Source organism: Martinezella rhizogenes (assembly GCF_007002745.1).
In the GTDB taxonomy this organism is placed as follows: domain Bacteria; phylum Pseudomonadota; class Alphaproteobacteria; order Rhizobiales; family Rhizobiaceae; genus Agrobacterium; species Agrobacterium cucumeris.
This window is the reverse complement of the sequence record NZ_SGNY01000003.1, coordinates 341,564-396,741: the sequence shown is the minus strand read 5'-3', so window position 1 is coordinate 396,741 and position 55,178 is coordinate 341,564. Positions and strand designations below refer to the sequence as shown.

Annotated in this window: 62 protein-coding genes, 2 tRNA genes and 1 riboswitch (2 of these 65 running past the window's edge); of the genes, 27 read left to right on the top strand and 37 right to left on the bottom strand. The window is 58.7% G+C overall.

The genetic code is table 11. The features are described 5' to 3' along the window. The 9 genes from EXN68_RS12100 to EXN68_RS12065 all read right to left on the bottom strand — a co-directional run. Window positions 1-256, bottom strand: the 5' end (the start) of a protein-coding gene (locus tag EXN68_RS12100; protein ID WP_142841298.1) for a helix-turn-helix domain-containing protein. Its footprint begins 1,013 nt before the window's first position; the window shows 256 of its 1,269 coding nt (coding positions 1-256); the start codon lies at window positions 254-256; the stop codon falls past the left edge of the window. Further along, window positions 256-549, bottom strand: coding sequence for a hypothetical protein (locus EXN68_RS12095; RefSeq protein WP_142841009.1), 294 nt, complete (start codon window positions 547-549; stop codon window positions 256-258). Before EXN68_RS12095 ends, EXN68_RS12100 begins: the two co-directional genes overlap by 1 nt. After that, on the bottom strand, window positions 546-1,187 hold the full coding sequence (locus tag EXN68_RS12090; protein ID WP_237681394.1) for a hypothetical protein: 642 nt from the start codon (window positions 1,185-1,187) through the stop codon (window positions 546-548). Before EXN68_RS12090 ends, EXN68_RS12095 begins: the two co-directional genes overlap by 4 nt. Next, the gene (locus EXN68_RS12085) at window positions 1,184-1,735 is read right to left on the bottom strand and encodes a hypothetical protein (protein WP_142841008.1); all 552 of its coding nucleotides are present in this window, start codon (window positions 1,733-1,735) and stop codon (window positions 1,184-1,186) included. Before EXN68_RS12085 ends, EXN68_RS12090 begins: the two co-directional genes overlap by 4 nt. A 3-nt stretch (window positions 1,736-1,738) precedes the next feature. Further along, complete coding sequence (locus EXN68_RS27420) at window positions 1,739-1,897, bottom strand: hypothetical protein (RefSeq protein ID WP_161991309.1); 159 nt, start codon at window positions 1,895-1,897, stop codon at window positions 1,739-1,741. Continuing rightward, window positions 1,894-3,279, bottom strand: coding sequence for a TRM11 family methyltransferase (locus EXN68_RS12080; protein WP_161991308.1), 1,386 nt, complete (start codon window positions 3,277-3,279; stop codon window positions 1,894-1,896). Before EXN68_RS12080 ends, EXN68_RS27420 begins: the two co-directional genes overlap by 4 nt. Then, window positions 3,279-3,530, bottom strand: a complete 252-nt coding sequence (locus EXN68_RS12075; RefSeq protein WP_142841007.1) for a hypothetical protein — start codon at window positions 3,528-3,530, stop codon at window positions 3,279-3,281. Before EXN68_RS12075 ends, EXN68_RS12080 begins: the two co-directional genes overlap by 1 nt. Next, window positions 3,527-4,024 (bottom strand): hypothetical protein, encoded by a 498-nt coding sequence (locus EXN68_RS12070; RefSeq protein ID WP_142841006.1) that lies wholly within the window; start codon window positions 4,022-4,024, stop codon window positions 3,527-3,529. Before EXN68_RS12070 ends, EXN68_RS12075 begins: the two co-directional genes overlap by 4 nt. Window positions 4,025-4,233: 209 nt before the next feature. Beyond that, window positions 4,234-4,494 carry a hypothetical protein gene (locus EXN68_RS12065; RefSeq protein WP_142841005.1) on the bottom strand — a complete coding sequence of 87 codons (261 nt, stop codon included), beginning with the start codon at window positions 4,492-4,494 and terminating at the stop codon, window positions 4,234-4,236. A gap of 26 nt (window positions 4,495-4,520) precedes the next feature. On the opposite strand from EXN68_RS12065, the gene EXN68_RS12060 reads away from it, so the two are divergent. From EXN68_RS12060 to EXN68_RS11985, 17 genes are all read left to right on the top strand, one after another. Then, window positions 4,521-5,252, top strand: a complete 732-nt coding sequence (locus tag EXN68_RS12060) for a LexA family protein (protein WP_142841004.1) — start codon at window positions 4,521-4,523, stop codon at window positions 5,250-5,252. A gap of 242 nt (window positions 5,253-5,494) precedes the next feature. Beyond that, entirely contained in the window at window positions 5,495-5,917 is a 423-nt protein-coding gene (locus tag EXN68_RS12055) for a tellurite resistance TerB family protein (RefSeq protein ID WP_142841003.1), read from the top strand. Window positions 5,918-5,919: 2 nt separating this feature from the next. Beyond that, window positions 5,920-6,066, top strand: a complete 147-nt coding sequence (locus EXN68_RS27415; RefSeq protein WP_155276033.1) for a hypothetical protein — start codon at window positions 5,920-5,922, stop codon at window positions 6,064-6,066. Window positions 6,067-6,124: 58 nt separating this feature from the next. Then, window positions 6,125-6,316: a hypothetical protein gene (locus EXN68_RS12050; RefSeq protein ID WP_142841002.1), complete on the top strand. Its 192-nt coding sequence runs from the start codon at window positions 6,125-6,127 to the stop codon at window positions 6,314-6,316. A gap of 55 nt (window positions 6,317-6,371) precedes the next feature. Next, on the top strand, window positions 6,372-6,602 hold the full coding sequence (locus tag EXN68_RS12045; protein WP_142841001.1) for a hypothetical protein: 231 nt from the start codon (window positions 6,372-6,374) through the stop codon (window positions 6,600-6,602). Between the two features lie 58 nt (window positions 6,603-6,660). Next, entirely contained in the window at window positions 6,661-6,843 is a 183-nt protein-coding gene (locus tag EXN68_RS12040) for a hypothetical protein (RefSeq protein ID WP_142841000.1), read from the top strand. Window positions 6,844-6,873: 30 nt separating this feature from the next. Continuing rightward, entirely contained in the window at window positions 6,874-7,206 is a 333-nt protein-coding gene (locus EXN68_RS12035; RefSeq protein WP_037089328.1) for a hypothetical protein, read from the top strand. 59 nt (window positions 7,207-7,265) lie between these two features. After that, on the top strand, window positions 7,266-8,171 hold the full coding sequence (locus tag EXN68_RS12030; RefSeq protein WP_142840999.1) for a YfdQ family protein: 906 nt from the start codon (window positions 7,266-7,268) through the stop codon (window positions 8,169-8,171). A gap of 59 nt (window positions 8,172-8,230) precedes the next feature. Next, entirely contained in the window at window positions 8,231-9,223 is a 993-nt protein-coding gene (locus EXN68_RS12025) for a phage Gp37/Gp68 family protein (RefSeq protein ID WP_142840998.1), read from the top strand. Continuing rightward, window positions 9,220-9,669 (top strand): ASCH domain-containing protein, encoded by a 450-nt coding sequence (locus EXN68_RS12020; RefSeq protein WP_142840997.1) that lies wholly within the window; start codon window positions 9,220-9,222, stop codon window positions 9,667-9,669. Before EXN68_RS12025 ends, EXN68_RS12020 begins: the two co-directional genes overlap by 4 nt. Next, entirely contained in the window at window positions 9,666-10,151 is a 486-nt protein-coding gene (locus tag EXN68_RS12015; RefSeq protein WP_142840996.1) for a hypothetical protein, read from the top strand. The genes EXN68_RS12020 and EXN68_RS12015 overlap by 4 nt, the downstream gene beginning before the upstream one ends. Next, window positions 10,148-10,759: a hypothetical protein gene (locus EXN68_RS12010; RefSeq protein ID WP_142840995.1), complete on the top strand. Its 612-nt coding sequence runs from the start codon at window positions 10,148-10,150 to the stop codon at window positions 10,757-10,759. Before EXN68_RS12015 ends, EXN68_RS12010 begins: the two co-directional genes overlap by 4 nt. Next, window positions 10,752-10,979, top strand: a complete 228-nt coding sequence (locus EXN68_RS12005) for a hypothetical protein (RefSeq protein WP_142840994.1) — start codon at window positions 10,752-10,754, stop codon at window positions 10,977-10,979. The genes EXN68_RS12010 and EXN68_RS12005 overlap by 8 nt, the downstream gene beginning before the upstream one ends. Then, window positions 10,980-11,516, top strand: coding sequence for a hypothetical protein (locus EXN68_RS12000; RefSeq protein WP_142840993.1), 537 nt, complete (start codon window positions 10,980-10,982; stop codon window positions 11,514-11,516). Then, window positions 11,513-11,770 (top strand): hypothetical protein, encoded by a 258-nt coding sequence (locus EXN68_RS11995; RefSeq protein WP_142840992.1) that lies wholly within the window; start codon window positions 11,513-11,515, stop codon window positions 11,768-11,770. The genes EXN68_RS12000 and EXN68_RS11995 overlap by 4 nt, the downstream gene beginning before the upstream one ends. Further along, window positions 11,763-11,993, top strand: coding sequence for a hypothetical protein (locus EXN68_RS11990; protein WP_142840991.1), 231 nt, complete (start codon window positions 11,763-11,765; stop codon window positions 11,991-11,993). The genes EXN68_RS11995 and EXN68_RS11990 overlap by 8 nt, the downstream gene beginning before the upstream one ends. Then, window positions 11,980-13,002 carry a tyrosine-type recombinase/integrase gene (locus EXN68_RS11985; RefSeq protein ID WP_142840990.1) on the top strand — a complete coding sequence of 341 codons (1,023 nt, stop codon included), beginning with the start codon at window positions 11,980-11,982 and terminating at the stop codon, window positions 13,000-13,002. Before EXN68_RS11990 ends, EXN68_RS11985 begins: the two co-directional genes overlap by 14 nt. A 72-nt stretch (window positions 13,003-13,074) precedes the next feature. Here the strand turns inward: EXN68_RS11985 and EXN68_RS11980 are convergent. Both EXN68_RS11980 and EXN68_RS11975 read right to left on the bottom strand, forming a co-directional pair. Beyond that, window positions 13,075-13,148, bottom strand: a tRNA-Gly gene (locus EXN68_RS11980). 57 nt (window positions 13,149-13,205) lie between these two features. Next, window positions 13,206-14,303, bottom strand: a complete 1,098-nt coding sequence (locus EXN68_RS11975) for a 2'-deoxycytidine 5'-triphosphate deaminase (RefSeq protein WP_142840989.1) — start codon at window positions 14,301-14,303, stop codon at window positions 13,206-13,208. A 73-nt stretch (window positions 14,304-14,376) separates the two neighbouring features. Beyond that, window positions 14,377-14,455, top strand: a riboswitch (SAM riboswitch). 43 nt (window positions 14,456-14,498) lie between these two features. On the opposite strand from EXN68_RS11975, the gene EXN68_RS11970 reads away from it, so the two are divergent. Together EXN68_RS11970 and apaG are read left to right on the top strand one after the other, a co-directional pair. After that, window positions 14,499-15,683 carry an O-succinylhomoserine sulfhydrylase gene (locus tag EXN68_RS11970; protein ID WP_052820249.1) on the top strand — a complete coding sequence of 395 codons (1,185 nt, stop codon included), beginning with the start codon at window positions 14,499-14,501 and terminating at the stop codon, window positions 15,681-15,683. 238 nt (window positions 15,684-15,921) lie between these two features. Beyond that, entirely contained in the window at window positions 15,922-16,314 is a 393-nt protein-coding gene (gene apaG, locus EXN68_RS11965) for a Co2+/Mg2+ efflux protein ApaG (protein ID WP_142840988.1), read from the top strand. A gap of 51 nt (window positions 16,315-16,365) precedes the next feature. On the opposite strand, the gene EXN68_RS11960 is transcribed toward apaG, so the two are convergent. The 3 genes from EXN68_RS11960 to EXN68_RS11950 all read right to left on the bottom strand — a co-directional run bounded on the left by EXN68_RS11960 (window position 16,366) and on the right by EXN68_RS11950 (window position 19,772). Beyond that, complete coding sequence (locus EXN68_RS11960; protein ID WP_142840987.1) at window positions 16,366-17,355, bottom strand: Hsp33 family molecular chaperone; 990 nt, start codon at window positions 17,353-17,355, stop codon at window positions 16,366-16,368. Between the two features lie 244 nt (window positions 17,356-17,599). Further along, entirely contained in the window at window positions 17,600-18,517 is a 918-nt protein-coding gene (gene argF / locus EXN68_RS11955; protein WP_046799462.1) for an ornithine carbamoyltransferase, read from the bottom strand. Between the two features lie 55 nt (window positions 18,518-18,572). Beyond that, window positions 18,573-19,772, bottom strand: a complete 1,200-nt coding sequence (locus EXN68_RS11950; protein ID WP_142840986.1) for an aspartate aminotransferase family protein — start codon at window positions 19,770-19,772, stop codon at window positions 18,573-18,575. Window positions 19,773-20,202: 430 nt separating this feature from the next. Here EXN68_RS11950 and EXN68_RS11940 point away from each other — a divergent pair, with 430 nt between their 5' ends. Continuing rightward, window positions 20,203-20,736, top strand: coding sequence for a GcrA family cell cycle regulator (locus EXN68_RS11940; protein WP_142840985.1), 534 nt, complete (start codon window positions 20,203-20,205; stop codon window positions 20,734-20,736). Between the two features lie 299 nt (window positions 20,737-21,035). Here EXN68_RS11940 and phoB read toward each other — a convergent pair whose 3' ends face one another. The 7 genes from phoB to phoR all read right to left on the bottom strand — a co-directional run bounded on the left by phoB (window position 21,036) and on the right by phoR (window position 28,968). Beyond that, on the bottom strand, window positions 21,036-21,719 hold the full coding sequence (gene phoB / locus EXN68_RS11935; RefSeq protein WP_003493692.1) for a phosphate regulon transcriptional regulator PhoB: 684 nt from the start codon (window positions 21,717-21,719) through the stop codon (window positions 21,036-21,038). A 30-nt stretch (window positions 21,720-21,749) separates the two neighbouring features. Beyond that, window positions 21,750-22,475: a phosphate signaling complex protein PhoU gene (phoU, locus tag EXN68_RS11930; RefSeq protein WP_142840984.1), complete on the bottom strand. Its 726-nt coding sequence runs from the start codon at window positions 22,473-22,475 to the stop codon at window positions 21,750-21,752. Window positions 22,476-22,573: 98 nt separating this feature from the next. Beyond that, window positions 22,574-23,389: a phosphate ABC transporter ATP-binding protein PstB gene (gene pstB / locus EXN68_RS11925; protein ID WP_142840983.1), complete on the bottom strand. Its 816-nt coding sequence runs from the start codon at window positions 23,387-23,389 to the stop codon at window positions 22,574-22,576. Between the two features lie 14 nt (window positions 23,390-23,403). Continuing rightward, a complete protein-coding gene (pstA, locus tag EXN68_RS11920) occupies window positions 23,404-24,726 on the bottom strand; it encodes a phosphate ABC transporter permease PstA (protein WP_142840982.1) in 1,323 nt (440 codons plus the stop codon). After that, a complete protein-coding gene (gene pstC / locus EXN68_RS11915) occupies window positions 24,723-26,207 on the bottom strand; it encodes a phosphate ABC transporter permease subunit PstC (RefSeq protein WP_142840981.1) in 1,485 nt (494 codons plus the stop codon). Before pstC ends, pstA begins: the two co-directional genes overlap by 4 nt. Before the next feature lie 271 nt (window positions 26,208-26,478). Continuing rightward, window positions 26,479-27,513 (bottom strand): substrate-binding domain-containing protein, encoded by a 1,035-nt coding sequence (locus EXN68_RS11910; RefSeq protein ID WP_142840980.1) that lies wholly within the window; start codon window positions 27,511-27,513, stop codon window positions 26,479-26,481. 195 nt (window positions 27,514-27,708) lie between these two features. Next, window positions 27,709-28,968, bottom strand: coding sequence for a phosphate regulon sensor histidine kinase PhoR (phoR, locus tag EXN68_RS11905; protein WP_193559520.1), 1,260 nt, complete (start codon window positions 28,966-28,968; stop codon window positions 27,709-27,711). Between the two features lie 241 nt (window positions 28,969-29,209). Here phoR and ppk2 point away from each other — a divergent pair, with 241 nt between their 5' ends. After that, on the top strand, window positions 29,210-30,091 hold the full coding sequence (gene ppk2 / locus EXN68_RS11900) for a polyphosphate kinase 2 (RefSeq protein WP_142840978.1): 882 nt from the start codon (window positions 29,210-29,212) through the stop codon (window positions 30,089-30,091). A gap of 60 nt (window positions 30,092-30,151) precedes the next feature. Here the strand turns inward: ppk2 and EXN68_RS11895 are convergent, their stop codons facing one another. After that, window positions 30,152-31,297, bottom strand: a complete 1,146-nt coding sequence (locus EXN68_RS11895; protein WP_161991307.1) for a hypothetical protein — start codon at window positions 31,295-31,297, stop codon at window positions 30,152-30,154. Window positions 31,298-31,551: 254 nt separating this feature from the next. On the opposite strand from EXN68_RS11895, the gene EXN68_RS11890 reads away from it, so the two are divergent. From EXN68_RS11890 to EXN68_RS11875, 4 genes are all read left to right on the top strand, one after another. Further along, entirely contained in the window at window positions 31,552-32,514 is a 963-nt protein-coding gene (locus EXN68_RS11890; RefSeq protein ID WP_142840976.1) for an NAD(P)H-dependent flavin oxidoreductase, read from the top strand. A 136-nt stretch (window positions 32,515-32,650) separates the two neighbouring features. Next, a tRNA-Thr gene (locus EXN68_RS11885) sits at window positions 32,651-32,726 on the top strand. A 148-nt stretch (window positions 32,727-32,874) separates the two neighbouring features. Then, complete coding sequence (locus EXN68_RS11880) at window positions 32,875-33,033, top strand: YqaE/Pmp3 family membrane protein (RefSeq protein WP_046799460.1); 159 nt, start codon at window positions 32,875-32,877, stop codon at window positions 33,031-33,033. Between the two features lie 316 nt (window positions 33,034-33,349). Beyond that, on the top strand, window positions 33,350-33,592 hold the full coding sequence (locus EXN68_RS11875) for a DUF982 domain-containing protein (RefSeq protein ID WP_142840975.1): 243 nt from the start codon (window positions 33,350-33,352) through the stop codon (window positions 33,590-33,592). Between the two features lie 118 nt (window positions 33,593-33,710). Here the strand turns inward: EXN68_RS11875 and EXN68_RS11870 are convergent, their stop codons facing one another. The 6 genes from EXN68_RS11870 to EXN68_RS11845 form a co-directional block, all read right to left on the bottom strand. Beyond that, window positions 33,711-34,103, bottom strand: coding sequence for a PRC-barrel domain-containing protein (locus EXN68_RS11870; protein WP_046799387.1), 393 nt, complete (start codon window positions 34,101-34,103; stop codon window positions 33,711-33,713). 128 nt (window positions 34,104-34,231) lie between these two features. Then, entirely contained in the window at window positions 34,232-35,113 is an 882-nt protein-coding gene (locus tag EXN68_RS11865; protein WP_161991306.1) for a helix-turn-helix transcriptional regulator, read from the bottom strand. Window positions 35,114-35,222: 109 nt separating this feature from the next. Continuing rightward, the gene (locus EXN68_RS11860) at window positions 35,223-37,412 is read right to left on the bottom strand and encodes a TonB-dependent siderophore receptor (RefSeq protein WP_142840974.1); all 2,190 of its coding nucleotides are present in this window, start codon (window positions 37,410-37,412) and stop codon (window positions 35,223-35,225) included. Window positions 37,413-37,591: 179 nt separating this feature from the next. Further along, the gene (locus tag EXN68_RS11855) at window positions 37,592-39,268 is read right to left on the bottom strand and encodes an ABC transporter permease (RefSeq protein WP_142840973.1); all 1,677 of its coding nucleotides are present in this window, start codon (window positions 39,266-39,268) and stop codon (window positions 37,592-37,594) included. A gap of 70 nt (window positions 39,269-39,338) precedes the next feature. After that, window positions 39,339-40,355, bottom strand: a complete 1,017-nt coding sequence (locus tag EXN68_RS11850) for an extracellular solute-binding protein (RefSeq protein ID WP_142840972.1) — start codon at window positions 40,353-40,355, stop codon at window positions 39,339-39,341. A 153-nt stretch (window positions 40,356-40,508) separates the two neighbouring features. Continuing rightward, window positions 40,509-41,558 (bottom strand): ABC transporter ATP-binding protein, encoded by a 1,050-nt coding sequence (locus EXN68_RS11845; protein ID WP_142840971.1) that lies wholly within the window; start codon window positions 41,556-41,558, stop codon window positions 40,509-40,511. 356 nt (window positions 41,559-41,914) lie between these two features. Between EXN68_RS11845 and EXN68_RS11840 the strand changes: the two genes are divergently transcribed. Both EXN68_RS11840 and pgi read left to right on the top strand, forming a co-directional pair. Next, window positions 41,915-43,627 carry a long-chain fatty acid--CoA ligase gene (locus EXN68_RS11840; RefSeq protein WP_142840970.1) on the top strand — a complete coding sequence of 571 codons (1,713 nt, stop codon included), beginning with the start codon at window positions 41,915-41,917 and terminating at the stop codon, window positions 43,625-43,627. A 141-nt stretch (window positions 43,628-43,768) separates the two neighbouring features. Beyond that, window positions 43,769-45,394 (top strand): glucose-6-phosphate isomerase, encoded by a 1,626-nt coding sequence (pgi, locus tag EXN68_RS11835; protein WP_142840969.1) that lies wholly within the window; start codon window positions 43,769-43,771, stop codon window positions 45,392-45,394. 64 nt (window positions 45,395-45,458) lie between these two features. On the opposite strand, the gene EXN68_RS11830 is transcribed toward pgi, so the two are convergent. The 9 genes from EXN68_RS11830 to EXN68_RS11790 form a co-directional block, all read right to left on the bottom strand. Then, entirely contained in the window at window positions 45,459-46,187 is a 729-nt protein-coding gene (locus tag EXN68_RS11830; protein ID WP_142840968.1) for an esterase family protein, read from the bottom strand. Next, complete coding sequence (locus tag EXN68_RS11825; protein WP_142840967.1) at window positions 46,184-47,149, bottom strand: acetylxylan esterase; 966 nt, start codon at window positions 47,147-47,149, stop codon at window positions 46,184-46,186. Before EXN68_RS11825 ends, EXN68_RS11830 begins: the two co-directional genes overlap by 4 nt. A 124-nt stretch (window positions 47,150-47,273) precedes the next feature. Continuing rightward, window positions 47,274-48,200 (bottom strand): carbohydrate kinase family protein, encoded by a 927-nt coding sequence (locus tag EXN68_RS11820; protein WP_110755598.1) that lies wholly within the window; start codon window positions 48,198-48,200, stop codon window positions 47,274-47,276. A gap of 98 nt (window positions 48,201-48,298) precedes the next feature. Next, window positions 48,299-48,997: an orotate phosphoribosyltransferase gene (locus EXN68_RS11815; protein ID WP_006310650.1), complete on the bottom strand. Its 699-nt coding sequence runs from the start codon at window positions 48,995-48,997 to the stop codon at window positions 48,299-48,301. 172 nt (window positions 48,998-49,169) lie between these two features. After that, the gene (gene pyrC, locus EXN68_RS11810; RefSeq protein ID WP_142840966.1) at window positions 49,170-50,207 is read right to left on the bottom strand and encodes a dihydroorotase; all 1,038 of its coding nucleotides are present in this window, start codon (window positions 50,205-50,207) and stop codon (window positions 49,170-49,172) included. A 112-nt stretch (window positions 50,208-50,319) separates the two neighbouring features. Continuing rightward, window positions 50,320-51,357: a 4-hydroxyproline epimerase gene (locus tag EXN68_RS11805; protein WP_142840965.1), complete on the bottom strand. Its 1,038-nt coding sequence runs from the start codon at window positions 51,355-51,357 to the stop codon at window positions 50,320-50,322. Window positions 51,358-51,484: 127 nt separating this feature from the next. Further along, window positions 51,485-52,807, bottom strand: a complete 1,323-nt coding sequence (locus EXN68_RS11800; protein ID WP_142840964.1) for an alpha/beta hydrolase — start codon at window positions 52,805-52,807, stop codon at window positions 51,485-51,487. 191 nt (window positions 52,808-52,998) lie between these two features. Beyond that, window positions 52,999-54,492 (bottom strand): acetyl-CoA hydrolase/transferase family protein, encoded by a 1,494-nt coding sequence (locus EXN68_RS11795; protein WP_142840963.1) that lies wholly within the window; start codon window positions 54,490-54,492, stop codon window positions 52,999-53,001. Between the two features lie 297 nt (window positions 54,493-54,789). Beyond that, window positions 54,790-55,178 carry the final stretch of a phosphodiesterase gene (locus EXN68_RS11790; RefSeq protein WP_142840962.1) on the bottom strand. The gene runs 412 nt beyond the window's last position, so the window shows 389 of its 801 coding nt (coding positions 413-801); the start codon falls outside the window, past its right edge; the stop codon is at window positions 54,790-54,792.

The following is a 55,178-nucleotide window of genomic DNA, read 5'->3' as shown; positions in this document are numbered from 1 at the left end:
GGCCGCGAAAACCGTGTTGCGTGACGACAATCCAACCGCTCTCTTCGGCGATTTCGAGGTGTTTCAGGACGGTTTTCTTATCGAGGCCCGTCAGGTCCACCAGTTCCGAAATCGGCGGATAGCAGGAACCGCCGGTCGCATCCATTTTCAGGCCAAGCGTATGCAGCACAAGGCGCGTGATCGGCGGCAGGCCGGATTTACCGACCGCGTGACGCCAAGACCATGCGCGCGACATTGCGCCGTGATCCGGTTCCATCACTTGGCACCGCCTTTCCGCACCACGTCGCGCAGGAAAGAGCGCACGGCATGGACGCCGAGAACGACCGTATGCGGCAATCCGCCGTCCGGCAGGCGCGTGGCATTGATGGCTGCGAATTCCACGTCCAGCGCGTCCACGCCGAGCGCAAAATGCGCTTCCTGCAAGACACGGCGGATTGTGGTGTGGTCGCGATAGATGACGCCCTGCGGCGCGCGCAGAAGCCAGTCCGCGCGCGCCGCGTCCGTCTCGCAGTCCGCCAGAATTTCAACGATGGGCATAAGTTCGGTCATCGGCTGATTTCCCGCTCTACCTTGCGCGCCAGAGCGCGGTAGCTGTCCATCGCCTTGCAAAGATCGCCATGCGCCCGGCGCTGTTCGGCAGCAGCCTTTTCAGCGCGTGCGGTCGCTTCCTCGCAGGCGACGAATGCGACTTCCACCAGCTTGGTCTCTTTCAGGAACTCATCATAAAGCGGGTTCGAGCCTGCCGGGCCGAAGAACTGGTCGCGGACTTGCGCAACCCAATCACGCGGCACGCCCAAATCCTTCGCCACGGCAGCATCCGTCCAGGGGGATTTGTAGGCTTCCTTGGCGTAAACCTCATCCAGCTTGTCGTTGATGATGCGCCGGTCCTCGCGGCTCATCTCGCGGGGCTTATCTGCAATCGTCGCTACCGTGTCCGCCATGGCATTCTGTCCTTTACGCTTGGCCGGGCTGGCGTGGATCGGGCAAAAATCCTTGCGCGGACTGCTGCCGACCACCCACCCCTTGTTCTGGAAATGCTGAGTTGCCGCGATTGGCGGCTTTCGGTTGGTCCCGGTCTGATGCGGGAAATAGGCGACCCCGCCGCAGCAGGCGCATGTGATCTGCATGGCCTTTGTGGACTTGTCGCCGTAGGGGATGGAAACTTCTGGAAAGATGCGGTCGCTCACCGGGAACCCCCTCTTTTCCACGCTTCGAAGTCCTTCCGAAAATGAAGGAAGGCGGCTTGCGCGCGCGGGTCGTTGTCAATTTCTTTTTTGCTGGAAATGGCGAGGATGCTTTTCAACCGGGTGTCTGCCTGCGCCTTGTCGCGCACCGGCCCGCCCGCGCCCTTGATTTCAAGGAAACGCTGGAAGGTGCGGTCGGAAAGCAGCATTGCGGCCTGCGCCGCGTACTTTTTCCGCACGGCGGCGGCTTGCTGCGCCTCTACCTGCTTTTTCAGGTTTCGAACTGCTTCAGATGCCCGACCAATAAGACCCAAAAGGAAGGCGAGGTTTTCCGCCGCCCCGCAAATCAGGTCGCGTTCGTCCGGCAGGGCGTCGGCATGCAACGTGCAGATAAGCGCCTCATCGCCCGTCGAACGGCGGACGATGACTGCGATATTGTTTCCGCGTGGCTCGAAAGCCCACACATCGCCGTCCATGCGCGCCGAAAGGTAGCGCAGACGATCAACGGCTTTTAGCTCGCGAGCGCGGGCAGGATCGACAAGCTTGTTCATCGTTCAGCCCGCCATCATCGCCAGATACATCATGCTGGCACCGAGTGCGCCAACGGCGAAGCAGATCGACCCACCGACAAAATCAAGGCGGCATTCGTTGAACCGGACGCCAGCACAAAGGCAGGTCAGCAAACCGACCACAAAGAAAGCGACGGTCATCATGCGACCTCGCTTTCCGCCGTCTCGGCAACTTCCTTCGGCTGGAAATCCTTCCAGTCCACGCGGCGGACAACGGTGGCGCTGCCATAGTTTCCAGCCTCATCACGTTCCCAAACAAACCACGCCGTGTTCATGCGGCTGCTGGCCTTGTTTCCGTCCCATCCGTCGCGGTGCATCATCGGGAGGCGGCGCTTGAAGACGTAGACGCGAGCGGGCGGGCAATCATCCATGACGAAATTGCGGTCATCGTCCGCGAACCCGCAAAGGAAATTCAGATTGAGCAAAAGCGCCATTTTGCGCGGCTTGTAGACGCGCAGGGCATAGGCCACGAAGGCATTGAGTATATCGCCGTAAGGCGGATTGGTGACGATATCGTATGAGCCGGCTTTCGGCGGCTGCGAGGTCAAGAAGTCCTGCACCGCCTGCAATTCGCCGTTGCTGTCCGCCGTGCCGTAGTCGTTGATATCGGCCAGCACCACGGCGTAATGAAACGCTTCCAGCATACGCGATATCGCGCCGCGCCCGCAGGCTGGTTCCAAGACGCATGCGGTGAATTCTTCCAGCGCCAACAGCGTAAACATCGCCTCCGGCGGCGTCTCGTAAAGGTTCGCCCCGCGCTCTTCCTTCGTGGCGCTGGCCGTGCCGACCGCCGCGCGAAGATTTGCCTTCGTCGGCTCCAGCCCGGCAGCAAGCCGCGCCTGAATCGCCCGTTCGACAATGCCGGGTTCACGATGTTCCGCCGCAGCAAGCTTGCGGGCTTCGTGGATTTCCTTGCGGGACAGGCCAGTTTCATCGGACGTAAAACCGTTTCCATCGGAAACGGTTTTGGGCCTTCCGCCTACCGACGCTTGGCCCGCCGCCTGCGCTTCATCCCATTTATCGGCAATCAGGATTTTCGCGCGTGCTTCGATCAAGAGCGCGTCGGCCTGCATGCGCCGAGCCTTGGCGATCAGCTTTTCCGTTGCGCCGATCTGCTCCGCAAACTGTGCGGCGGTCTTCGCCTGATTATAGGCGACAGACGCGACGATGCGGGCGTTGATGATATCGCCATCATCAAGAAGCGCTCGCGCCCGTTCAACCGTGGCGACCAGCCCGGAAGCGTCCGCGACCGGCACCACGGCTGTTTCCGTTTCGCGCTCCGGCATGTCGCCCGGCTCCGCAATGCCTTCCAGCATAGCCAGCATTTCGCGCGCGCGGTCGGTCGGATAGTAGGTTTTGCCATCCTTCTTATCCCGCGTCAGATAGCCGTTGCTGACGGACTTATTCGCCGCCGCACCCTGCTGCTGCGTCTCCACGGTCACGGTTCCGTCGCGGACGGCGGCAGTGATGACGATAAGCGCGCTTGGGCCGGGCTTGGGGAGTTTGACTTGCTTGTAAGGGGCCATCAATGCGCCCTCATCAAGCGGTCAAGATACGCCTGCCCCAAGCCGGTCAGCTTGGCGGTGTCGCCATCGGCTGTTACATGGAGGTATCCGCAGCGGCGGCACTCTTCGGCGAGAATGTGGAAAGCAGCGCCGAGTATGGACAAATCTACTTTGCCGCCCTCTAGTTTCACATGCCGCAAAAAGCCCCTTGCACGTTCGGACAAGGGGCGCTTCATCAGTTCGGAGATGGCCGGATCGGTCAGACGCTTCATTCCGCACCCCCGACAACACTAAGCCCGACCCTCTGACCACCCTTAGCTTTCACACTGGCGAGAGCCTTTCGAAATGCGGCAAGACCGGCTTCCAGTTCCGCCGCGTCACGGTCCATTTTGTTCGCTTCCGCTGGCGTCACCACCATGTCGGCAATCGCAACCGCGCCGCCGGAAATCAGATCGCCAGCCTTGCGGACCATTTCGGAATAGGTGACGACGACGCACTGTTCGGCGGCGCGCTCATTTTCCGGGTCGGCCAGCCGCCGCCCGTTTAGTTCGGCCATGGCGGAAGTGACGACCGGCACACCGCATTCGCTTTCCAGAGCGTAGACGGCATGCAGCGGCATCAATTCCGGGTCGGTCGCGTTGTTCATGCGCCCGATGTGGCTTTTGGAGATCGAGGAAATCTCCGCCGCTCGCTCGATACCGCCCACGAGGCGGATAAGGTCACGTTGCGCGGCTTTAATGCGGTGAAACCATGCGTTTGAAATCATGAGACAATACCTTTCCCGCGCCGGGAAAATCCCAGCGTTTTTCCCGTGGTGGGAATTGATTGGAGATGAGAGTTTCAGGGCGTCAGGAAGTTACGGAGGCCCACATGCAAAACGAGAGTTGCCCGCGCCGGGCGAGAAGAAGGAAAGCGCACCGGCGCGGGTCGCAGCTGGCCGGGAGGATTGGCCGCGCGAAAGGGAAACGAGGCCGGTCATTCTGCGGCCTCACGAAAAACAGAGCGCTCCGCTTCGTCGAGCCAGTCCATCACCTTTTGATAGGTGCGGATGTTGAAGCTCAAGCCAGACTGCACCCGCGAAAGAAACTTGCTATCGCCCACAGCAGCGACACCGATTGCGGAAAAGCTGGTCTTCGCAGCCTTCGCGTATCCGGTGGCGCGTTCAATCAGACAGTTCCGAATATCAGTTTCGGTGATGAGAGGACGATTTTGCATGAAGCCATATTCGGGATTCATCCCGAATTGTCAAGGGACGCTTCCCGATGGACGTGAATATCCACCCCGTGCAAGAAGTAGCCATGGAAACATCGCTGCAAAAACGCCTTAGAATCCGCATGGATATCCTAGGCATCAACGCTTATGACGCCGCCAAGCGGGCGGGCTTGGGGGAAAGCTTTGTTCGCGATATCCTGCGCGGCAAGTCGCGTAACCCCACAGTCGAAAAGTTGGAAAAACTGGCAACGGCGTTGAACACTACGGTTGACTGGTTCCTTGGCGACCCTGCAGCAGGGGCGATCCCTGATGCTCCTACGAGCACCGTCGCCCACGCGGAGCTTAACGGCCTTGTGGTGAAAGGGGATATTCAGGCAGGAACATGGCTGGATATGTCCATTGTAGACGACGATCCAGAACAGAGAGAAGTGATTCCGGTTGCCCGCGATCCACGCTTTCCTTACGCGAAACAATACGGTTTGCGGGTTAAAGGCGACTCGATGGATTTGGAGTTTCCCGACGGAAGCTATGTGTCAGTCGTAGACTTTGCGGATAGCGGCCTATCGATACGTGCGGGATTAATTGTCCACGTTGAGCGGCGAAGTGGTCATCTGGTAGAGGCAACACTGAAAGTTATTGACCACGCCAGCGATGGCGAAATGTTACTTGCGCCGAGAAGCAGCAATCCCAAACACCAGCCTCTTCGGCTGGACGGCGACGACGCCACAGAGATCGTCATTTGTGGAGTTGTGACGGGAAGCTATCGACGCTCCACCATCTGATTCGCACTGATCTCGCAAAAAGCCGCATCATTTGCGGCTTTTTTTATGCGCGATTTCCGGGATTTATCCCGCTCACTATGGCTATTCGGGATTTGTCCCTTGACTTCGGGATATGTCCCGAATACCGTCCGCTGCATCCCGACCGCTGAACCTCGTTGCGGCTCGGGCAGACTGCCGGGCGGCGCACCCTCGAAATGTGAACATGCCGCCCGGCTCCCTCAACGAAAGAAGGATGGAGCCTTATGCTTGCAATGTTCAAAAGCCTCGTCGGAGACAAGGCAAAGAAGTTTTCCGGCAAGACCGATTTTCTGGAAGCGGTTTGCGCCGCGTCCGCACTCGTCGCCACCGCTGACGGCGAGCTTGACGATAAGGAACTTCTGGCGGCTGTCGCCGCCGTGAAATCCAACGCGGCCCTTTCCGGCGCGTTCGATGCCCGCGCCATCGAAACGACGATGGACAAGATGTGCAGCCGCGCCGTGGGCCGCGTTGGCAAGGCCGGTCTCCTCAAGGAAATCGAAGACATCAAGGCCGACCACGACATGAGCGAAACCGTGCTTCTGGTCGCGCTGGACGTGGCAGACAGCGGCGGCATTTCCGACGACGAAAAAACAGTGCTCGCGAAGATCGCTTCCACTGTCGGGCTTGATCTGGCCAAGTACCTCTAACCATGGCGACCGCGAAGAATATCGCCTTGGCGACGGCGGCGGGCCTTCTCGTCACGATGCAGGCCCTCTTCTTTTCCTTCGCCATGGACCTCGTTTCCAGCGTCCTGCTGGTCGCAATCGGCTTCGTCGCAGGCCGCTTGTCCCGCTGAACAGCCCTCCCGAGCATGAGGCAAAAAGGCTCACCCAACCCAATCAGGAGATACCGGAATGCGCATCAATACCGCGAATGACACCGAACTGGCGCAGGCGATGGCGGAGGCCATCCAGCGCGTGGGCGAAGGCTGCACGAAAGCCGACCTTCGCGAATGGTTCACCGCTGATGAAATCCACCGCTGCGGCGATGCTGCCATTGCCCGCTTTCATGACATGCGCGTTCGCGATGCGCGTGCTGCGGCCTGATGCCGTTCGGCGATGGCCTTCGGGCCATCATCCAACAGCATCAACGGAGACAGACATGAACAAGGAACGCCGCAAGGAAATCGCTCGCGCCGCCGCAATGATCGATGAGGCCAAAGCCATATTGGAAACCTGCCGCGACGAAGAGCAGGAATATTACGACAACATGCCGGAATCTTTTCAGGACGGCGAAAAAGGCAGCACGGCCCAAGAGGCAATTGACGCGCTTGAGGAAGCCGTTTCCAGTCTCGAAGACATTACCGCCAACATCGGCGATTTCACGGCCTAGTCATCCGCTCCGGTTTCCGCCTCACGCGAGGCGGTTTCCCGAACGGATGGAGACAGCCTTGATCCAGATTTCACCCATGATCCCGACAGATCGCCCGCAGCAGGTAACGCCAGCCTATGGCCGGTTCTTTCTGGCCTGCATTTGCGCCGTCCTCATCCTCGCCATCATCGGCGGCGCGGCGCTTTGCGCCACCAGCCTCGCCGAGATCAAGCGCCACCACGTCGCCGCCGGGCGCGCGTGACCTTCCTCCAAACCACAAGGAACCATCTGCATGAAGAAAATTCGCGATGCCTCCACCATCATCGGCATGCTGGAAAACGGCCAGCTTAACCCTGCCTTTTCCGCCGAGATCGGCCAAACGCTGGAAAAGCTTTCGGACATGTCCGAAGCCAATCCCATGCAGTCTTTCAAGGGTTCAGTGACCCTGAAACTGTCCCTGTCCGTCAAGGATGGCATGGTGACGATTGCCGCCGATATGGAATCCAAAACCCCGAAGCTGCCGCGCAAGAATTCGGTCTTTTGGGTTGTCGAAGACGGCGCGCTTTCGACCGAGCATCCCCGCCAGCACGACATGTTTTCGCCGCGCGAAGTCTCCGCAGGCTGATTTCCCAACCTTAGCAACCGCGCCCGGCCAGTGACCGGCGCACCAACAGAGGAACCGAAATGGACCAACTCACCCAAACCGCCGTCGCCGAAATCGCAAAGCTCGCGGCGCAGACCAATGCCGCGATTGTGCAGGTTCCGGCACCTGCCGACTCCAAGGGCATTCCCCCGACCGTTCCGGCGCTGCTGGACCCGACCAGTGGCAAGCTGTCTGACGTGTCGGCGGTCTTTGCGCCATGGCGCACCCGCCCCGAGCGCAAGCAGGGCACCGCCAATGTTGAAACGTTGGATTCCTTCGTCAAGCTGGTCGAGCGTCACAAGACGGACAACAGCGTGATCTTTGCCGTGACGGACTGGCGTACCCCCGCCTTCACCGCCGTTATCGACTACCACGGCAACGACCCGGACAACGGCAAGCACCGTGTCCACTATGCGTTCCCGCTTTCCGAAGAGTGGAAAGCTTGGCAGGGAATCCATGGCAAAGCGCTGACGCAAAACGAGTTTGCGGAATTCATCGAAGACCATATCGCCGAACTGGCCTCGCCGGACTCTGACGAGGTGAAAGACCTCGAATTGCTGTTCCGGGCCAAGATTGCCTACCCGAATGAACTGGTAGTGCTCTCGCAGGGCTTGCAGATCAACGCGGAAACCCGCGTTAAGACGGCCCTGAAACTGCAAACGGGCGAAAGCCAGATCGTTTTCGAGGAAGACCACAAGAACGCCAACGGCGACCCCATCACCGTGCCGGGCGTCTTCGTCCTCAATATCGCGCCGTTCTTCCAGGGTGAAAGCATCCGCCTGCCCGTGCGCCTGCGCTACCGCCTTCGTGAAGGCACCCTTTCGTGGACCTGCATGCTTTACCGGCCCGACATCCACATCACGAAGGCCGTCAACTTCGCCTTGCACGAAACCGCCGCAGAACTTGGCCTGCCGAAGTTCGCGGGCAAGCCGGAAATGTCGGCCTGATTTCACCCGGAGCGCGGGCGGTCGCCGCCCGCCTCTATCCAGCCAGAGAGAACCCAACCATGTCCGACAATACAAAAATCGAGTGGACCGACGCCACTTGGAACCCGATCACGGGTTGCGCTGTAGTCTCTCCGGGCTGCACCAACTGTTACGCGATGAAACTCGCAGGAACCCGGCTGAAAAATCACAGAAGCCGGGAAGGACTTACGGTTGAAACGAAGTCCGGGCCCGTTTGGAACGGCAAGGTGCGTCTTAATGCGGATTGGATGGAACAGCCGTTGCGCTGGAGCCGTCCGCGAATGATCTTCGTTTGCGCCCACGGAGACCTTTTTGCCGAAGGCGTGCCGGACGAGTGGATTGACATGGTTTTTGCCGTCATGGCGAGCGCCCCGCAGCACACGTTTCAGGTCTTGACCAAGAGGCCGGAGCGGATGCGCGACTACTTGTTTGCACGCCGACACCTGCCGTTTCCTAATATCTGGCTTGGCACATCCGCCGAGGACCAGACCCGTTATTCTGCGCGCTGGCCGTTCATGGAAGATATTGCCGAACGTGGCTGGATGGTTTGGGTTTCTGCCGAACCGCTGTTAGGCCCGCTTCACCTGCTCGCTACGCCGCTTCGGAAAGTCGGCCCCGATGGCAAAGTACACCTTGCACGCCCTCCTATGTGGGTCGTGGCAGGGGGAGAAAGCGGACCGGGCGCACGTCCGATGCATCCCGAATGGATACGCGCCTTGCGCGACCAGTGCCAAATCCATCGCATTCCGTTTCTGTTCAAACAGTGGGGCGCATGGAAGCCCGTGCCTTGGAAGCTTGAGCGGATCGAAACCGAAACTGATGCGGAATATATCGAGCGGTCCGAAAAAGAATGCTCCACGCACGCACTTTCCCGCACGGGATATTTGATCGAGCTTGATCACAAGCCATGGAGTTGGGCGCGCGTGCTACCGCAGCCGGACACCCACCACGCCGTTAAACTCGTAGGCAAGACGGCGGCAGGCCGCTTGCTGGACGGCGTTGAACACAACGCGTTCCCGGGGGGGCGAGCATGACGCCCGAACAGCTTTCCGTTCTCGCCGCCCTGCCGCAACTGGCGCTGTCGATCCGACAGCCGTGGGTCCACTGCATTTTCGAACTCGGCAAGCCGGTCGAAAACCGGACGTGGGCGACGAAGTATCGCGGGCCGGTCTGCATCCACGCCGCCAAGGGGATGACAGCAGGCGAGTGGCTTGACGGTCTTTACGTCGCCCGTAGTGCGCTGCATCCCGAAGGCCAAACCGGACTTATCTTTCCGGGCCGAAAAGACGAACGCCGCCTGCCACGCGGCGGCATCGTCGGAACCATCGATATCGCAGATTGCGTCACGCGCCACGAAAGCCCGTGGTTCTTCGGCCCCTACGGTTTCGTGCTTGCCAATCCCAAACCCTGCGAATTTATCCCAGTCAAAGGCGCGCTTGGCTTTTTCGACTGGCGGAAAAACCTTGAGGCCACCCCATGACAGACATCATCAAAGCAGCGAAGAAGCTTATTGATTGCGTCGAATTCGACATGAACGGCGCGGGCGGCAAGGGAGGTAACGGCGGCTTGCTGTCCGACACCACCTTGCGCGCCGCCCACGATCTGCGGGTTATCATCAGTCGCGAGGCGTATAGCCCTGCCGTGCAGGCCATCGCCGCCGAACGTCGCCGCCAGATCGAAAAGGAAGGATGGTTTCCGGAGCACGACGACACCCACGTAAATGGAGAACTGGCGCAGGCAGCAGCCGCTTACACCCTTGGACTCTACGCGGTGACCGGCGCTGTTCAATCCGGCAAAAAATTTCTCCCATGGGCGAAAACACTCTGGCCATGGGATTTGAAGTGGTGGAAGCCGAAAGACCGCGAACACGATCTGGTGAAGGCTGGCGCGCTTATCGTCGCCGAACTTGAACGGCTGTACCGCGCGGCAGAATCCGCCAAGCGGACAGGCGGTGCAGCATGAGCAAGGCCATCAGCCGCGCCCTTTTGGGCAAGATCGTGGACGATGTTTTCGGCGGCGCTATCGAAGATTCCAGCGTGATCGAGGAAATCTATGCAGTCATCAAGCGTGAGGAAGCCGCGATCGGCAACGCCGATCCGGTGGCTTGGCTGCGACATGGCGAAGAAACCTTTGTCCAGAATGTGCCGTTTGGCGCGATGTGGATTAGCAATAAGGACGATCCGCGCGCTTTCCCGGTATACGACCGTCCGGAAGACCTCTCGCCATCTATGACTGTGAAGGCTTTGGACGATCTGACATTGCCTATTGCTGGAACGCTCTTTGTTGCGCGAGGTGCGGCATCCGCGAGAGCATATCAGGAAATCGTTGCGGACGGAGACGGCTATTTCAATCTAGCGAAGATTGATGATGTAGCGAAGGCGCTAGAGCCGTTCCGCTCCGCCCTCTCCGCACAGGTGCAGGACGTGGTGGGGACCTCAGCAGCCGACCAGATCATAGGCCAGATAGAGGAAATTTTCCCGAACTGGCCGAAGTATCGCGATCTGGTTGATTGCATCATATGCGAGCTTCACGAACTTCGCCAACGCGCGGAGGGCCAGAACAATGGCTGATAAGGTCATCTACATGCGACCCGGCGAAACGCTTGAAATTCGCCATATCCTGCATGACGACTTCGAGCGCAACGCTAAAAGCTGGCAGGCTCAACCGCGCCCGGAAAAGGACCTGATCAAGATCAACGGGCCTCATTCGATCACGCCAGCTACCCCTTTGCTCGAATGCAAACACTGGAAAACATGGTCCGCAGCATCCGCAAAGCAGGAGGGCAAATAGATGGCCGAAGTTACCGGACCCATCTCCAGCTTGCCCGGCAGGTCGCATGCGGTTCCCGAAGGTATGACTTGCGATCAACACCCGGATAGGCCCGCCGTCGCTCGCATTCAGGGCGAAACGGATTCCTTCGGCTGCGAAATGATCGACATGTGCCAGGAATGTTCTGACGATTACCGGGCATACATGAAATCAGACGAAGCCAAAGAGGACCGCAAAGGAAATTGCGAGTGGTGCGGGCAGTTTGCGGACGATCTGCGGGAAGCCCGAGACTATGAGGAAGGCATGTCCGGGCGGGTTTACCGGGTCTGCGGCGCTTGCATTCGACGCGTCAACGAAGAAGCTGCCGCAGAACTCGACTACCTTGACGACCTCGATTTTCCCGAACCCGACGACGACTATTGCGGGAGGTGCTGCGAAGAAGGCGATCTGCACGGGTGCGGCGGGGTGTGGCACGGCTATTGCACCTGCGAAACCGGCCTTCGTCTTAAGGGAGAAGCCGAAGCGCGCTATCGCGCCAAGTCGGAGGTTCGCAAATGAAAAAGGCGACCGCCGAGGACAAGGCAAACGTTCTGCGTTTCTGTTTCGTTGCGCTTACCGCTTTCAGCGAAAACACCCTTAGCCCAACTCAAAAGCGATGGGCGCGAGAACGTGCGGAGAATTGCCTTTGGGCGCTAAGGATTGCCGAATTTAAGACTGACCGGGCGACCTACACGGCTCGCGAGCTTGAAGGAGCCATGACCACTATCGACCTTAAAGCCACCACGCTTTTGACGGAGGCCGGAAATGGCTGACCTCGCCCCGACCCCAAAGAAGAAAAACCGCCGTCCGACGCTTCGAATTCGCGACGTAAACGCCACGCTTGAAGCGCTCAAAAAGAACGGCATGACCCCGACCGCGTTGGACACATTGCCAGACGGTACATTTCGATGGCATTTTACGCCACCGGCACAGAACGACGAAGACGATCTGGACCGCGAGCTTGCGGAGTTTGATAAGAAGCATGGTTACAGTTGAGCTAAAGGGCATCCACACCGTAAAGGCCAAGGGCAGTGTTTACTATTACGCTTGGCGCGGTGGCCCAAGGCTCGATGGCCAGCCCGGAACGGCGGCATTCATGGCATCCTACAACGAAGCCATCGCCAGCCGCATGGAACCCGAAAGCGGACGCTTCCGCTCAATCATCACCCACTACAAGGCAACCGAGTTCAAGAAGCTCGCCGATTCCACGAAACGCGTCTGGTCGCCGTGGATTGATCGCATTTCCGAATATTTTGGCAATTTGAGCATTGCGCAGTTCAATCGCGCGGACAAAATCCGCCCCCGCATTCGCCAATGGCGCGGGCAATATAGCGAGACACCGCGCGCGGCAGACACAGGCATGCAGGTTCTCTCCCGCATCCTATCCCATGGCGTAGACCCTATGGGAAAGCTGAGCGCTAATCCAGCCGAAGGCATCAAGCATCTTTATAGTTCCGACCGCTCCGAAATCATCTGGACGGACGCAGACATTGCGCAGGTCAAAGCCGGATGCTCTGACGAGGTGAAATGGGTTATTGACCTTGCCGCCCACACAGGCTTGCGCGTCAGCGATCTACTGAAACTGTCATGGTCGCATGTCGGCCCCGATGCCATCATCATTTCGACCGGCAAGAGCAAGCACAAGCGCGAGGCGATCATACCGCGCTACGATGCATTGAATGAAATTCTTGATCGCATTCCAAAGCGCTCGCCCGTCATCCTCACCAGCTCCAAAAAGAAGCCGTGGAAGCCGAGCGGACTGAATACGATGTTCTGGCGCGCGAAAGAAAAGACGAACATGCTTGAGCGCGATTTGCACTTCCACGACCTGCGAGGGACCGCCGCTACAAAATTCTATATCGCGGGCCTGTCGGTCCGCGTGATCGCCGAAATCATGGCGTGGGAGGAAGAGACGGTTGAGAAAATTATTCGCCGTTACGTGGGCCGAAATTCCGCCACGAAAGAAATGATCCGGCAGTTAAACGAGGCCAGAACGCGAACATAACTTGTAAAACTGGCTGTAAAACTGGCCTGTTTTTCGAGGGCAAAAAACGGCGGAAAGCCCTGAGAAATAAGGTGGAGCGGGTGAAGGGAATCGAACCCTCGTATTCAGCTTGGGAAGCTGCTGCTCTACCATTGAGCTACACCCGCACCGTAAGACAAGACATCGGACAGTTCGCAACGGGTGTCAAGCACCCGGTACGCTCATTATCCCGCCCGGAAATGTTTGGAGAGTTTCAGGCCCTGGGCCTGATAATTGGAGCCGAGGCCCGTGCCGTAGAGGCCTTCCGGTTTCTGCAGCATGTGCTCGTAAACCAGCCGGCCGACGATCTGGCCGTGTTCGAGGATGAAGGGTACCTCGTGGCTGCGCACTTCCAGCACGGCGCGGCTGCCGGTGCCTCCGGCCTGTGCGTGGCCGAAGCCGGGGTCGAAGAAGCCGGCGTAGTGCACACGGAATTCGCCGACCAGCGGGTCGAAGGGCGTCATTTCGGCGGCGTAAAGCGGCGGCACGTGCACGGCTTCGCGTGAAACGAGAATATAAAACTCATCGGGATCAAGGATCAGTTCGGCGCGTCCGCGGGCAAAAAGCGGTTCCCAGAAATCGAGGACGTCGTGCTGGGCCTTCTTGTCGACATCCACCACGGCCGTGTGATGCTTGCCGCGATAACCGATCAGCCCGTTATCGCCGAAACCCTTCAGGTCGATAGAGAGCGCGATGCCGCCGCCCGTCACGTTGGGGGTTTCGCTGGCGACCAGCGTTTCCGTTTCGTGCAGCTTCAGAAGCTCGCTTTCGTTGAGCAGCGAATGGCCGATGCGGAAACGGATCTGCGACAGGCGCGAGCCGCGGCGCACCACCACCGGGAAGGTACGCGGGCTGATTTCCAGATAAAGCGGGCCGGCATATCCCGCCGGAATCTTGTCGAATTCCTGCGCATTGTCGGTCATCACGCGGGTAAAGATATCAAGACGACCGGTCGAGCTTTTGGGATTGGCCGAAGCAGACATCTCCGCCGGCAGCTCCAGGCTTTCCATCAGCGGGACGATATAAACGCAACCGGTTTCCAGCACGGCGCCCTCAGAGAGATCGACTTCGTGCAGGCTGAAGCGATTGAGCTTGTCGATGACGCGGGTTCCGGGGCCGGGCATGAAGCTGGCACGAACGCGATAGGCTTTTGAGCCCAGCCGCAAATCGAGGCTGGCGGGCTGCACCTGGTCAACATCGGGCTCGGCCTCGCTTTTCAGCTTGCCGCCCGCAAACAGCGCCCGGATAGCGCCATCCGCCAAAATGCCCGTGGTTCTCGTCATGGTCATCATTCCTTTTTACGGCGACAAAACCAAAAGGAAAGCATTGACGCAAGCCGATAACGGCAGTATGGCAAGCTTATCCCGTGGTGATTTGGCCGGTCGGCTTGCAGCCACGTTAAACAAGTGGCTAAAAAGACCGGGTGCTTGGAACCGGTCTGCTTTTGCGGCCGGTTTTTTTGTTTTGAAGGTGATCACATGAGCAATAAATGGCGCCCGGCAACCCAGCTCGTTCACGGCGGTACGCTACGCTCCCCCTATGGTGAGACGTCTGAAGCGATCTATCTGACCCAGGGTTTCGTCTACGAAAACTCCGAAGCCGCCGAAGCGCGCTTCAAGGGCGAAACGGACGGGTTCATCTATGCCCGTTATGCCAGCCCGACCAATGACATGTTCGAAAAGCGCATGTGCCTGCTGGAAGGTGCTGAAGACGCCCGGGCGCTCGCCTCCGGCATGGCCGCCGTCACCGCCGCCATCATGTGCCAGTTGCGCGCCGGCGACCATATCGTTGCCGCACGCGCCCTTTTCGGCTCCTGCCGCTGGGTGGTTGAAACCCTAGCTCCGAAATACGGCATCGAATGCACGCTGATCGACGGGCGCGATCTCGGTAACTGGGAAAAGGCGATCCAGCCGAATACCAAGCTGTTCTTCCTTGAAAGCCCGACCAATCCGACACTTGAAGTGGTTGATATTGCCGGCGTGGCAAAGCTTGCCAACCAGATCGGCGCGAAGGTCGTGGTCGACAATGTGTTTGCGACGCCACTCTTCCAGAAGCCGCTCGAACTCGGCGCCCATATCGTGGTTTATTCGGCGACCAAACATATTGATGGTCAGGGCCGTTGCCTCGGCGGCGTTATCCTTTCCGACAAGAAGTGGATCGAGGAAGAGCTGCAGGATTATTTCCGCCACACGGGTCCGGCCATGTCGCCGTTCAACGCGTGGACGCTGCTGAAGGGCATCGAGACCCTGCCGTTGCGCGTCAAGCAGCAGACGGAAAATGCCGGCAAGATCGCCGATTTCCTCGCCGATAGCGGCAAGGTCGCCAAGGTCATCTATCCCGGCCGCGCCGATCACCCGCAGGCCGATATTATCGCGCGGCAGATGTCGGGCGGCTCGACGCTGGTGGCTTTCGAACTGAAGGGCGGCAAGGATGCGGCCTTCGCGCTGCAGAACGCGCTGGAGATCGTGAAGATTTCCAACAATCTGGGCGATGCCAAGAGCCTGATCACCCATCCCGGCACCACAACGCACAAGAACCTTTCCGATGAGGCGCGCGCCGAGCTGGGCATTTCCGGCGGAACTCTGCGTCTTTCCTGCGGTATCGAAGATACGGACGACCTGCTGGAGGATCTGGCGAAGGGGCTGGCAGCCGTTTCCGCCTGAGAATTCAATCCATAAGCACCATGGCCCTACCCTGCGTCGGGCCATGGCGCAGCCGACTCCGCAGAGGGCAAAATCCTGTAGCGGGCAACCAATATTTACCTTTATCGTTATCCCTAACGGTGGAAAACGGCGCAACAACAGGTGGCGCCCACCCGTCAAGCCGTTCATTTTCTTGACGATAGCCAGAGCCTATAGTGTAGGATAATGGCAACAGGCATAATATCGAGGTGTGGCGCGTATGTATCGTGCTCTGACAAGGGATATCGAGGTAACGGTCGATCCGTATTATCTCGAAGAACAATCCGACCCGGATGACGACCGTTACGTCTGGGGTTACAAAGTCGTGATCTCGAACAACTCTGATATGACGGTGACACTCGTCAACCGCTATTGGCATATCACCGATCAGAACGGCCAGGTGGATGAAGTCTATGGGCCGGGCGTCGTGGGTGAGCAACCGCACCTGAACCCCGGCGACAGCTATGAGTACTCCTCCGGCTGCCCGCTGGACACGCCTTCGGGCCTGATGTTCGGCCATTATGAAATGGAAACCGAAAGTGGCGAGGTGTTCAATGTCACCATTCCCGCCTTTTCGCTGGATTCACCCGGGCTTTTACGGGTGTTGAACTGAGGTGCACGAGCAATTGAAAAGCCGCGCCTTTTAACAGCGCGGCTTTTTTACTCAGACGTTTTCAAACTCGCTGATGTCGTAGCGATAGGTGGTGGAGCAGAATTCGCACGTCACCGCTATTGCGCCGTCTTCCTCACTCGCCTTGATCTCTTCAGCGGTGAAGCCGGACAGAACGCCCTTGATCTTGTCACGCGAACAGCTGCAACGATCAAAGATGACCTGCGGATCATAGATGCGCACGCCGCTCTCATGAAACAGCCGATACAGGAGACGTTCGACCGGCACCTGCGGGTCGGTCAATTCGTCGGTATCGACCGTATTCAGCAGCGTTACCGCCTCGGTCCAAGCATCGTCTTCCATCGTTTCGTGACCGCCTTCATCGCCATCACCACCGTGGAGATCGCGCATGCGCAGACGCTCCGGCGCCTGCGGCAGGAACTGGGCGATGACGCCGCCGGCACGCCAGCCATGGCGTGGCTTGCCTTCACCGTCACGGTCGAAGAACTCGGCAACGCCGAGGCGCACGCGAGTGGGAAGCTGTTCCGACTGCCGGAAATAAACCCCGGCGATTTCTTCCAGCGACGAGCCATCCAGCGGAACGATGCCCTGATAAGGCTGCATACCCATACCCTGATCGATCGTAAAAGCGAGAATGCCCGTGCCCAGCAATTGTTCGGGCGAGGTGGCGCCGGCAGCGATTGCCTCGGCCAGCCGCTCTTCGTCAAAACGGGCATAGGCGCGCATGCTCTCGGGCGCGGTGAAATCCGCTACCAAAAGGTCCACCGGGCCGTCACCCTTGGTCTGCACCGTAAGCTTGCCGGAAAACTTCAGGGATGTACCGATCAGCGCCGTCAGAACCGTCGCTTCCGCCAGCAGGCGGGCGACAACCGTGGGGTAGTCGTGCCGTTCGAGGATGGCGTTCAGCAGCGGCCCAACCTGCACGGCGCGGCCGCGCACATCCAGACCTTCGACCTGAAAGGGCACGACCTTGTCGTCGCCAGCAAGAACGAGATCATCGAGTTCAACCGTTACATCTGCCATATCATAACTCCCTGGCGCAGCCGTTGCGCCGCTACCGTCCAAAAGTCCGGCTTTTTGAATGTGCTTTTTCCGCTTGTCGCACAGAGATCCGGGAAGCGAAACCGCCTCCGGGGAAAATCGTGCAAATCTTGATGATGGCCCGCCAGCAAAAAACCGACGAGCCTCTTCGAAGTCCCACAGATGGTAATGTATGCGGCCAAGTTCAAGCACCTGGTCCGGCATCGATCAGAACCGGCAATGGTCGTCAGATGACGCCCATGCACCAGGCAATGACGGACTTCTGGGCGTGGAGCCGGTTTTCCGCCTCATCGAAGACCACCGATTGCGGCCCGTCGATAACGCCGTCCGTTACTTCCTCGCCGCGATGCGCCGGCAGGCAGTGCATGAACAGTGCGTCCTTATCGGCCTTGGCCATCAGCGCTTCATTCACCTGATAAGGCTGGAAGATGTTGTGGCCGCGCGCCTTGTGCTCCTGGTTCATCGATACCCAGGTGTCGGTAACGATACAATCTGCCCCGGCAACCGCCTTGTCGGCATCATGATAAAGCGCGATCTCGCCGCCATTATTGCGCGCCCAGTTCAGGAACTTGTCATGCGGCTCAGAGCCCATGGGCACCGCCATGTTCATGCGGTAACCGAAGCGGGCCGAGCCTTCAACGAAAGAGTGCAACACGTTATTGCCGTCCCCCGTCCAGGCGATTGTCTTGCCTTTCACCGGGCCACGATGTTCCTCAAACGTCAATATATCCGCCATGATCTGGCAGGGATGGGTGTCGTCGGTCAGGCCGTTGATAACAGGCACGGTTGCATGTTCGGCAAGCTCAAGCAGGCGCGAATGATCCGTGGTGCGGATCATGATGGCGTCAACATAACGCGACAGAACCTTGGCCGTATCACCGATGGTTTCCGCACGACCGAGCTGCATTTCCGTACCCGACAGGAACAGGGTCTCACCGCCGAGCTGGCGCATGCCGACATCGAAGGAAACGCGGGTTCGGGTGGACGGCTTTTCAAAGATCATCGCCAGCATCTTGCCGGCCAGCGGCTTCTCCGCCGTGCCGGCCTTGGTGGCAATCTTGCGCGCCCGCGCATCATCAAGAATCGTCCGCAAGTCCTCCGACCCAACGGCCGAAAGGTCTAGAAAATGTTTTGGTGAAGCCATTTCAAACTGTCCCATGCTCGCGAGCCTCCGGGAAGAGGCCCGCCCTTGATTGGTTTCAGGCGATTTTCGCCTGTTTCGCTGTCAGGGAGGCGGCAGCCGCTTCCACTCGCGCCAGCCCTTCGCGGGCCTCTTCCGCCGTGGTGACGAGCGGCGGCAGAAGACGGATGACGTTGTCACCTGCCGGCACGCCGAGCAGGTGCTCCGCGCGCATGGCCTGCAGCAGATCGCCCGAAGGAACCTTCGCCTTGATGCCCATCAGCAGGCCTTCGCCACGAATTTCTTCGATCACATCAGGATAACGATCCTTGAGCGACGCCAGACCCTGGCGGAAAACCAGTGCGACATCACGAACCTTTTCCAGAAAACCATCGGCCAGAACGACATCCAGCACGGCATTGCCAACCGCCATTGCCAGCGGATTGCCGCCATAGGTGGTGCCATGCACGCCGGCCGTCATGCCGGAGGCAGCATCCGCTGTCGCAAGGCAGGCACCAAGCGGGAAACCGCCGCCGATACCCTTGGCAACCGCCATGATGTCAGGCGCAACGCCGGTCTGCTCATAGGCAAACAGCTTGCCCGTGCGGCCGACACCTGTCTGAACCTCATCGAAAATCAGGAGCAGGCCGTGCTCATCGCACAATCCACGCAGGATTTGCAGGAATTCCTTGCTTGGCGCCCGAATACCGCCCTCGCCCTGAATAGGCTCGATCAAAAGTGCGGCCGTCTCGGCCGTGATGGCGGCCTTCAATGCATCGACATCAGCGAAAGGAACCTGGTCGAAACCTTCGACCTTGGGGCCGAAACCCTCGAGATATTTCTGCTGGCCGCCGGCAGCGATCGTCGCCAGCGTGCGGCCATGGAAGGCACCTTCGAACGTGACGATGCGGAACTTCTCCGGATGACCCTTTGAATAATGATAACGGCGCGCTGTCTTGATGGCGCATTCCAGCGCTTCAGCACCGGAATTGGTGAAGAACACCTTGTCTGCGAAGGTTGCTTCCGTCAGGCGCTTGGCGAGCTTTTCCTGTCCGGGCACTTCATAGAGGTTCGAGACGTGCCAGACCTTCTCGGCCTGCGTTTTGATTGCTTCCACAAGGTGCGGATGGGCGTGGCCCAGCGAGTTAACCGCAACACCGGCTGCAAAATCCAGATATCGTTCGCCGCTCTCCGTGAACAGCCAGACGCCTTCACCGCGCTCGAAGCGCAGCGGGGCTCTTGAAAACGTATCGAACAATGGCGCGGCGGCTTCGGCCATGGCTGTATCACTCCTTGCGCGGATGCGCTGTCATAAGGTTGTCAATAGGCTTGCGGGGTTATCCCTCGCCTGAAAATCAAAAATGCCGCCTCGCGGCGGCAGGGGCACTATTGTCACTTCGTTTGCCGATGTCAACAAAAGTCCGCGTTTCCCGGGCTTCTCAAGCACTAGTAGGCATCACCGAAAGAGGCCCAAGGTGTTGCCTTTCAGACTCAACTCGCCAGCAAGTTGGGGAAAACCGGAAAATCGATTCCAGATGATTCCCGCGACTCTTGCCACGGAGTCGGGCTGGCACTAGGTTAATCGCTAATTACTAGACTGCATTGCGGCGGAACTAGTCACCTAAAATCTGGCAGAAACCACGCTCGCGGCGCGCCCGTGAGGCGGAGACGGATTCTGCCGAAATATACGCGACAAGCGGAGAAGCGGCATGAACTGGACAGACGAGCGGGTCGAGAAACTCAAGAAATTGTGGGCCGAAGGACTGAGCGCCAGCCAGATAGCAGCGCAGCTGGGCGGTGTAAGCCGTAATGCCGTGATCGGCAAGGTCCACCGCCTCAATCTGCCGGGACGCGTCAAGGCTGGCGGACCGGTCACTTCGGCACGCTCCGCACCCAAGCGCACTGCGGCCCCCGCTCCGCGCGCGACAAATTTCACGGCACGCGTCAACGCGGCACCGGCCCGCACCATGAGCCGTTCGAATGCAGCAACCGCTCTTCACGAAGAGATCGATATCGAAACCGCGCAGGTTCTCGATTACATTCCTTCCAGAAATGTCGTGACGCCGATTTCCCGTCGCCTGACGCTGACGGAACTGACCGAACGCACCTGCAAGTGGCCGGTCGGCGATCCCTTGAAAGACGATTTCCACTTCTGCGGTTGCGAAGCGCTGGAATCCTCACCCTATTGCAAGTTCCATGCGAAGCTCGCTTACCAGCCGGTCAGTGAGCGCCGCAAGGCTTGAGTGTTGCGGCACGCAATCAGCACTCAAAAACTACGGGTCTTCGGGCCCGTTTTTTTATGACAAACTCAGGCCGGCTGCGGAAACAATGCGCCAGCAGAATGTTCGGCCTTTTCCTCCATCGCCGAGGCGCCTAGCCCACAATCCGCGCACCAACAGACAGGCGATTGTCCATTCAAAAGGTCAAGACACCGTGTTTGGGGAAGGTTCAAAATCAAAAAGGCCCGATGCCGCAATGGTGTCGAGCCCTTTGATCTTTATACGTATGTTATGCTGACTGAAGCTGGTCAGTTCGGCTTCGCTCAGGCTTCCATCGAATACCCGGCACCGCGAACGGTGCGGATGACATCCTGCATGTGCGAAAAATTGAGCGCCTTGCGCAGACGTCCGACGTGGACGTCAACGGTGCGCTCATCCACGTAGATATCGTGGCCCCAGACGCCGTCCAGCAACTGCGAGCGAGAGAACACCCGACCCGGAGATGTCATCAGGAATTCCAGCAGGCGGAATTCCGTCGGTCCGAGACGCACTTCGCGGCTCTTGCGGTGAACGCGGTGGGTTTCGCGATCGAGTTCTATATCGCCGCATTTCAGCACCGACGAAAGAACCTCCGGGCGGGCCCGGCGCAGCATAGCCTTGACGCGGGCCATGAGTTCCGGCGTCGAAAACGGCTTGACGACATAATCGTCGGCACCGGTGGCAAGACCGCGTACCCGCTCGCTTTCTTCACCGCGCGCCGTCAGCATGATGATGGGCAGGCGTTCGGTTTCGGGCCGCATTCTCAGGCGCCGGCACAGTTCGATGCCGGAAACACCGGGCAACATCCAGTCCAGGATGAGAAGATCCGGAATACGTTCCTGCAGCCTGATTTCCGCCTCGTCGCCACGGGGTATCGTGTCGACGTCGTATCCCTCAGCCTCGAGATTGTAACGAAGCAGGACGCTCAACGCTTCCTCGTCTTCCACAACTGCAATCTTGGGCACCATATACTAACTCCGCAAGCTTCTGCCTGTCTGTTATTCGGTCACCGAACCGAGTGTGTTGGAACTATCGTCCTTCGGACGCTCGCCCTCCGGCTGGCTGCCAGTGGCCATGTAATAAATTGTCTCAGCGATATTCGTCGCATGATCGCCGATACGCTCGATGTTCTTGGCGCAGAACAGAAGATGCGTGCAGGTGGTGATGTTGCGCGGATCTTCCATCATGTAGGTCAGAAGCTCACGGAAGAGCGACGTGTACATGGCGTCGATTTCTTCGTCACGCTCGCGGATGGCATTGGCCTTCTCGGCGGAACGGGTGGAATAGACGTCGAGCACTTCCTTGAGCTGAACCAGCGCCAGTTCCGACAGATGTTCGAGACCGCGGGCGAGCTTGCGCGGCACGCCGGTGCCGGCAACGGCGATAACGCGCTTGGCAGTGTTCTTGCCGAGATCGCCGACGCGCTCGAGATCGCCAGCAATACGCAGCGTGCCGATGATTTCGCGAAGATCGGCCGCGACGGGCTGCCGTCTGGCGATGGTGACGATGGCCTTGTCGCCGATCTCGCGCTCGGAATGGTCGAGGATCGCGTCGTCGGAAATGACCTTCTGCGCAAGCGCAGCATCGGAATTGACCAGTGCGCGCACGGCGTCGGCGCACATCTGCTCGGCCAGACCGCCCATTTCGGCGATGCGGCGCGTCAGGAACTTCAATTCGTCGTCATAAGCGGACAGAATATGCGAATGGGTCGTTGTCTGTGTCATGGTCTAATCCTCCGGCTTGGCCTTCATGCATGTGCACACCAGCGGGGCACGGCAAAGGCACCAGTCTTGTTCGGTTTCGATAAAGCGCCGGCCGGAAATCAGCCGAAGCGGCCCATGATGTAATCCTGCGTACGCTGGTCGTCCGGATTGGTGAACATCTTGTCCGTTTCGTTTTCTTCGACAAGATGACCAAGATGGAACATGGCCGTACGCTGGGAAACACGCGCTGCCTGCTGCATGGAGTGCGTAACGATGACGATCGTAAAATTGGCGCGCAGCTCGTGGATCAGTTCCTCGACCTTGGCGGTTGCGATCGGATCGAGCGCGGAGCAGGGTTCATCCATCAGGATCACTTCCGGGCTGACGGCAACCGCGCGTGCAATGCACAGACGCTGCTGCTGACCACCGGAAAGGCCGGTGCCGGATTCGTGCAGGCGGTCCTTGACCTCGTTCCACAGGCCGGCCTTCTGCAGGCTCTGCTCAACGATCTGGTCCATATCCGCCTTGTTACGGGCCAGACCGTGGATGCGCGGACCGTAGGAGATGTTCTCGTAAATCGTCTTCGGGAACGGGTTCGGCTTCTGGAACACCATGCCGACACGGGCGCGCAATTCCACGACATCGATCGCCTGATCGTAGATATCGTCGGTGTCGAGCGTGATCTTGCCGGTGACCCGGCAGCCATCGATCGTGTCGTTCATACGGTTCAGGGTACGCAGGAATGTCGACTTGCCGCAGCCCGAGGGGCCGATAAGCGCGGTCACCGTATTTTCCCGAACGTTGAGGTTCACGTCGTAAAGCGCGCGCTTTTCGCCGTAATAAACCGAAACGTCCTTGCCGATCATCTTGTACGAAACTTCATTCATTTTCTTGTCCAGCGCCTTTTCAACTGCTGCTTCCGACAACATGTTCATTGCTCAATCTCCCTCTACCAGCGCCGTTCGAAACGGCGACGCAACAGGATTGCGCCAACATTCATGACGATGAGGAACAAAAGCAGGATGATGATAGCGCCGGATGTCCGTTCGACAAAGGCACGTTCCGCTTCGTTCGCCCACATGTAAATCTGTACCGGCAGAGCCGTGGACGGATCCATTGGCGTTGTCGGATAATTTGCAACGAATGCCACCATGCCGATCAAGAGCAGCGGCGCCGTTTCACCCAGCGCATGGGCGAGGCCGATGATGGTGCCGGTGAGAATGCCGGGCATGGCAAGCGGCAGGACGTGATGGAAGATCGTCTGCATCTTCGAAGCGCCGAGACCAAGCGCTGCCGCACGGATCGACGGCGGCACGGCCTTCAATGCTGCGCGTGTGGCAATGATGATCGTCGGCAATGTCATCAGCGTCAGGACGAGGCCACCGACCAGGGAGGCCGAGCGCGGAAAGCCCATGAAGTTGATGAAGACGGAAAGACCGAGCAAACCGTAAACGATCGAGGGAACAGCCGCGAGATTGTTGATGTTCACCTCGATAAGGTCCGTCAAACGGTTCTTCGGCGCGAATTCCTCGAGATAGATGGAAGCTGCGACACCGATCGGCAGTGACAGAACCAGCACGATCATCATCATGTAGAAGGAACCGATCAGCGCCACACCGACACCCGCCGCTTCCGGACGGCTCGAATTGCCGTTGACGAAGATGCCGGTGTTGAAATGTTTGCCAAGCTGGCCACCTTCGGCGAGCTGGTTCATCCAGCCGAGCTGCTGGTTCGAGATGCGGCGGTTGGCCTCATCCACCGTCAGATCGACCTGGCCCTTGAAGGCGCTGTCCACATCGCCCGATGCCAGAAGCGTGACGGTGCGCGTGGTGCCGATAACGGCAGGATCGGCGACGACGATGTCGCGCAGCTGGGTGCGGACGCTGTCGGAGATCATGACGTTGACGGCGCGAAGACCGGCGCGGTCCGTTGGCGCGACGCCGAGAACCTTGGCAACCGCATCGCGGGCGAGAACGGGATAATTGGCCGTCATCAGCTTTGCGGGATTTGCGGCCCGCTCATTCTTCGGATCGATGATCAGTTCGGAAAACTCGACCGGAACGGTGATCATCGTCTGCTGGAAGGCGGTGTAACCCTTGGATACGACCGACCAGAGCAGCAGGAAGAGGAAGATCAGGCCGAAGGAAATCGCTGCCATTCCATAGGCACGGAAGCGGCGTTCGGCGGCATAGCGACGCTTGATGCCGATATCACGGCGCGTGGCGTTGTTTCCGGCGGTAGCGCCGGCTGTGGGAGAAACGATGTCGGTCATTCATATTGCTCCCGGTATTTGCGCACGATGTAAAGCGCGTAGATATTCAGGCAAAGCGTGATGGCGAAAAGCGTGATGCCCAGCGCGAAGGCGACAAGCGTCTGCGGCGAGGTGAATTCAAGGTCGCCGGTCAGCTGGCTGACGATCTTGACCGTTACCGTGGTCATCGGTTCGAACGGGTTGATCTGCAGACGGGCAGCAACACCGGCGGCGAGAACCACGATCATGGTTTCGCCGATCGCACGCGATGCCGTCATCAGCACGGCGCCGACGATGCCGGGAAGAGCGGCGGGAACGATGACCTTCTTGATGGTTTCAGAGCGCGTGGCACCAAGACCGAGAGAACCATCGCGCAACGAACGCGGCACGGCGGTGATGATATCGTCCGACAGCGACGAGACATAGGGAATGAGCATGATGCCCATCACGAAGCCGGCGGTAATGACGCTCTGCGCCTGGATGAAATTGGCGTAGTTGCCGGTTGCGAGACCGTTGATCTGCGTGGAGATGTCTCGCAGGAAAGGACCCACCGTCGTCAGCGCGAAGAAGCCGTAGACGATCGTGGGAATACCGGCGAGTACCTCGAGCAGCGGCTTTGCCACTGAACGCAGGCGCGGCGAGGCGTATTCCGACATGTAAATCGCCGAAAACAGACCGACGGGGACCGCGACCAGCATGGCGACAAAGCCGATATAGAGCGTGCCGGCGAGCAGCGGGATGAGGCCGAACTGGCCGGACGAGTCCGTTGCACCGGCGGCCGCAAAACGCGGATCCCACACGGTTCCGAAAAAGAACTGGTGTGCCGGAACCATGGTGAAGAACTGGATGGCTTCCGTCAACATCGACAGGACGATACCGATGGTCGTCAAGATCGCGATGGACGAGGCGACAAGCAGGGATGCGAGAATGACCCTTTCGACCTTGTTGCGGGCCCGAAAGCGGGGAGCGATCGAACGCAGCGCATAAGCGGCGCCGGCGAATGCGGCCGCCAGCACGATGACGATCATCGCGATGCGGCTTGTCGAGGTCATCGTGTTCAGCGTCTGGGCCGCATCGACCATATAACGCTCGGGATCGCCGGCAATCGCAACGCCTTTCGATGCCAGAAGCGGCCTTACCGTGGCTGTATCCGCATCTGCCTGCGCGGTTTCTTCCGCCGTCAGGCGCTGAAGTCCACGGGCGATGGAGCTCACCATGCCATATGTCAGGCTTTGCTGCGCCTCGGACTGGGCGCGCACGTCTTCGGGAAAATTACCACGCACGGCCGAGGTGATGACCAGCGGGCTGATAACAAGCCATATACAGAGAATGAACGCCGCGGGCAAAACCGCCCAGACGACCGCGTAGGAGCCGTGATAACCGGCACGGGAATGCATGCTGGCGGGGCGCCCGCCAGACAGAGCAATGGCGCGGCGACTGCCGAGCAGATAACTGCCGATGCCGATCAGCACCAGTATCAGCAAAAGGATCGATGTGTTCATTAGAATTCCCTCGGCGTGCCTCAAGAGCACGGTGCGATATCGGGCAAATCAAAAAGTCATCAAAACGAGACCGCTGGACCATCCAGAGATGCCTGCCTTTTGACTGTATGAAAGTCTGGCAAGCGTCAAGGTTGATACAACCTATCCATCTGTAATCCATAAACAATTATGTGGATGGCGATGGATCGGAACTGTCAACCGGAGACAATCGCCGAAGCGGAGAGGCACCGGGCGGAACAAGGGGCGCGGCAGGCCGCGCCCCTCATCTTTATTACATGGAAGCGCCGGCTGCGAACTTGGCGCGGATTTCTTCGCGCTCCTTGTCCGGAGCAGCAACCAGGCCGTAGTTGGCGAGCGGGGAATCCGGGCCGATCATGTCGTCAGAAACGAAGAACTCGACGTATTCCTTGAGGCCCGGGATAACGCCCAGGTGAGCCTTCTTCACGTAGAAGAACAGCGGGCGGGAAACCGGATACTTGCCGCTGGCAACGGTTTCGGTGGACGGAACAACGCCAGAAACAGTGGCAACCTTCAGACGGTCAGCATTGTTTTCATAGAAAGCGAGGCCGAAAACGCCGAGGCCAGTCTTGTTGGCGTCGATGCGGGCCAGCGTTTCGGTGTAGTCGCCGTCGATGTCGACTGCAGCGCCGTCCTTACGGACAGCGATGCACTTTGCAGCTGCCTGCTTGGCATCGGTAACGATCTTCTTGATGGCGTCGGTAGCGCCGGCTTCCTTGCAGCCGTCAGCCATGATCTTCTCTTCGAAGACTTCGCGCGTGCCGTGCTTGGAACCCGGGATGTAAGCGGCGATCGCTACATCAGGCAGTTCCTTGTTGACTTCCGACCACTTCTTGTTGGGGTTGGCAACGAGCTTGCCGTCCTTGACGATTTCAGCTGCGAGAGCAAGGTACAGATCCTTCGGCTCGAGCTTGATGTCCTTGTTGGATGCGTCCATTGCGAAGACGATACCGTCGTAACCGATCTTCACTTCCTGAACGTCGGTAACGCCAGCAGCCTTACAGGCGGCCAGTTCGTCGCTCTTGATTGCGCGCGAAGCATTGGCGATGTCGATGGTGCCTTCACCAACGCCGGAGCAGAACGCCTTCAGACCACCGCCCGTGCCGCCGGACTCAACAACCGGAGCCTTGAAGTTCGGGAAGGTTTCGGCAAAGGTTTCAGCAACGATCTTGGCATAGGGCAGAACCGTGGAAGAACCGGCAACCTGGATCTGGTCGCGAGCAGCGGCGGCGCCAGCGAAGGCGACAGAAGCCACCAGAGCTGCTGCGGAAAATTTAAGGATGTTCATTTGTCTCTCCCGTCGTGGGCTTGTTTGTGGACGCGGCCGATAGCGGCACTCGCTCAAAGCATGCGCTCGGCGACCTTTTCTTAACCACCGTAGCCACATCCTTTTATGTCACTTCAGTGAAAGATTTGTGACAACCTAAATTATTGATTTAATTTATAAAATTTTACGGCATTAAAAGCTGGCAGATATTTTATGTCAGAATCTGACGGTGAAGTCCGTACCGTTGCCCAATTCCGATTTAATGATGAGGCGGGCACGGTGGCGGGTGAGGATATGCTTGACAATGGCAAGCCCGAGACCCGTTCCCTTTTTGGAACGGCTGTCGGCGACACTGACGCGATAAAACCGCTCCGTCAGACGCGGCACATGTTCGGCGGGAATGCCTGGCCCCTTGTCGATGACGCTCACTTCCACCGGCTTGCCGGGTTCAGCGCGTAGCCAGACATCCACGACCTTGCCTTCCTGGCCATATTTGCAAGCATTTTCAACGAGATTCTGGAACACCTGCACCAGTTCGTCGCGATCGCCCTGCACTTCCGCCGGCCGGTCGGGCAGATGCAGGGTGATCTCCACATCCAGCTCGTTGGCGAGCGGCAGCAGCGCGTCCCGCACATGACCGATGACGGGGACGAGGTCGACCTTCTGGTCGGGCGCGATATTTGCCCGTAGCTCCAGCCGTGAAAGCGACATCAGATCATCCACCAGCCTGCTCATGCGGGTCGCCTGATCGAGCATGATGGCGAGAAAACGTTCCTGTGCTTTCGGGTCGTTGCGAGCCGGACCCTGCATGGTTTCGATGAAGCCACGCAGCGAGGCGAGCGGCGTGCGCAATTCATGGCTGGCATTGGCGACGAAGTCGCTGCGCATCCGGTCGATGCGGCGAAGCTCCGACACATCGCGGAACGACAATATGTAAAATGGCGGGCCGGCCACCTCCCCCGCATCCGCCCGCGCAATGCGAACGATGAAGACGCGCTCTGATGGAAAACGCTCCGAATGCTCGACCTGATTGGGTTGGCCGGTGGTTATGGTTTCGCGGATGACATCCAGCAGGCCCGGGGATCGCAGGCGGGCGGAAATATGCGCGCCAGGCGGAAGCTGGCCGAACGCCCGTTCCGCCGCACCGTTCTGAAACAGCACGCTGGCATTCTTGTCGAGGATGAAGACCGGCGTATCCAGCACCGCAAGGCCGGCCCTGACGCCGGAAATGACACTTTCCGCAGGCACCTCGGGTTCATCCGTTTCCGCAACCGCGGCTTCATCGGTTTTGGGCACCGCTGACCGTTCCCGAACCGCCAGAATGGCGATGATGGCGCAGAGCCAAAGGGCGGCCGGCATATAGGGCGTGTGCAGTTCCGAAACGGCCGCGATGGCCAGCATGCTGACGACGAGAACGGGCAACCAGTTTCGGCCAAGCTTTCGTCCCAAAAGCCTTAATCCACGATCGCCTTCCATGACTGCCATTTCAGCCTGCTTTCCACTTTCACCTGACAGCGCATCGAATTCTCATAGGCCAGCTTCATGACAGAGATTCATCACCGCGCATTTTTCACAACGTATATGCGCAAAATCTGTGCCGCAATCGTCCCCGGCGCCGCACCATGTCCCGCCACTCCTCTTTCACTTGAATTCTGCCGGTGGATATGAACTCATTGGCGGTGAGTTGCCTTTACACAACAATAGCCGGAGAACAAATATGGCCGAAGACACGAAGAAGCGAGCGGTGGAGCTTACCATTGGCGGCAAGCCGCGCAGCTTCGACATCGACGATCCGGTTCTTCCCGACTGGGTGGAGGACAAAAAACTCTCCGCAGGTGACTTTCCCTACGACAAGAAGATGAAACGGGAAGATTACGACGTCACGCTGGAGGCGCTTCAAGTGGAGCTCGTGAAGGTGCAGTTCTGGCTGCAGGCCACGGGCAAGCGGGTGATGGCGGTCTTCGAAGGCCGCGATGCGGCAGGCAAGGGCGGCGCGATCTTTGCGGCCCGGGCCTACCTCAACCCCCGCTACGCCCGCGTGGTAGCATTGACCAAACCGACGGAAACCGAACGCGGCCAATGGTATTTCCAGCGTTATATCTCACATTTTCCGACTGCCGGTGAATTCGTTCTCTTCGACCGTTCCTGGTATAACCGCGCTGGTGTCGAGCCTGTCATGGGATTCTGCACCCCCGAAGAACACAAGCGCTTTCTCAAGGAAACACCACGGCTGGAAAAGATGCTGGTGCATGAGGACATCCATCTTTTCAAGTTCTGGCTCGACATCGGTCGCGAGACGCAGATCGAACGCTTCCATGATCGCCGCCACAGCCCGCTGAAATGCTGGAAGCTTTCGGACATGGATATTGCGGCGCTGACGAAGTGGGATGACTACACGCAAAAGCGCGACGAGATGCTGGAAAAAACCCACACCGACGCCGCCCCCTGGACGGTGGTTCGCGCCAACGACAAGCGCCGCGCCCGCGTGAACCTTATCCGCCATATTCTCAATTCACTCGACTACGACGGCAAGGACAACAAGGTGATCGGCGAGATCGACGGCAAGATACTGGGGTCGGGTCCGGAATTTCTTAAATAGGACAGGAAGATGATTGCAGGCGCCTCCTGAAGGCGGCGCCTGCCTTTCTTCCTGTCAGCCTTACTGGCCGGGCAGAATGCGCACGGAGTAAAGATTGACCGGACGGCTGTTGCCGTCGATGTCGCTGTTGATGAAGATTTTGCCGGGCGCGTTAGGCGCGAGCGAGCGCTCGAATGTCGCGTTCAGCAGCATGTCCGCCCGTTCAGCCGTGGCCGTAAAGCGGTGGCGTGAGCAATCGCCAAGCGTGGCAAAATCGCAGGCGACGGAGACCTGCGTCTGCCGGTCGCTGGATGATTGCAGCGTGATGGATATGGTCGAGGACTTGCCCGCCATGTCCCGCATGACTTCCACCGGAACCTCGACGCTGACCGCACCATCCTGCGAAACACTTCTCGACGTTACCTTTATCGCCTTGCCGGCAGGTGTGGCGATGTTTTCGACTGTGGCGCGCGGGCCTGCCGAAACTCCGGCGCTGCCGCGCTCGGCATTAAAGAGTTCCACCCAGTCATCGGAAAAACCGCGGCCGGCGGAGAGGCTCGGTGCCGGTTCCGCGCCGTTGAAGTCCTCCGCCTGGACCTGGGCCGGCGGATTTGGCACGCTGGTATCGCGCTGCGCGGGCGACAGCAGCAGGCCGGATGAATAGACCCACCAGGCGCCGAAGCCAATAAAGGCGAGAAGCGTCACATATATGAAAAGCCTTGCAAAAAGCCCGCGGCGCTTGCGGCGGCCAACGGCACCCTCCGGGCGAAAAGCAAGCGAGGCATCGCCCGCGCTGGAGCCTCTCCTGGATGGCTTTGCATTGCGTCGACCGGCGCTTGGCGGCTCCGCAGCAACAGTGACGCCCGGCCGCGCGTCACGTGTTTCGCCACGCAGTTCCGGCTCTATGGCCATATCGCCATGGTGCTGTGGCTGTGAAACGGGATCGACCGAGGGTTCATCATGGGCGACACTCTCCGGCAGTGGTGGCCGCAATTGCTGCTCCACCCTGTTTAGAAGCCGGTCACGCTCTTCATTTTCAATGACATGAATGAGGCTTTCGAGCCGCTGGCGTTGCTGGGCGACGACCTGTGGTTCATCTATGCCCTGCTTGCGCAGGCCCGCTTCCAGCGCCTGGCGGGATGATTGGTAAATCCGTGCACGAACTTCGGCGTTCGATCTGTCCGATTTTTCCAGAGCATTTCTGATTGCCGTTTCCAGTCCGCTCACGACCGATCCTTGTTCTGTTGCGCTGTGCAAAAATATGCGGCGCTGCGCCATTGGTTTACGATTCGGTAACGGCTATGCCGCGCCTCCGCAAGCATCGTTTGTTATAAAGACCGGATTGGCTTGGGGAAAATCGATCCATTGTGGCGCTGCGAACGCAGATTTGTGACGCCGATACGGTGTGGTTTTCGCTTTCAATCCGTCGCCGAACACGATATTAACTTACGTGCGCGTAAACGTAATTCATGGGAGGAAACATGCTGCCGTCCGTGCTGAAAGACAATCTGCGTCTTCCGGTCATAGCCTCACCGCTATTCATTATTTCGCATCCGCAATTGACGCTGGCGCAATGCAAGGCGGGTGTCATCGGCGCTTTCCCGGCGCTGAACGCGCGGCCCGAAAGCCAGCTGGACGAATGGCTGGCGATGATTACCGAAGAGCTTGCCGCGCATAACAGCGCCAACCCGGATCGACCAGCCGCCCCCTTTGCGGTCAACCAGATCGTGCACATGTCCAATCGCCGGCTGGAACATGATCTCGGCCTCTGCGTCAAATACAAGGTGCCGGTGGTGATCTCCTCGCTCGGCGCTGTGCCGGAAGTCAATGCGGCGGTCCATTCCTATGGCGGCATCGTGCTGCACGACGTCATCAATGATCGTCATGCCCGCTCCGCCATCCGCAAGGGCGCAGACGGGCTGATTGCGGTGGCAACCGGGGCCGGCGGACATGCCGGCACGCTGTCACCCTTCGCCCTCGTTCAGGAAATCCGCGAATGGTTTGATGGCCCGCTGCTGCTGGCCGGCGCCATCGCCAATGGCGGCTCCATCCTCGCGGCACAGGCCATGGGCGCGGACATGGCCTATATCGGCTCGCCCTTCATCGCCACGCAGGAGGCACGCGCTTCCGATGGCTACAAGCAGGCGATCGTGGATGCCCAGGCAAAAGACATCGTCTATTCGAATTATTTCACCGGCGTTCACGGCAACTATCTGAAAAGCTCCATCGTCGCCTCCGGCATGGATCCCGACAACCTGCCCGAAGCGGACCCCTCCAAGATGGACTTCGAAACGGCAACCGGCGGGGCAAAGGCCTGGAAGGACATATGGGGCGCCGGCCAAGGCATTGGCGCGGTCAAGGCCGTGGAGCCGGTGGCAGACCTCGTTGATCGGCTGGCACGCGAATATGAAGCTGCGAAAAACCGCATCTGCACAACGGCCTGATGCCGCCCGTAAACAATAAGCAGGCAAAGCTTTTTGCGGAAATTTCAAAAGCCGCGTATTCAAGGCTTGAAATCCGTCAGCATTGCCTGTATCAGCCCGCCATGAAGCTGATCCGCCACAGACGGGTCATGTTCGGGCCGCTTTAGCTCAGTTGGTAGAGCACGTCATTCGTAATGACGGGGTCACGTGTTCGAGTCACGTAAGCGGCACCATTTATTTCCCATGATATCAGTACTGTTCGATCCGTAGCTTCGCTTACGCGTTGTTGATCTTTCACGCCATAGGTACTGCCCATGGTGAAACCAAACAGCCCGCCATACGTTGACCGGCAAGTCACTCTCAACCAGAAAGCCTGTTATCGTGGACGTCATTCGTATTCTTATTGCCATCCTTCTGCCGCCCGTCGGCGTGTTCCTTCAGGTCGGTCTTGGCCTGCATTTCTGGCTCAATATTCTTTTGACGCTGTGCGGCTATGTGCCCGGCATCATTCACGCCATCTGGGTGATCCTGCGGAAGTGAACTCACGGCCATTCGCAATGGGACGTCCGCAACATTTTAGTACGTGATTAAATTCTTATGATCTCTGGAACCTCGTCTTGTCCCTCACGTTAAGGTGATGACAAGCAGCCAAGGAGAAAATCATGAACCAGATCATCTACATCGTCGGCCTCGTCGTTATTGTGCTGGCAATCCTGTCATTTTTCGGCTTCCGCTGATCCCCGTTGTCAATTCACCCGCTTGCGCATATTCTAAACAGCAGTGACACACGGCTGCGTTCATGGGTTGCTCCGCTGTCGGGTGTATTTCGGGATCGCGTTGCTCTGGGAGGTGCACGATGAAGAACGAGAGATGGACAGAACCGGTTGAGGTCAATCTTGAGGCGAACGGCAAGAGTGTCGTCGCCGGCCCCTTCGAAGCGCTGACGTTGCTCACGGAAGGCTGGCCGAAGATTGGCGGATTAAGCTTTGTGAGAGCCAGGAGCGCCTGCCGCGCCGCCCTTGACGGACGCAAATCGCCGGAGGAAGCGCGCAAATGCTTCACCGATGCGGTTTCCGAGATACAGAAAAACCCGCATTAAAGCAGATAAACGCAAACGGCTCCTTTTCAGGAGCCGTTTTCTTATGTGGCGTTCCGGGCGCAGAAATGCCCGGAACGTTTCTCATTCTTGAAGCTGGATCGTATAACCCTGTTAGACCTTACATCCAGTAGGGCGCAACGCCGTAATAGTCGTAGACCTTGCGGTCCTTGGCGTTCAGCAGATCGTTATCGTCGAGATTAGCGAAGTGCGGCGCGTTTTCGATCTCTTCCTTGGTGAGATCGATGCGGTAGCCATCAAGTTCTTCATCGTAGTGCAGCTTTTCCCAAGGCAGCGGGTAATAGTCGTCACCGATCCCGAGAAAGCCACCAAAGCTCAGCACGGCATAGGCAACGCGGCCACCGCGCTTTTCCAGGATAATGCGCTGGATCGAGCCGATATGTTTGCCATCAGCGCCATAAACGCGGGTGCCTTCCACCTTGTCGCTGGCGATCAGGCTCGGCGTATCCTTGACATAGGGGTCCTGTCCGGCGCGGGGTTCCTGATGCAACATGACGTCTTCCTCCTTGATTTTCCTCGTTGGTGTCACGTCTTGTAAACCCTGCGACGGAGAAATCGTTCCGCGGCGTTTCAAGCGCTACGGCCAGTATTTTTTTGAGGGAGGATGGAACAAAAAGGCGCTTATTGGCGGATTTTTTGCCAGACGGAGGGGGAAACGCCGACCATCTTGCGGAAGACGCGGGAGAAATGCGCCTGATCTGAAAACCCGCTGGCAATGGCAATGTCGGTCAGCGCCATGTCAGGCCTCATCATCAGTTCCTTGACGCGATCGATACGCGCCTGCATCTGCCATTGGTGCGGAGGCACGCCGGTGGAGGCCTTGAAGGCGTGGCTGAAATGGGATTGTGACAGGTTGGTAAGCTCCGCCAGTTCCTCCAGCCGGATAGAGCGCAGGCAATGTTCACGGATATAGTCGGTCGCCGCTCTTAACTGCCAGGCAGCGAGCTTGCTGCGTTTCTTGACCGGTTCCCGCTTTACCTTGAGGAAGTCCGTCAGCAGCGCCAGCACGAGGCTTTCGCCGTAAAGGTCATGCAAGGGGTCTGGATTATCACATTCGGCGGCGATCAGCCGGGCCAACACCAGCAGGCGCTCATCCTCGAACATCAGATGCGGATCGAGCAGGCCATGCGGGTCAAACCCCTGCACCAGCCGCGCGCCCAGCAAACCCGCATCAAAATGCAGATCGAGATGACGCACGAAGGAAACATTGCTGAGCTCCGCATGCACATCCAGATCGGCGGGCACGAAGGAAATCCGGTTCGCCTTGGAGGAACCGTAATTGTCGCGGTGGGAGCGGTTCATCATGAACCGGCCGTCATCGCTCCCGTCCATATCGAGCAGAAAAACAAACCGCGGATCCTTGCCGACATAACGGCCGCCCGCTTTTGGCGCGCAACGCACATCCCAGAGATCGGCGACAATGCCGTTCCATACCCTGGAGCGCGGGCCGCCGATGACGGCAAAGCCCTCGATCTCATTTTCCATCCGCACGCGGAAAGCCATGGCCTCTTGATCCCGCAAGGCGCAAAGGCGCCTCTATAAACATGATAAATCTATTCATGTTTATAGAGGCAAACTATATTTCCCGCAACTGCTGGCCTGCGGCCAAGCCTTACCACTTCTTTGCGAGCTTGAAGGTGATGGTGCGGCTATCGCCCCAGCCGCACACCGAGACACCGGCGCAGCTCTTGACATATTCCTTGTCGAAGACATTCGCGACGTTGATGGATGCCGTCCAGTCGTTCTTCTCGTAACGGATCGCGGCATCGAAGACCGCCGCATCCGGAACGCGCAACGTGTTTGCCGCATCCGCCCAGGATTTACCCTGATAGCGCACCCCACCGCCGATGCTGAGGCCTTCAAACGTATCATCGGTGAAGGCGTAATCCACCCACAGGGACGCGGTGTTGGTGGGCACGATCCAGGGGGATTTGCCGATCAGGTTGGGATTGGCATCACGGGTAATCTCAAGATCGGTGTAGGAATAGGAAGCAAGGGCCTTCCAGTTATCGGAAAGATTGGCCTTGGCTTCCAGCTCGAAGCCGGTGGATTCCACCTGTCCGAACTGCCCGCTCGTGGTCACGCCGCCAGCCGTATAGGACACGATCGCATTGTCCTTGACCAGCTTGAAGACGGAGGCAGTGATGCTGCCATCAAAGAAGGTCGGCTCATATTTGACGCCAGCCTCGAACTGGTGCCCCTCCTCAGGTGCGGCAGGGGTGCCATCCGCAAGCGTATCGATCAGCGGATTGAAGAAGGTGGCTGCCGAGACGTAGGGTGTCAGGCCATTGTCGAATTCATAAGCGAGGCCGGCGCGGCCGCTCAACGCATCGTCATTGGAGCGGAAGGACGCGCCTGTTGGCAGCCTGTTGTTCAGCTCCGTATCGACATAATCGTAACGGCCGTTGAGCGTCACCAGCCAGCCATCGCCGAAACGCAGCTGGTCCTGGGCGTAGATGCCGATCTGCTGCTGGGTCACGACATTGTCGGCATAAACGAAATTCGTTCCCTGCGTCGAGCCATAGACTGGCTTGAGCGCGCCGATCGCATTCGACCCGCAGCAGGCCTGCACCTGATCTAGCTTGTAATATTTATAGTCGAGACCAAAGAGCAGCGAATGGCTGACCGCTCCGGTTTCGAACTGGCCTTCAATGCGGTTGTCAACGCCGAAACTATCCGCCTTCGACAGGCCGTCATAACCGAAGCGGGTCAGCATATAGTCGTTGGTGGTGGCATCGAGGATCGGCTGGCCATTGGCGTCGGCATTGGCCCAACCGCCCGGATAGGGACCGGTCTCGTGCTTGTAGAGGTGGCCATAACGGGCGTTCTGGCTGATCTTCCAGCCATTATCGAATTCATGACTGACTTCGTAACCCACCATCGACTGGTAGACACGGCCATTGTCGATATCCGGTTCGCCATAAAAGGCCTTGCGGTCGAGCTTGCCGAAGGGTGCGTCAACCACGGTGCCGACATATGGCAGGAAGCCGTTGCCGACATGCACCTGATCGAGCGCCGAGAAATATCCGTAGAGCGTTGCGCTTGTCTGCGCATCCGGCTCGAAGGTGATCTGCGGCATGATGAAGCCGCGCAGATCCTCTGAGTAATCAGTGTAATTATCGCCGCCGGAAACCTTGCCGGTGACGCGGTATTTCCACACGCCCTCAGCATCGACTTTGTCGCCGAAATCGAAACCGAAAAAGGCATTGCCGAAATTGTTGATGCCGATTTCCGTTTCACGAACCGGCGTATCCTGAGTTTGCTTGCGGACCAGCTGCACGATACCGCCAGGATTGGCGCCGCCATACAGTACCGAGGCCGGCCCTTTGAGGACTTCCACCCGCTCCAGACCATAGGCATCCATCTGGAAACCGCCGAAACCATAGCTGAACAGGTTCAGCCCATCGAGGAACACGCCGGTCTGGGTGGCCTGAAAACCGCGAATGTAAAACCAGTCAGTATCGGGGTCGGTGCCGAAGGGCTCCGCCGTCACACCCGGCGTATAACGCAGCACCTCGTCGATTTTGGTAACGGCGCCGCGGTCATTCATTTCCTGGCGGCCAACAACGGATACGGATTGCGGAATGTCTTTCGTTTCCGTGTCGGTTTTCGAGCCGGTCGCGCTTTTCTTCGCGACATAGCCACGGACCGGGCCCGTGGCATTTTCCGCCCCCTGCCCTTCGACGGTGATTTCCCGCAGAACAGTCGTTTCCTGTGCGTGGCCCATCACCGGCGCCATCAAAACAACGGCAGCCGTTCCCAAAGCCAGGCGGCTCAAAAACATCCCATGCAAATTTTTCAAGATATGCCCCGAAACAGATCGCGGCCGACGATCATAGCCGTCAGGCCGCAGCACTTCAATTAAGCTGAGTATTTACATCAGGATTAAGGCGGGATGCTTGTCGTTTTCCGGGAGGATTTGAAGCTTATTGGCCTCTCGCACTGTTTTGTGCCCGTCATTTTATGCGGCGAGACCAGCCATCAACCTTTGCGTCGGCCGATCCTCGCAAGCAGCATGACGGGAAGGATGCCGATGACGACAATCGCCAGTGCGGCGATTGCCGCCTCCTCATAGGTGCCGCGGGCGGCTTCGCCATAGAGGTGGGTCGCGAAGGTCTCGAAATTGAGCGGCCGCAATAACAGCGTGGCGGGGAGTTCCTTGACGCAGTCCACGAAGATCAGCAACGCCGCCGCCGCAAGCGATGCTTTCGAGAGCGGTAGGTGGATCTGGCGGAATGTCTGGGTTGCGGATCGCCCGAGTGTTCGTGAGGCGTGATCAAAAGATTGCGGGATACGGCTCAAGCCCGCATCGACGCCGCCGGCTGCAATGGTGAGGAAACGTGCCGAATAGGCATAGATCAGGGCTGCACCGCTGCCGATGAAAATGAGGCCCGTGGATATGCCAAACCAGTTGCGCATGGTCTGGTCGACAAACCGGTCGAAACTACCGAGCGCAATCAGCACGCCGATGGCAATGACAGTGCCGGGGGCTGCATATCCCACCGTGGAAAGACGATAGGACCACAGCGAGAGACGTCCCGGAGCAAGGCGCATTGCGTAAGCAACCGCAAGGCCGAGAATAAGGGTGATCACCGTCGCCACCCCGGCAAAGACGATGGTGTTCAAAGCCTCCTCGGTGAAACGGGCAGACAGGCCGCTGAAGCGGAACCGTTTCCATGCCTCGATAACGAGATAGCTCGCCGGCGCCACGAAACCGATCAGGACCGGCAGGCTGCCAAGCGTAAAGGCCCCGCAGGCCTTGAGGCCGGTAAGGCGCACCGGCTCCAGTTCCCGGCTTTTCTGCGCGGAAACCGAATAACGCTGCTTGCGCCGCGCCCAGCGTTCAAACGCCACGAGAGCGACGACGATGAACAGCATGGAGAGCGCAATCTGCGCCGCACCCGGCAGATCGGATTTCGTGACCCAGGTCGTATAGACCGAAACGGTGAGGGTGCGGACGCCCAGAAATTCCGAGGCGCCGATATCGTTCAGCGCTTCCATAAGGGCAAGGCTGACGCCGACCGCGATCGCCGGCCGCGCCAGCGGCACCGCAACCTTTAAAAAAGCCTTCTGTCTGGAAACGCCAAGCGTGCGGGCGGCCTCCAGCAGATTGCCGGCCTGTGTGAGGAACATGGCGCGGACGGGAATATAGACATAGGGAAACAGCACGAAGCCAAGCAAAATGATGCAGCCCGTCATCGATCTTATATCCGGCAGACGGAATTCACGCGGGCTGGAGTAACCGAGCAGAAAGCGGATTACTCCCTGCACTGGCCCGATCGGATGCAGAATATCCAGATAGGCATAAGCAACAATATAGGTTGGCATGGCAAGCGGCAGCAGCAGCGCCCATTCCAATATCCGGCGACCGGGAAAATCATAAGCGGTAACCAGCCAGGCCGATGAGGTTCCAATGATACCAGCCAGCAAGCCGACACCGGCGAGAAGGATGACCGTATCCGGCAAGGCCGTCAAAAGAACGGTGGAGCCGAGATGCTCCCACAGGCCGGCAGAACCCTGTACCGCCTGAGAGACCAGCGCCAGAACCGGTACCATGGCGCCGCAGACCGCAACGAGCGATAGGCCCAGCCACCAGAAGGAGGATGAAAACCTTGGTCTTGCGCGGGACGTCAATGGCTGAACGGCGTCTGGATTCATGAGCTTCTTGAAAATACAGGGAAAGGCGCCCGCGGGTGCGAGCGCCTTCCACCTTGTTGCCAATTGGCCTTTACTTGTCGAAACCGACCTTGTCGACCAGTTCGCTCGCCTGCTTGCGATGCGACACGATCTCCGTCAGCGGCTTGTTGTCGATCTTCAGATCGCCGAAGGAAGCGACGATCTCGTTGAGGCCCGCGCCCTGCTTGACCGGATATTCGTAGTTGGCTTCAGCATAGATCTTCTGGGCTTCGTCAGAAACGAGATATTCCAGAAGCTTGACGGCTTCAGCCTTGTTCGGCGCATTCTTGGCAACGGCCGCACCGGTGATGTTGACCTGCGTACCGCCATTCTTGAAGGTCGGCAGAACCACCTTGATGGCGTCGCCCCACTTGACCTGCTCTTCGCCGCCCTTGCCCGAGCGCATCAGACCGACATAGTAGGAATTGGCGATACCGATATCGCAAATGCCGCCGAGGATGTCCTTGGCAACGTCACGGTCGCCGCCGCCAGCCTTACGGGCCAGGTTTTCCTTGACGCCGGCAAGCCACTTTTCAGTGTCGGCCGCACCATAATGGGCGATGTAATCGGCAAACAGCGCCGTGTTGTAGGGGTGCTGGCCAGCGCGAATGCAGACCTTGCCCTTCCACTTGGCATCCGCCAGATCTTCATAGTTGAAGGAAGCAAGGTCGAGATCCTTCGCCGCATAAAGAACGCGGGCGCGCATGGAAAGCGCAAACCAGTGACCCTTGGCATCACGAAGTTCAGCCGGGACTGCCTTGGTCAGGGTTTCGGACTCAACCGCCTGGGTAACGCCCTTTTCGGCGAGATCAACGAGGTTGCCGGCATCCACGGTCATCAGGACGTCGGCAGGTGAGCTTGCGCCCTCGCTCAGAACGCGCTCAGCCAGACCGTCCTTCAGGAATACGGTGTTGACCTTGACGCCGCTCGACGCGGTGAAGGATTCCAGCAGGGGCTGGATCAGGCCCGGCTCTCTGGTGGTGTAGATATTGAGTTCTGCGGCGCTGGCTGATCCGGCTGCAAAAGCAACCGTGCTGGCGAGCAGAGCAAATCTGGTAAATTTCGTCATGGTCGTCTCCCTCTTCGATGGCGGCAATATAGAGGCAGCAGACATCATACCTGATGGATCAAATCAAGTTTTATTTCGCTGTTTTTCGATGAGTTTGATCACCAAGAGTTGAAAATGATGCGGAAATTTACATGCAAATCCGCTCATTCAACTTCAAGTAAATATCAGAACACCCTTGGGGTCGATACCGAAACGCACCGCCTTGGTCTTGGCGGGTGTGCGTTGCATCGTCCGGACACGCAAATCTCCCGGCAACCCCGGCACGGCAATACCGAGCTGTTCGATCTCACCGAGGAAAACCCGGCTCAATATTTCGCCGGCTATCCCGTCCTTCGCTGCATTGTCCTCGATAATCGAAATCGCGTTGGGTCGAACATAGGCAACGGCTGCAAGGCCATCGGGCAGATCGGATGCATCACCCAGCAGCCCGAGCGGCGTTTCGACGCGCCCCTGTTTTACCCGGCCCTCGATCTTGTTGAAGGCGCAGAAAAAATCGGCGGCATAGCGGGTTTTGGGGTTATCGTGGATTTCATAACCCGTGCCGCACTGCACGATACGCCCGCGCTGCATCAGAACCACGCGGTCGCCTGCGGACAACGCCTCTTCCGGATCATGGGTGACCATGATTGCCGTGGTGCCCAATTGCCGCAGAAGACCAAGCGTCTCCTCACGGACATTGTCGCGCAAACCCCTGTCCAGATTGGAGAAAGGCTCATCCATCAATAACAGGCCGGGCTGCGGGGCGAGCGCACGGGCAAGCGCCACACGCTGCTGTTCACCGCCCGAAAGCGTATGCGGATAGCGTTTGGCCAGATCCTGCAGATGCACGTGCTCGATCATCTCTTCCGCACGGCGGCGGGCGTCTGCCTTAGGCAGGGTTCTGAGACCGAACATGACATTCTGTTCGACTGTGAGATGCGGGAACAGCGCATAATCCTGAAAGACAAAACCGATATTGCGCTTTTCCGGCTCAACGAAAACAGCCGAATCGGCAACGGTCGAACCATTAAGGGAAACGCTGCCGTGGTCCGGCGTCTCAACGCCCGCAACGATGCGCAGCAGGGTCGATTTTCCACAGCCCGACCGTCCAACCAGACAAATAATTTCGCCGCGTTCGACGGACAGGTCGATATCGGACAAAACATCCGTATCACCGAATCTTTTCCCAACCGATTTCAGTTCAAGCGCTGCGCTGCCTGCCATTTCCAATCCTGCCCTGCTTTGCGAATTATGTTGATCGCTCAAATCAGGATTAAAGTCAAAAAATCGCACATAACTCCGTTTCATTCACGAGGACGCGAGATGTGCGACAGCAATATTGACGTTTACGTTAGAGTTAAATAGGCTTTACCCATACGATGGACGTCAGGGGATTCCGCGTCTATCATTCGTCACCGGGGAGCGGGAGGAGCGGTCGATCCGGTGGCGCACATGTGGTTCCTTCTATCTCGCCGATATGCCGGCTGGTTGCAGGAGCTTCATGATCATCACGAAGCCTAAAGCGCCCTTGATGCATTCCACCGAATGCACGGCGCGAAAAAGACTCTGGGAGGAGAAGCATGAGTGAATTGTCCCTGGGACAGCCGGAAAATGTCAGCGTAGAAAAGCGTTGGCTGTCGTCCTATCCGCCGGGCGTCCCTTCCGAAATCCCCGTATCGGCCAACGCCTCGCTTGTAGATCTTCTTGAAAAGAGCTGCGTGCAATTTGCCGACCGCAAAGCCTTTTCCAGCATGGGCAAGTCGCTGACCTACCGGCAGCTGGACGCTCAAACCCGCGCCGTGGCCGCATGGCTGCAATCCAGAGGACTGGAAAAGGGTGACCGGGTTGCGGTGATGATGCCGAACATCCTGCAAAATCCCGTCGCGGTTTATGGGATCCTGCGGGCAGGCATGATCGTGGTCAACGTCAATCCGCTCTACACGCCGCGCGAACTGGAACACCAGCTGAAGGACTCCGGCGCAAAGGCGCTGTTCGTGCTGGAAAACTTCGCCCATGTGGCGCAGCAGGCGGTGCCGAAAACCGCCGTGCGGCATGTCGTCGTCGCAACCATGGGCGATCTCCTCGGCTTCAAGGGACATATCGTCAATCTTGTCGTTCGCAAGGTGAAGAAGCTTGTGCCCGCCTATGCGATCCCCGGCTCGATCAGCTTCAATGCGGTGCTGAAGGAAGGCCAGGGATTTTCCCTGAAGTCCGTCGGCCTCACGGCTCAGGATATCGCCTTCCTGCAATATACCGGCGGCACGACGGGCGTCTCCAAAGGCGCGATCCTTACCCACGCCAATCTTCTGGCCAACAAGGCGCAGATCAGCCTGTGGCTGGACGCCGCCTTCAGCAGCCGCAAGGATCGCCCCGAAGTTCTCAACTTCATCTGCGCGCTGCCGCTCTGCCACATTTTTGCGTTGACGGTGAATTCGCTGATGGGCATTGCGCTCGGTGGCCACAATCTTCTGATCGCCAACCCGCGCGATATTCCCGGCTTCGTCAAGGAACTGTCGCATTATCAGCCGCATGTGTTCCCCGGCATCAACACGCTTTTCAACGCGCTGATGAACAATGAGGATTTCCGCAAGCTCGACCTTTCGTCGCTCATCCTCGTTCTTGGTGGCGGCATGGCCGTGCAAAGACCGGTCGCGGAACGCTGGCTTTCCGTGGTGGGCTGCCCGATTGCGGAAGGCTACGGTCTCTCTGAAACATCGCCGGTGGCGACGGTCAATCGCCTCGATTCCCAGGAATTCAGCGGCACCATCGGCCTGCCGCTTTCATCGACGGAGATCGACATTCGCGACGATGATGGCAACAGCTTGCCTGTGGGTGAAGTTGGCGAGATTTGCATCCGCGGCCCGCAGGTCATGGCCGGTTATTGGCAACGACCGGATGAAACCGCAAAAGCCATGACCGCCGACGGCTTCTTCCGCTCCGGCGACATGGGTTTCATGGACGAGCGCGGTTACACCAAGATCGTCGACCGCAAGAAGGACATGATCCTCGTCTCCGGTTTCAACGTCTATCCAAACGAGGTGGAAGAAGTGGCCGCCAGCCATCCCGGCGTGCTGGAATGCGCCGCAATCGGTGTTCCGGACGAACATTCTGGCGAAACCGTCAAACTTTTCGTCGTCAAGAAAGATCAGTCCCTGACGGAAGCCGAACTCAAGGCCTTCTGCGCCAAGAACCTGACAAACTACAAACGGCCGAAGATCATCGAGTTCCGCACCGAGCTGCCGAAATCCAATGTCGGCAAGATTTTGCGGCGCGAATTGCGCAATCTGAACTGAGCACTTGAAGCGAATGACGAGAGCCGGGCGACCGGCTCTTTTCTTTTCTGCCTGCCCTTTTCTTTTATCAAAGTCGCCTTGATTTGGCCGTGCGAAAAAGAATAGTTTCCTCATCCTTCCACGGAAGCCGAGGAGCACATGATGCAGGCCACCATCGAAAAACTCAAAGCAACGGCAAGCAGCACAGCCGCAACCGATCTTCGCGCCGCGTTTGCGGCCGACGACAAGAGATTCAGCCGTTTCAGCGTAAAATTCGATGACCTGCTGATGGATTACTCCAAATGCGCCGTCAACGAGGAGATCGTGACGCTTCTCGAACAGCTGGCGCGCGAAGGTGGCGTCGAGGCCAAGCGCGAGGAGATGTTCTCCGGCAAGGCAATCAACTTCACCGAAGACCGCGCCGTGCTGCATACCGCGCTGCGCAATCGTTCAAACACCCCCGTTCTTGTGGACGGCAAGGATGTGATGCCTGACGTGAACGGCGTTCTCGCCGCCATGGGCAAGTTTGCCGATGCGATCCGTTCCGGCTCCCTGAAAGGTGCGACCGGCAAGAAGATCACCGACGTCGTGAACATCGGCATTGGCGGCTCCGATCTCGGCCCCGTCATGGCGACGCTCGCACTCGCACCTTTCCATGATGGTCCGCGGGCGCATTTCGTTTCCAATATCGACGGCGCACATATTGCCGATACCCTAAAGCTTCTCGACCCGGAAACCTCGCTCTTCATCATCGCGTCGAAGACCTTCACCACCATCGAAACGATGACGAATGCCGCCACCGCGCGCCGCTTCATCGCCGAGAAGCTGGGTGAAGACGCCGTAAAGCATCACTTCGCCGCCGTTTCCACCGCATTGGACAAGGTCGCCGCCTTCGGCATCGAAAGCGACCGCATCTTCGGTTTCTGGGACTGGGTGGGTGGTCGTTATTCGATCTGGTCCGCGATCGGCCTGCCGCTGATGATCGCCATCGGGCCGGATAATTTCGGCAAATTCCTGGATGGCGCGCATGCGATGGACAGGCATTTCCGCGAGGCGCCAATCCGCGAAAACCTGCCGATGCTGCTCGGCCTCATCGGCTTTTATAACCGTAACGTGCTGAATTATCCGACGCGGGCAATCCTGCCCTATGACCAGCGGCTGTCGCGCTTCCCCGCCTATCTGCAGCAGCTCGACATGGAATCGAACGGCAAGGGCGTGACCATCGACGGCACGCCCGTCGAAGGCCAGTCCGGCCCTGTTGTCTGGGGTGAACCCGGCACCAACGGCCAGCACGCCTTCTACCAGCTGATCCATCAGGGCACGAGCGTCATTCCGGCGGAATTCATGATCGCCGCCAACGGTTTTGAGCCCGAACTGCGCCATCAGCACCAGCTCCTCATCGCCAATTGCCTGGCGCAATCGGAAGCGCTGATGAAGGGACGCACGCTGGCCGAGGCAAAAGCCCAGCTTACCTCCAAGGGCATGGAAGACAAACTCGCGGATTTCATCGCACCGCACCGCGTCTTCACTGGCAACCGCCCATCGATCACCTTCGTCTACGACAAGCTGACACCATTTGCGCTTGGCCGCCTGATCGCGCTTTACGAGCACCGCGTGTTTGTGGAAGGCGTATTGTTCCGCATCAATTCCTTCGACCAGTGGGGCGTGGAGCTTGGCAAGGAACTGGCAACCGGCCTGCTGCCGGTCGTGGAAGGCAAGGAAAGCGCTGCCGGCCATGACAGCTCGACGCAGGGCCTGGTGAAGGCGCTGGCCGGCCTGGCGGGGTAAAATCTCCGCACCTCGATCTCAAGAAAGCCGGAAGAACGCTTCCGGCTTTTTTAATGCAGCGACCTCAAATATAAAGCGCCGCCATCTTGCGCCATGCACCTGCCCGATGCGCGCGGCCGTCCCAGACATGCATTTGATGGCCTACCTGCTTGTCGGAAAGAACCCGGCTCAGATGATGGTTGTTATTGAGAAACGGGTCTGCATCGCCGATGGTGAAAACCATGTCGATGCGGCGCAGGTGTTCGAGCCGCTGCGGGCAGGTAAGCCCCGGCAGGAAATGGCTTGGCATGTGGAAATAGACGTCATCATCGTAGTAGCCATCGAACAGATCGCCGAAGGATTCCACCTTCATTGTCAGGTCATAACGGCCGGAAAAGGCGACGAGTTTGCGAAACAGATGCGGGTGGCGAAAAACGAGGCTGGCGGCCTGAAACGCACCGAGGCTGCACCCATGAACGATGGTATCGGTATGGGAATTTTTCTCGGCCATCAGCGGCAGTACCTCGCTGAGAATATAGTTCTCGAAGGCTGAATGGCGGCGGATACGGTCAGCCGGGTGATGATGGGCCGCATAAAAGGTCTCTGTCGCCAGCCCCTCAATGCAATAAAGCTGGAGATGACCTGCCTCCAGCTTATCGGCCAGACTACCGACAAGCCCCAGTTCTTCATACTCGAAGAAGCGCCCGTCCCGGGTGGGAAACATCAGCACCTTGGCGCCGGCATGACCGAATATCAGGAGCTCCATGTCGCGATGGAGCCTGTGACTAAACCAACGGAGATATTCGCGTTTCATGGCACCTTGAAAAACCGTCTGACCTTGTCCTTATGGACCGCATCTTGCGATGCGCTGTCAGGGTAATCGAAATGCCCGGCGTCGAGGATGAAGATTTCATTAAATTTTGAGTGCGGCAACGCATTGGCCACTGCGAACTGGCAGGGAGGCGCCACAGATGGATCGAAAAGCGCCGGCGCAACCAGCATCGGCACTTTTATGCGGGCGGCGGCACAGGCGGCATCGAAGAAACGCAAGGTTTCGAGCACATTCGGATGCGCCTTCTGGTATGACTGAACCGAATTCGCACTGCCAACGGTGGGTAATGTCAGCCAGAACGGCCTATGCCCGAATGTCGGAACCACCAGATGACCACGGTCAATGCGCTCATCAAACGGTATCGCCAGGGCGCCGATGCCACCGCCGAAACTGATGCCGCTATACCCCACCTGCCCTTCCAGCCAGGGGTAAAGGGTCACAAGCGTCGAAACGGCGACCCACAGATCATCCACGCAGCCGCCGATGATGTAATCGTCTTTCCTGTCGATATTGTAGAGAACATGAAGCGCTGATTCCGAAGAAATCGGCGGGCAGGCGCTTAACGAGATACCGCGAAAACAGAGAAACAGGACTGCCGTTTCTTCCACCGGCACTTCGAAATCAGGCTCGGAGCGCCCACCATAACCATGGCCGACGACGAGGCCGCGGCGCACCTGGCCTTCGCGCGGAAGAAGCATCCACCCGCCAATGCGGAAGCCGCCGGTGGAGGTGTAGCTGATATCGAGGACATGCCAGCGCGGATGGCTGAGCCTGCTCTTGCGCAGCACCGGCCGAGGATCCGTGGCGAGCGCGCGACGATAGCGCTTTTGCCAGAAATCATCGAAGCCCGGCGGCGCTTCAGGCGGGGTGATGGCCAGCAACTGCTCGCGCTGCATGCCATAGGTCGGATCGAAATCAAAAGGATGGGTCTTCGGAACACTCATGCGATGCTTGTTTCGCGAAAAAACAGCTGACACAAGCGTGATAATATCGAAATACCGGTTTTTTGCGGCTTTAGCACCGGGGAGAGCGCTGAACCATCTTTTCAAAATGGTTCAACCGCGCGCATCAAAGGCCGATTTCATGCGCAAATGGTGGATTCGCGCCAGCGCGTGAGACGGTGACTGCCGCCGCCTTCGCGCCCAGCGCCAAGGCCTTTCTGATCTGCTCTTCCGTCAGCGCGGCAACCTGCGCCTTTGTGAGGATGCCCTGCATTTTAAGCGAAGCGAGAATGCCGGCGTCAAAAGTGTCGCCCGCGCCGACGGTGTCGACGACTTCGACCCGCTCGGAGGCCACTTCCACCTTGAGATTGGCGGTATAACCCACAGCGCCCTTGGCGCCGCGGGTGACGACCACCAGTTTCGCGCCATGATGCAGCCAGTGGCGGGCGAGCGTATCCTCATCGCCTTCCAGACCGAACCAGGCAAGGTCCTCATCCGAGAACTTGACGATATCCGACATGGCGGCCATGCGGCGGATGCGGGCCATGTGGGACTGCTTGTCCTTGATGAAACCGGGACGGATATTCGGATCGAGCGAGATGACACGGCTTTGATGCTCGCGCGTCATCAGCGCCTCATAGGTGCTGCCGCAGGGCTCGGGAATGAGGCTGATGGCACCGAAATGCAACGCTTCGCAATCGGCGCCCAGTGCTGGAAGCTCGGCCTCTGTGATCATCCGGCCAGCGGTGTTCTCGTCGTAAAAAGCGTAAGTCGCGTGGCCATCCACCAGCTTGACGAAGGCGATGGTCGTCGGCCGCGATAGCGTCGCGCAATAGCTGAAGTCCACCTTGCTGGCGCGCAGGGTTTCCCGCAGGATATCACCCATCATGTCATCGGAAAGACCGGTGAAAAAGGCAGAGGGGACGCCGAGACGCCCCAGCGCAATTGCCGTGTTGAAGACCGCTCCGCCTGCATAGGGGGCAAAACCCGCCTCGCCCAGCGTCGTCTGCCGGGGCAGCATGTCAATCAGGGCTTCACCACAACACAGGATCATTACGGTCCTCCTCAAAACAGCAAATCAAATGAACTTAAATCGATTTAGACGAAGATCGATCGGAAGGCCAGCCACAAGCCGGCTGGCCGCATCCGAAATTAAGATTGCGGCAATTCGCTGACGCCGCCATGCTTTGCAGACCAGGGCAGCGGGTTATCGAGGAAGGCTTCAACCCCCGACAGCGTCTTTTCATCGAACAGTTTTTCAGCCCGTGCGACCGCCAGAACATCGCGCCAGGTCGTCAGATAATGCAGCTTGACATTGCCATTGGCGAAGCGCGCTTCGGCCTCTTCGAAGATGCCGTAATAGAAGAGCGCGATGCCATGATCGACAATACCACCCGCCGCACGGATGGCGTCGATGAAGGTGAACATCGAACCGCCGGCCGTCGTCAGATCCTCGATGACGAGAACGCGGGCACCTTCCGGCATATGGCCTTCGATCTGGGCATTGCGGCCATGGCCTTTTGGCTTCTTGCGGCAATAGATCATCGGCAGGCCAAGGCGCTCGGCAAGGAAAGCGGCAAAGGGAATGCCCGCCGTTTCACCACCGGCGACACAGTCGAACTTCTCGAAGCCGGCCTCGCGCATGACAGCCGCCGCCGCGAAATCCATGGCCGCCGAGCGAATGCGCGGGAAGGAGATGAGCTTGCGCATGTCGATATAGACAGGGCTCTTCATGCCCGAAGCGAAGGTATAGGGGCTTTCGGAATTGAAGTGGACCGCCTTGATTTCCCACAACATCTTCGCAACCAGTTCCGCGACGACGGTGCGGTCAGTGAATGTGAAATGGTTCATAGGCGTTCTCCTTTTCGGCCTTGGTTTATCGCTCCGAAAACCCGGGTCGGTTTGCGGAAAGCACAACGTCTTAGTTCAGTGTTGCAGGCATCCTCAGGCGGCACCGGATTTGAGGGTGGATACCTGAAGACCATAACAAAACCGCCGGCAGTGCCGGCGGTCATTAAAAAAATCAGCTTACATCCCAGTGGAGCGGGAACATCGGGTCAAACACCGTCACCGGCCCGGCGCCGGTCTCGATCTTTTCGGGGAAGGAAACCGCTTCATCACGCTTGACCAGCGTGATCGTCTCTTCATTCGGTGCGAGACCATACCAGGCGGGACCATTGAGCGAGGCGAAGGCTTCCAGTTTGTCGAGGGCATTTTCATCCTCGAAGACATGGGCAAGGCAGCTCATGGTGTTGATGGAGGTATAGATACCGGCACAGCCGCAGGCGCATTCCTTGGCGGGATCAACGTGCGGGGCGGAATCCGTACCGAGGAAGAAGCGCGCATCACCCGAAGTCGCGGCAGCCCGCAGGGCCAGCCGGTGCTCTTCGCGCTTGGCGACGGGCAGGCAATAATAATGCGGCTTGATACCGCCGACCAGAATGGCATTGCGGTTGATGATGAGATGGTGGGTGGTGATGGAACCGGCCAGATTGGCCTTGGATGACTTGATGTAGTCCACGCCGTCACGGGTGGTGATGTGCTCCATCGTCACCTTCAGTTCCGGCAGGCGCTGGCGCAGCGGTTCCAGAACCGTATCGATGAAAACCTTCTCGCGGTCGAAAATATCGACCTCTGGCGTCGTCACCTCGCCATGCACGCAGAGCGGCAGGCCAATCTTCGCCATGCGCTCCAGCACCGGCATCGCTCTGTTGAAATCGCGCACGCCGCCGTGGGAATTGGTGGTCGCACCCGCCGGATAGAGCTTTACGGCGGTGATGAGGCCGCTTTTTTTACCCTCTTCCACGTCGTCGGCAACAGTATCCTCAGTGAGGTACAGGGTCATCAGCGGCTCGAAGCGGTCACCCGCCGGGATCGCCTTGACGATGCGTTCGCGATAGGCGCGGGCATCGGCCGTGGTAACGACCGGCGGCACCAGATTCGGCATGATGATGGCACGGGCGAAATGACGGCTCGTATCCCCGATCACCCCTTCCAGCATGGCGCCATCACGAAGATGCAGGTGCCAGTCATCAGGGCGGCGCAGGGTGAGCGACTTCATCGGGATACCTCGGAGCATGATGGAATTGCGCCCGCTTAGCATCTTTTGTCGCGGGAAAACAGCCGCCAGAGGTCATCGGGCGGCTGTAAATGTCATTTTTTTGAAGCGTGTCTCAGATGTTGCCCGCTTCCGGACCCCAGACATCGGTCATGGCGAAACCATCCGCCAACGGGTCGAAAGGATCGAGACCCACCTGGTGCAGACCGAAGGTGAAGCCGCGCCCGGCAATGGTGGGAATGACGGCCGGACGACCCGCCACCTCGGTGACGGTGGAAAGGCCGATATCGAATTCCGAACCGATGATTGAGCGGGATTTATATTCGTCGCCCACTTTCACCTTGCCGCGCGCATAAAGCGTGGCGAGATTGGCGGAATTGCCGGTGCCACAGGGGGAGCGATCCGCCCTGCCCGGCCACATGGTGGTGCAGGTGCGGATGGAGCCATCGGCATCCACATCGCGGAACATGACATAGGCGACGCCTGATATGGCGGGGATTTCCGGATGAACGACCGTCATTTCACGGTTGACGAGGTCTTTCAGGGTCATGCCAGCGGCAACGAGTTTCGCGGCATTGGCCTTCTCGATGGTGAGACCGATCTGGCGAACATCAACGAGTGCGTAAAAAATGCCGCCGTAGGAAATGTCCATCGTCACTTTGCCCCATTCGGGCGTGTCGATGCTGACATCCAGCTCATGCACGAAGGACGGCACCATGGTCAGCTTGACCTTTTCGCAGCGCCCGTCATGGCAGGTGGCCGTCGCTTTGACGAGGCCGGCGGCCGTTTCCAGAATAATGACGGTTTCCGGTTCCTGCATCTCCACCATGCCGCTTTCCAGCAGTGCCGTGGTGGCACAGATGGAATTGGAGCCGGAGCTGGCATGCGCCTGATCCGGCTGGAGAATGACGAAAGCGGCGTGCGCATCCGGATGCTTCGGCGGCAGGAGAAGATTGACCGACCCCATCGGCGTACCACGCGGTTCAAGCGTCAGGAAGCGGCGCAGCGCCTCCCCCTGCGGGTCCGTATTCATCCAGTGAAGCTGTTCAGCAACCGTGTTGCCTGGGATTTTCGGCGCGCCGCCGGTGACGACACGGCCGATTTCGCCTTCGCAATGGACATCGAGAAGCTGGAGGGTGCGTTTCCAACGCATGGGGTCTTACTCCGGAAGTTGGGTTGTTGGCCCAACCATACAGATAAAAATACAAGCTGTATACAAATCTGCGGGGCGTAATGATAAAAACGCTTGGCGTTTTCGCCACCCCCACACGCATTGTAGTTTAGCGGTTACGGCATTCCGCCCGGTTTCGATTGGCGGCGGCATCGCAGTTCACTCTCGAACCCTGAACCGCCTGATCATCCACCACAGAACCGGCCGTATCGCCCACCGATCCGACGGTATTCTCCATGGAGCGACCAAGGCGTTCCACCTGCCGGCCGTAATTTTCCCGCGTGCGCGGATCAAAGACTGCAATCGGTGCGCTGACCACCACGCTGGCCGCCGTTCCGACGGTTTGCGCAGCGCCGATGCTGACCGCGCCAAGCGCCTCACCCAGACCGACATCGGAATCCGTCACCGTCTGGCCAGCGATGAGGCGATCACCGATCAGGCGGACGACCTCGGGGCTTTCGGCAAATTTACCGTGGTTCAGGCGATCACCGGATTGCAGCTTGGTGAGATCGAGAACGGTGATGCCGGCTTTTTCCAGCTGGCTGCTATAAGGCTCGACGGATGGATCGATCTGGCCAAGGCGGTCGACATTGCCGGAGATGCGGCGCGACAGGCTGAGTGCGCGGTCATCCTGTGAAACGAAAAGGGTGAATTTCGGCGGCGTCTTGCCAAGACTTGCGAATTGCCGGCTGAAGACGTCCACATCGAGATCCGGCGCGGCAAGAATGACATTGCTGATCTTTGGATCGACCCGGCCGTTGCGGATCGCCATCTGGCGCAGCGCTTCCACCGCAAGCCAGGTACCCATGGAATGCGCCATGACCGTGACCTCGCCGATGGACTTGTCCTTGGCCAGACGCGTCAGCATCTCTTCAAGCGCATCGCGGGAATAGTTGGTGCTTTCCTTGTCGTAATTATAGTCGAAAATGCTTGCCCGCGACGGCCAGGTGAAGACGACGGGCACAACATCCGTGCCTGAATCATGGACGATCTGGGCGAAGCGATAAACGGATTCTTCGTAGCGATTGTTGAAACCATGCACGAAGACCAGCACGCGGCGGTCCTTCGCGATATGTTTACCGATCCAGCTTCTGGTTTCGGCTTCAGAACGAATAGGCTCCACCGCCACCGTGGTGAAATCCTTCAGCGGGTTCGGCGGCAGTTTTTTCGGCCATTGCACCTGTCCGACCTTGCGGTTGGCGGCAGGCGGAATGGAAATGGTGACTGCATCGACCTTCAAACCCGTTCCACGCTCACCGCCGAAAAGCACGGCGGTGTTTTCCGATGGCGCACGCGTGGTGGCAACCAGAAGATTGACCGGCGTCGTGCCAGCCACGGTCTGCCCCGTCGGCGTCATGACCCCGATAGGACGCCCACCGCAGCCTGCGAGCAGGGCGACAATCGCAATTACGGCCACGAAGCGAATGGGCATCACATCACTCTCCTACAACCCAGAGGCAGCCGGATAGCAGCCAGGGGGAGAGAATTTTCTACCGGAGGCGGAACTGCCGCGCCAGCAACCAAAGCGGAGCAGCGGACACTTTCCGCCCCGGTGTGTCCAAACAGACCCAATTGCCGGCTGGGAGGCCGGAGACTCGGCAGCCGGCAAGAGCGTGGGACCTGTTACTGCGGCAACATCGTTCCTCTTTCCCGAAGCGCATTATGCCAGGACAGCGCCTCTTCGATGAGATGTGGCGTGTGCCCGCCCCGTGCCGCCGCCCGCTGGAAATAATCCGTCAGCGCATCGCGATAGCTGGGATGCACGCAGTTTGCGATGATAACGGCCGCTCGCTCGCGCGGAGCGAGACCGCGCAGGTCAGCCAGCCCGGTTTCGGTGACGAGAATATCGACATCATGTTCGGTGTGGTCGACATGGCTGACCATCGGAACGACGCTGGAGATGGCCCCGCCCTTGGCGATCGACTTGGTGACGAAGATCGACATATAGGCGTTACGGGCGAAATCCCCCGAGCCGCCGATGCCGTTCATCATATGCGTTCCGCCGACATGGGTGGAATTGACGTTGCCGTAAATATCGAATTCCAGCGCCGTGTTGATGCCGATGATGCCGAGGCGGCGGATGACTTCCGGATGATTGCTGACTTCCTGCGGGCGAAGGATCAGCCGGCTCTTGTAGTCTGCCAGCCGCGGCATGACCCGTTCATTCATGGCGGAGGAGAGCGTAATCGACGAACCGGAGGCGAAGGTGAGCTTGCCCGCATCGAAAAGCTCGAAGGTCGAATCCTGCAGGACTTCCGAATACATTTTGAGATCATGAAACGGCGTATCGATGAAACCATGCATCACCGCATTGGCGATGGTGCCGATGCCGGCCTGGAGTGGCTGGAGTTCGTGGGTCATGCGGCCATGACGAACCTCGTTCAGCAGGAATTCGGTGAGATGGCCGGCAATCGCCTTGGTTTCGTCATCCGGCGGCAGCACCGTCGAAAAGCTGTCGCTCTTATCGCTCAGCACGATGGCGGCGATCTTTTCCGGCGGGACCGGAATGAATGGCAGGCCGACACGGCTGTCCGTCGCCACGACAGGAATGGGCATGCGGGTCGGGCGTTTGGCGGGAATGAAGATGTCGTGCAGCCCCTCCAGCACTTCGGGCTGCGACAGGTTGATCTCAACGATGACCTTATCGGCCAGAATGGCGAAGCTTGCGGAATTGCCGACCGAGGTGGTGGGGACGATGCCGCCTTCCGCCGTGATTGCCACGGCCTCGACAATGGCAACATCGACGCCGTGGATCTGACCGCCGCGCAACTGCTCCACCGTTTCGGAAAGATGCTGATCGATGAACATCACCTTGCCGTCGTTGATTGCCTTGCGCAAAGCAGGATCGGACTGGAACGGCATGCGCCGCGCCAGCATGCCGGCCTCGACCATGGTCTTGTCGAGATCGTTGCCGAGGGAAGCGCCGGTCATCAGGGTGATTTTCATGGGATGCGACTTGGCGCGCTCGGCCAGCGCCAGCGGCACGGCCTTGGCTTCACCAGCGCGCGTAAAACCGCTCATGCCGACAGTCATGCCATCCTGAATGAGACTGGCGGCCTCTTCAGCGCTGACGATCCGGTTCAAGAGGGACGCGTTGCGGATACGCTTTTCAAGCATGCACTTCTCCATGATCTACACTCACGATGGCACGTCATCAAGCTGGCCACCTCTTGGGCGACTATGGCGTGCAGTTTCATCGATGAAACTGACATAGATCAAGGGTGCGGCCGGGACTATGGCCTTAGCCCATCAAATCTTGCGCAACAAACCGCAAGTGGTGCATCGACGCTACAGGCTGCGGGGTCTTCGCGACCTCGCAGCCTCGCCAATCGGCGAGCCTTCCGCAGCATCGTATCGGCGGCGAAACAGGATGAGGCGGGCGACCGCCCGTCCTATCGCCAAAATCACCCGCGATCAGGGGCCTTCGCAGATGGGGGCCTGACCAAGCACAACCTGCCCCACTTCGGCATCATAGGCGCGCAGACCGAATGCACCCATTGTGATGACCCGGTAACAGGGGTTGCCACCCGTCCACAGCGGATCGAGAACATCGATATCGGTGATGAAACGATGCGCGCAGGCCTGACCGGAGCTGTAGGCTATGCCTTCGGCCGTCGTGCCGGCCATAGGCACATGGATATGGCCAAAAATGATATGACGCACACCGGCCGGGTGGGCCGCGAGGCGGCGCATGATGGCGCCATCATCATGCATGCCAATATGTTCGAAATGGCGGATACCGCAATCCATCGGTGGGTGGTGGATGAACACCGTCACCGGTAGATCGCCCGCGCTTTCCAGTG

Bases quoted from the DNA above. Each gene is read 5' to 3' on its own strand.
- EXN68_RS11855 (WP_142840973.1), bottom strand. From the start codon at position 39,268: ATGAATCCAGACGCCGTTCAGCCATTGACGTCCCGCGCAAGACCAAGG.
- EXN68_RS12020 (WP_142840997.1), top strand. From the start codon at position 9,220: ATGACGCCCGAACAGCTTTCCGTTCTCGCCGCCCTGCCGCAACTGGCG.
- EXN68_RS11845 (WP_142840971.1), bottom strand. From the start codon at position 41,558: ATGGCAGGCAGCGCAGCGCTTGAACTGAAATCGGTTGGGAAAAGATTC.
- EXN68_RS11840 (WP_142840970.1), top strand. From the start codon at position 41,915: ATGAGTGAATTGTCCCTGGGACAGCCGGAAAATGTCAGCGTAGAAAAG.
- EXN68_RS11795 (WP_142840963.1), bottom strand. From the start codon at position 54,492: ATGCTTGAAAAGCGTATCCGCAACGCGTCCCTCTTGAACCGGATCGTC.
- EXN68_RS12055 (WP_142841003.1), top strand. From the start codon at position 5,495: ATGCTTGCAATGTTCAAAAGCCTCGTCGGAGACAAGGCAAAGAAGTTT.
- EXN68_RS11865 (WP_161991306.1), bottom strand. From the start codon at position 35,113: ATGGCTTTCCGCGTGCGGATGGAAAATGAGATCGAGGGCTTTGCCGTC.
- EXN68_RS11960 (WP_142840987.1), bottom strand. From the start codon at position 17,355: ATGGCAGATGTAACGGTTGAACTCGATGATCTCGTTCTTGCTGGCGAC.
- EXN68_RS12065 (WP_142841005.1), bottom strand. From the start codon at position 4,494: ATGAATCCCGAATATGGCTTCATGCAAAATCGTCCTCTCATCACCGAA.
- phoB (WP_003493692.1), bottom strand. From the start codon at position 21,719: ATGGTGCCCAAGATTGCAGTTGTGGAAGACGAGGAAGCGTTGAGCGTC.
- EXN68_RS11800 (WP_142840964.1), bottom strand. From the start codon at position 52,807: ATGCCCATTCGCTTCGTGGCCGTAATTGCGATTGTCGCCCTGCTCGCA.
- EXN68_RS11820 (WP_110755598.1), bottom strand. From the start codon at position 48,200: ATGATCCTGTGTTGTGGTGAAGCCCTGATTGACATGCTGCCCCGGCAG.
- EXN68_RS11950 (WP_142840986.1), bottom strand. From the start codon at position 19,772: ATGGCCGAAGCCGCCGCGCCATTGTTCGATACGTTTTCAAGAGCCCCG.
- EXN68_RS12080 (WP_161991308.1), bottom strand. From the start codon at position 3,279: ATGGCCCCTTACAAGCAAGTCAAACTCCCCAAGCCCGGCCCAAGCGCG.
- EXN68_RS11850 (WP_142840972.1), bottom strand. From the start codon at position 40,355: ATGACGAAATTTACCAGATTTGCTCTGCTCGCCAGCACGGTTGCTTTT.
- EXN68_RS12045 (WP_142841001.1), top strand. From the start codon at position 6,372: ATGAACAAGGAACGCCGCAAGGAAATCGCTCGCGCCGCCGCAATGATC.
- EXN68_RS12070 (WP_142841006.1), bottom strand. From the start codon at position 4,024: ATGATTTCAAACGCATGGTTTCACCGCATTAAAGCCGCGCAACGTGAC.
- EXN68_RS11985 (WP_142840990.1), top strand. From the start codon at position 11,980: ATGGTTACAGTTGAGCTAAAGGGCATCCACACCGTAAAGGCCAAGGGC.
- EXN68_RS11830 (WP_142840968.1), bottom strand. From the start codon at position 46,187: ATGAAACGCGAATATCTCCGTTGGTTTAGTCACAGGCTCCATCGCGAC.
- EXN68_RS12035 (WP_037089328.1), top strand. From the start codon at position 6,874: ATGAAGAAAATTCGCGATGCCTCCACCATCATCGGCATGCTGGAAAAC.
- EXN68_RS12030 (WP_142840999.1), top strand. From the start codon at position 7,266: ATGGACCAACTCACCCAAACCGCCGTCGCCGAAATCGCAAAGCTCGCG.
- EXN68_RS11870 (WP_046799387.1), bottom strand. From the start codon at position 34,103: ATGTTGCATCAGGAACCCCGCGCCGGACAGGACCCCTATGTCAAGGAT.
- ppk2 (WP_142840978.1), top strand. From the start codon at position 29,210: ATGGCCGAAGACACGAAGAAGCGAGCGGTGGAGCTTACCATTGGCGGC.
- EXN68_RS12085 (WP_142841008.1), bottom strand. From the start codon at position 1,735: ATGAACAAGCTTGTCGATCCTGCCCGCGCTCGCGAGCTAAAAGCCGTT.
- EXN68_RS12000 (WP_142840993.1), top strand. From the start codon at position 10,980: ATGGCCGAAGTTACCGGACCCATCTCCAGCTTGCCCGGCAGGTCGCAT.
- EXN68_RS11875 (WP_142840975.1), top strand. From the start codon at position 33,350: ATGAAGAACGAGAGATGGACAGAACCGGTTGAGGTCAATCTTGAGGCG.
- argF (WP_046799462.1), bottom strand. From the start codon at position 18,517: ATGGCTTCACCAAAACATTTTCTAGACCTTTCGGCCGTTGGGTCGGAG.
- EXN68_RS12075 (WP_142841007.1), bottom strand. From the start codon at position 3,530: ATGAAGCGTCTGACCGATCCGGCCATCTCCGAACTGATGAAGCGCCCC.
- EXN68_RS11890 (WP_142840976.1), top strand. From the start codon at position 31,552: ATGCTGCCGTCCGTGCTGAAAGACAATCTGCGTCTTCCGGTCATAGCC.
- EXN68_RS11910 (WP_142840980.1), bottom strand. From the start codon at position 27,513: ATGAACATCCTTAAATTTTCCGCAGCAGCTCTGGTGGCTTCTGTCGCC.
- EXN68_RS12050 (WP_142841002.1), top strand. From the start codon at position 6,125: ATGCGCATCAATACCGCGAATGACACCGAACTGGCGCAGGCGATGGCG.
- EXN68_RS11805 (WP_142840965.1), bottom strand. From the start codon at position 51,357: ATGCGTTGGAAACGCACCCTCCAGCTTCTCGATGTCCATTGCGAAGGC.
- EXN68_RS27420 (WP_161991309.1), bottom strand. From the start codon at position 1,897: ATGATGACCGTCGCTTTCTTTGTGGTCGGTTTGCTGACCTGCCTTTGT.
- pstA (WP_142840982.1), bottom strand. From the start codon at position 24,726: ATGACCGACATCGTTTCTCCCACAGCCGGCGCTACCGCCGGAAACAAC.
- EXN68_RS12015 (WP_142840996.1), top strand. From the start codon at position 9,666: ATGACAGACATCATCAAAGCAGCGAAGAAGCTTATTGATTGCGTCGAA.
- phoR (WP_193559520.1), bottom strand. From the start codon at position 28,968: ATGGAAGGCGATCGTGGATTAAGGCTTTTGGGACGAAAGCTTGGCCGA.
- EXN68_RS11815 (WP_006310650.1), bottom strand. From the start codon at position 48,997: ATGAACCATTTCACATTCACTGACCGCACCGTCGTCGCGGAACTGGTT.
- EXN68_RS12060 (WP_142841004.1), top strand. From the start codon at position 4,521: ATGGACGTGAATATCCACCCCGTGCAAGAAGTAGCCATGGAAACATCG.
- apaG (WP_142840988.1), top strand. From the start codon at position 15,922: ATGTATCGTGCTCTGACAAGGGATATCGAGGTAACGGTCGATCCGTAT.
- EXN68_RS12095 (WP_142841009.1), bottom strand. From the start codon at position 549: ATGACCGAACTTATGCCCATCGTTGAAATTCTGGCGGACTGCGAGACG.
- pyrC (WP_142840966.1), bottom strand. From the start codon at position 50,207: ATGAAGTCGCTCACCCTGCGCCGCCCTGATGACTGGCACCTGCATCTT.
- pgi (WP_142840969.1), top strand. From the start codon at position 43,769: ATGCAGGCCACCATCGAAAAACTCAAAGCAACGGCAAGCAGCACAGCC.
- EXN68_RS12005 (WP_142840994.1), top strand. From the start codon at position 10,752: ATGGCTGATAAGGTCATCTACATGCGACCCGGCGAAACGCTTGAAATT.
- EXN68_RS11825 (WP_142840967.1), bottom strand. From the start codon at position 47,149: ATGAGTGTTCCGAAGACCCATCCTTTTGATTTCGATCCGACCTATGGC.
- EXN68_RS27415 (WP_155276033.1), top strand. From the start codon at position 5,920: ATGGCGACCGCGAAGAATATCGCCTTGGCGACGGCGGCGGGCCTTCTC.
- EXN68_RS11995 (WP_142840992.1), top strand. From the start codon at position 11,513: ATGAAAAAGGCGACCGCCGAGGACAAGGCAAACGTTCTGCGTTTCTGT.
- EXN68_RS11970 (WP_052820249.1), top strand. From the start codon at position 14,499: ATGAGCAATAAATGGCGCCCGGCAACCCAGCTCGTTCACGGCGGTACG.
- EXN68_RS11940 (WP_142840985.1), top strand. From the start codon at position 20,203: ATGAACTGGACAGACGAGCGGGTCGAGAAACTCAAGAAATTGTGGGCC.
- EXN68_RS11990 (WP_142840991.1), top strand. From the start codon at position 11,763: ATGGCTGACCTCGCCCCGACCCCAAAGAAGAAAAACCGCCGTCCGACG.
- EXN68_RS12010 (WP_142840995.1), top strand. From the start codon at position 10,148: ATGAGCAAGGCCATCAGCCGCGCCCTTTTGGGCAAGATCGTGGACGAT.
- EXN68_RS12025 (WP_142840998.1), top strand. From the start codon at position 8,231: ATGTCCGACAATACAAAAATCGAGTGGACCGACGCCACTTGGAACCCG.
- EXN68_RS11975 (WP_142840989.1), bottom strand. From the start codon at position 14,303: ATGACGAGAACCACGGGCATTTTGGCGGATGGCGCTATCCGGGCGCTG.
- pstC (WP_142840981.1), bottom strand. From the start codon at position 26,207: ATGAACACATCGATCCTTTTGCTGATACTGGTGCTGATCGGCATCGGC.
- pstB (WP_142840983.1), bottom strand. From the start codon at position 23,389: ATGAACATGTTGTCGGAAGCAGCAGTTGAAAAGGCGCTGGACAAGAAA.
- phoU (WP_142840984.1), bottom strand. From the start codon at position 22,475: ATGACACAGACAACGACCCATTCGCATATTCTGTCCGCTTATGACGAC.